General features: G+C 40.6%; 48 protein-coding genes and 1 other annotated feature (1 of these 49 running past the window's edge). Of the genes, 35 read left to right on the top strand and 13 right to left on the bottom strand.

All coding sequences use genetic code 11. The annotated features are described in order from the left end of the window. The 13 genes from I585_RS04735 to I585_RS04675 all read left to right on the top strand — a co-directional run. Positions 1-946 carry the 3' portion of a diol dehydratase reactivase subunit alpha gene (locus tag I585_RS04735; RefSeq protein ID WP_010739899.1) on the top strand. It extends 890 nt beyond the left edge of the window, so the window shows 946 of its 1,836 coding nt (coding positions 891-1,836); its start codon lies off the left edge, out of view; it ends in the stop codon at positions 944-946. Further along, positions 936-1,313, top strand: a complete 378-nt coding sequence (locus I585_RS04730) for a glycerol dehydratase reactivase beta/small subunit family protein (protein ID WP_010739898.1) — start codon at positions 936-938, stop codon at positions 1,311-1,313. The genes I585_RS04735 and I585_RS04730 overlap by 11 nt, the downstream gene beginning before the upstream one ends. After that, entirely contained in the window at positions 1,310-1,885 is a 576-nt protein-coding gene (locus tag I585_RS23815; protein WP_010739897.1) for a BMC domain-containing protein, read from the top strand. The genes I585_RS04730 and I585_RS23815 overlap by 4 nt, the downstream gene beginning before the upstream one ends. A gap of 386 nt (positions 1,886-2,271) precedes the next feature. After that, positions 2,272-2,556, top strand: coding sequence for a BMC domain-containing protein (locus I585_RS04720; protein WP_010739896.1), 285 nt, complete (start codon positions 2,272-2,274; stop codon positions 2,554-2,556). After that, complete coding sequence (gene pduL, locus I585_RS04715) at positions 2,549-3,181, top strand: phosphate propanoyltransferase (protein WP_010739895.1); 633 nt, start codon at positions 2,549-2,551, stop codon at positions 3,179-3,181. The genes I585_RS04720 and pduL overlap by 8 nt, the downstream gene beginning before the upstream one ends. Positions 3,182-3,196: 15 nt before the next feature. Further along, positions 3,197-4,036, top strand: coding sequence for an ethanolamine utilization protein EutJ (eutJ, locus tag I585_RS04710; RefSeq protein ID WP_010739894.1), 840 nt, complete (start codon positions 3,197-3,199; stop codon positions 4,034-4,036). Between the two features lie 69 nt (positions 4,037-4,105). Then, on the top strand, positions 4,106-4,600 hold the full coding sequence (gene pduM / locus I585_RS04705) for a PduM family microcompartment protein (protein ID WP_232089356.1): 495 nt from the start codon (positions 4,106-4,108) through the stop codon (positions 4,598-4,600). Next, on the top strand, positions 4,594-4,857 hold the full coding sequence (locus I585_RS04700) for a EutN/CcmL family microcompartment protein (protein ID WP_010739892.1): 264 nt from the start codon (positions 4,594-4,596) through the stop codon (positions 4,855-4,857). Before pduM ends, I585_RS04700 begins: the two co-directional genes overlap by 7 nt. A gap of 16 nt (positions 4,858-4,873) precedes the next feature. After that, positions 4,874-5,866: a cob(I)yrinic acid a,c-diamide adenosyltransferase gene (locus I585_RS04695; protein WP_010739891.1), complete on the top strand. Its 993-nt coding sequence runs from the start codon at positions 4,874-4,876 to the stop codon at positions 5,864-5,866. Between the two features lies 1 nt (position 5,867). Continuing rightward, positions 5,868-7,253 (top strand): aldehyde dehydrogenase family protein, encoded by a 1,386-nt coding sequence (locus I585_RS04690; RefSeq protein WP_010739890.1) that lies wholly within the window; start codon positions 5,868-5,870, stop codon positions 7,251-7,253. A 15-nt stretch (positions 7,254-7,268) separates the two neighbouring features. Next, on the top strand, positions 7,269-8,387 hold the full coding sequence (locus I585_RS04685; protein ID WP_010739889.1) for a 1-propanol dehydrogenase PduQ: 1,119 nt from the start codon (positions 7,269-7,271) through the stop codon (positions 8,385-8,387). Positions 8,388-8,535: 148 nt separating this feature from the next. Next, positions 8,536-9,252 carry an MIP/aquaporin family protein gene (locus I585_RS04680; protein ID WP_010739888.1) on the top strand — a complete coding sequence of 239 codons (717 nt, stop codon included), beginning with the start codon at positions 8,536-8,538 and terminating at the stop codon, positions 9,250-9,252. 72 nt (positions 9,253-9,324) lie between these two features. Further along, a complete protein-coding gene (locus tag I585_RS04675) occupies positions 9,325-10,509 on the top strand; it encodes an acetate/propionate family kinase (RefSeq protein ID WP_010739887.1) in 1,185 nt (394 codons plus the stop codon). A gap of 51 nt (positions 10,510-10,560) precedes the next feature. On the opposite strand, the gene I585_RS04670 is transcribed toward I585_RS04675, so the two are convergent. From I585_RS04670 to I585_RS04650, 5 genes are all read right to left on the bottom strand, one after another. Continuing rightward, positions 10,561-11,118: a BMC domain-containing protein gene (locus I585_RS04670; RefSeq protein ID WP_010739886.1), complete on the bottom strand. Its 558-nt coding sequence runs from the start codon at positions 11,116-11,118 to the stop codon at positions 10,561-10,563. Beyond that, complete coding sequence (locus I585_RS04665) at positions 11,115-12,464, bottom strand: 4Fe-4S dicluster domain-containing protein (RefSeq protein WP_010739885.1); 1,350 nt, start codon at positions 12,462-12,464, stop codon at positions 11,115-11,117. The genes I585_RS04670 and I585_RS04665 overlap by 4 nt, the downstream gene beginning before the upstream one ends. A 17-nt stretch (positions 12,465-12,481) precedes the next feature. After that, positions 12,482-13,696: a phosphotransferase gene (locus I585_RS04660; protein ID WP_010739884.1), complete on the bottom strand. Its 1,215-nt coding sequence runs from the start codon at positions 13,694-13,696 to the stop codon at positions 12,482-12,484. A 230-nt stretch (positions 13,697-13,926) separates the two neighbouring features. Then, positions 13,927-14,403, bottom strand: coding sequence for an MGMT family protein (locus I585_RS04655; RefSeq protein WP_010739883.1), 477 nt, complete (start codon positions 14,401-14,403; stop codon positions 13,927-13,929). 96 nt (positions 14,404-14,499) lie between these two features. Further along, a complete protein-coding gene (locus I585_RS04650; RefSeq protein ID WP_010739882.1) occupies positions 14,500-15,027 on the bottom strand; it encodes a CDP-alcohol phosphatidyltransferase family protein in 528 nt (175 codons plus the stop codon). Between the two features lie 218 nt (positions 15,028-15,245). Here I585_RS04650 and I585_RS04645 point away from each other — a divergent pair, with 218 nt between their 5' ends. Beyond that, positions 15,246-15,812 (top strand): NAD(P)H-dependent oxidoreductase, encoded by a 567-nt coding sequence (locus I585_RS04645; protein WP_010739881.1) that lies wholly within the window; start codon positions 15,246-15,248, stop codon positions 15,810-15,812. A 38-nt stretch (positions 15,813-15,850) separates the two neighbouring features. Here the strand turns inward: I585_RS04645 and I585_RS04640 are convergent, their stop codons facing one another. Beyond that, positions 15,851-17,446, bottom strand: a complete 1,596-nt coding sequence (locus I585_RS04640; protein ID WP_010739880.1) for a bifunctional aspartate transaminase/aspartate 4-decarboxylase — start codon at positions 17,444-17,446, stop codon at positions 15,851-15,853. Positions 17,447-17,700: 254 nt separating this feature from the next. On the opposite strand from I585_RS04640, the gene I585_RS04635 reads away from it, so the two are divergent. From I585_RS04635 to I585_RS04585, 11 genes are all read left to right on the top strand, one after another. Next, positions 17,701-18,552: a DUF368 domain-containing protein gene (locus I585_RS04635; protein WP_010739879.1), complete on the top strand. Its 852-nt coding sequence runs from the start codon at positions 17,701-17,703 to the stop codon at positions 18,550-18,552. A gap of 319 nt (positions 18,553-18,871) precedes the next feature. Next, entirely contained in the window at positions 18,872-20,311 is a 1,440-nt protein-coding gene (gene proS, locus I585_RS04630; RefSeq protein ID WP_010739878.1) for a proline--tRNA ligase, read from the top strand. 591 nt (positions 20,312-20,902) lie between these two features. Beyond that, positions 20,903-22,288: a sensor histidine kinase gene (locus tag I585_RS04625; protein ID WP_010739877.1), complete on the top strand. Its 1,386-nt coding sequence runs from the start codon at positions 20,903-20,905 to the stop codon at positions 22,286-22,288. Next, positions 22,278-23,333, top strand: coding sequence for a hypothetical protein (locus tag I585_RS04620; protein WP_010739876.1), 1,056 nt, complete (start codon positions 22,278-22,280; stop codon positions 23,331-23,333). Before I585_RS04625 ends, I585_RS04620 begins: the two co-directional genes overlap by 11 nt. 242 nt (positions 23,334-23,575) lie before the next feature. Beyond that, positions 23,576-24,673, top strand: a complete 1,098-nt coding sequence (locus I585_RS04615; RefSeq protein WP_010739875.1) for a DUF2922 family protein — start codon at positions 23,576-23,578, stop codon at positions 24,671-24,673. Between the two features lie 682 nt (positions 24,674-25,355). Beyond that, positions 25,356-26,036: a response regulator transcription factor gene (locus tag I585_RS04610; RefSeq protein WP_034708370.1), complete on the top strand. Its 681-nt coding sequence runs from the start codon at positions 25,356-25,358 to the stop codon at positions 26,034-26,036. A gap of 188 nt (positions 26,037-26,224) precedes the next feature. Beyond that, a complete protein-coding gene (locus I585_RS04605) occupies positions 26,225-30,805 on the top strand; it encodes an isopeptide-forming domain-containing fimbrial protein (RefSeq protein WP_010739873.1) in 4,581 nt (1,526 codons plus the stop codon). 2 nt (positions 30,806-30,807) lie between these two features. Beyond that, positions 30,808-32,415, top strand: a complete 1,608-nt coding sequence (locus I585_RS04600) for a SpaH/EbpB family LPXTG-anchored major pilin (RefSeq protein ID WP_010739872.1) — start codon at positions 30,808-30,810, stop codon at positions 32,413-32,415. 56 nt (positions 32,416-32,471) lie between these two features. After that, entirely contained in the window at positions 32,472-33,284 is an 813-nt protein-coding gene (locus I585_RS04595) for a class C sortase (protein WP_010739871.1), read from the top strand. Positions 33,285-33,326: 42 nt separating this feature from the next. Then, on the top strand, positions 33,327-34,013 hold the full coding sequence (locus I585_RS04590) for a winged helix-turn-helix domain-containing protein (RefSeq protein ID WP_010739870.1): 687 nt from the start codon (positions 33,327-33,329) through the stop codon (positions 34,011-34,013). A 151-nt stretch (positions 34,014-34,164) separates the two neighbouring features. Then, on the top strand, positions 34,165-35,142 hold the full coding sequence (locus I585_RS04585; protein WP_010739869.1) for a D-2-hydroxyacid dehydrogenase: 978 nt from the start codon (positions 34,165-34,167) through the stop codon (positions 35,140-35,142). A 17-nt stretch (positions 35,143-35,159) separates the two neighbouring features. On the opposite strand, the gene I585_RS04580 is transcribed toward I585_RS04585, so the two are convergent. Both I585_RS04580 and I585_RS04575 read right to left on the bottom strand, forming a co-directional pair. After that, positions 35,160-36,095: an aldo/keto reductase gene (locus I585_RS04580; RefSeq protein WP_010739868.1), complete on the bottom strand. Its 936-nt coding sequence runs from the start codon at positions 36,093-36,095 to the stop codon at positions 35,160-35,162. Positions 36,096-36,241: 146 nt separating this feature from the next. Beyond that, positions 36,242-37,177, bottom strand: a complete 936-nt coding sequence (locus I585_RS04575; protein ID WP_010739867.1) for an aldo/keto reductase — start codon at positions 37,175-37,177, stop codon at positions 36,242-36,244. A 175-nt stretch (positions 37,178-37,352) separates the two neighbouring features. Then, positions 37,353-37,560 (top strand) — a binding site (T-box leader). Between the two features lie 249 nt (positions 37,561-37,809). On the opposite strand from I585_RS04575, the gene hisS reads away from it, so the two are divergent. The 4 genes from hisS (at position 37,810) to I585_RS04555 (ending at position 44,007) form a co-directional block, all read left to right on the top strand. Then, positions 37,810-39,108: a histidine--tRNA ligase gene (gene hisS / locus I585_RS04570; protein WP_010739866.1), complete on the top strand. Its 1,299-nt coding sequence runs from the start codon at positions 37,810-37,812 to the stop codon at positions 39,106-39,108. 59 nt (positions 39,109-39,167) lie between these two features. Further along, complete coding sequence (gene aspS, locus I585_RS04565) at positions 39,168-40,940, top strand: aspartate--tRNA ligase (RefSeq protein WP_010739865.1); 1,773 nt, start codon at positions 39,168-39,170, stop codon at positions 40,938-40,940. A gap of 134 nt (positions 40,941-41,074) precedes the next feature. Beyond that, positions 41,075-41,953, top strand: a complete 879-nt coding sequence (locus tag I585_RS04560) for a YitT family protein (protein WP_034708657.1) — start codon at positions 41,075-41,077, stop codon at positions 41,951-41,953. Positions 41,954-42,126: 173 nt separating this feature from the next. Beyond that, the gene (locus I585_RS04555) at positions 42,127-44,007 is read left to right on the top strand and encodes an acyltransferase family protein (RefSeq protein ID WP_010739863.1); all 1,881 of its coding nucleotides are present in this window, start codon (positions 42,127-42,129) and stop codon (positions 44,005-44,007) included. A 29-nt stretch (positions 44,008-44,036) separates the two neighbouring features. Here the strand turns inward: I585_RS04555 and I585_RS04550 are convergent, their stop codons facing one another. Together I585_RS04550 and I585_RS04545 are read right to left on the bottom strand one after the other, a co-directional pair. Then, entirely contained in the window at positions 44,037-44,312 is a 276-nt protein-coding gene (locus I585_RS04550; RefSeq protein ID WP_010739862.1) for a GIY-YIG nuclease family protein, read from the bottom strand. Beyond that, positions 44,302-45,036 (bottom strand): tRNA1(Val) (adenine(37)-N6)-methyltransferase, encoded by a 735-nt coding sequence (locus I585_RS04545; protein ID WP_010739861.1) that lies wholly within the window; start codon positions 45,034-45,036, stop codon positions 44,302-44,304. Before I585_RS04545 ends, I585_RS04550 begins: the two co-directional genes overlap by 11 nt. Positions 45,037-45,111: 75 nt before the next feature. Here I585_RS04545 and I585_RS04540 point away from each other — a divergent pair, with 75 nt between their 5' ends. Continuing rightward, on the top strand, positions 45,112-45,741 hold the full coding sequence (locus tag I585_RS04540; RefSeq protein WP_010739860.1) for a lysophospholipid acyltransferase family protein: 630 nt from the start codon (positions 45,112-45,114) through the stop codon (positions 45,739-45,741). Between the two features lie 16 nt (positions 45,742-45,757). Here the strand turns inward: I585_RS04540 and I585_RS04535 are convergent, their stop codons facing one another. Further along, the gene (locus I585_RS04535) at positions 45,758-46,486 is read right to left on the bottom strand and encodes a DUF554 domain-containing protein (RefSeq protein ID WP_010739859.1); all 729 of its coding nucleotides are present in this window, start codon (positions 46,484-46,486) and stop codon (positions 45,758-45,760) included. A gap of 156 nt (positions 46,487-46,642) precedes the next feature. Here I585_RS04535 and I585_RS04530 point away from each other — a divergent pair, with 156 nt between their 5' ends. Genes I585_RS04530 through I585_RS04520 form a run of 3 tightly spaced genes read left to right on the top strand, consistent with a single transcriptional unit; the run spans position 46,643 to position 54,078 of the window. Then, positions 46,643-47,776, top strand: a complete 1,134-nt coding sequence (locus tag I585_RS04530; RefSeq protein WP_010739858.1) for an exonuclease SbcCD subunit D — start codon at positions 46,643-46,645, stop codon at positions 47,774-47,776. Next, positions 47,776-50,898, top strand: a complete 3,123-nt coding sequence (locus tag I585_RS04525) for an SbcC/MukB-like Walker B domain-containing protein (protein WP_010739857.1) — start codon at positions 47,776-47,778, stop codon at positions 50,896-50,898. The genes I585_RS04530 and I585_RS04525 overlap by 1 nt, the downstream gene beginning before the upstream one ends. Next, complete coding sequence (locus I585_RS04520; RefSeq protein WP_010739856.1) at positions 50,899-54,078, top strand: DEAD/DEAH box helicase; 3,180 nt, start codon at positions 50,899-50,901, stop codon at positions 54,076-54,078. 15 nt (positions 54,079-54,093) lie between these two features. Here I585_RS04520 and I585_RS04515 read toward each other — a convergent pair whose 3' ends face one another. Then, complete coding sequence (locus tag I585_RS04515; protein ID WP_010739855.1) at positions 54,094-54,813, bottom strand: HAD family hydrolase; 720 nt, start codon at positions 54,811-54,813, stop codon at positions 54,094-54,096. A 780-nt stretch (positions 54,814-55,593) separates the two neighbouring features. Here I585_RS04515 and spxA point away from each other — a divergent pair. Then, positions 55,594-55,992 carry a transcriptional regulator SpxA gene (gene spxA / locus I585_RS04510; RefSeq protein ID WP_010739854.1) on the top strand — a complete coding sequence of 133 codons (399 nt, stop codon included), beginning with the start codon at positions 55,594-55,596 and terminating at the stop codon, positions 55,990-55,992. A gap of 54 nt (positions 55,993-56,046) precedes the next feature. Here spxA and I585_RS04505 read toward each other — a convergent pair whose 3' ends face one another. Beyond that, on the bottom strand, positions 56,047-56,649 hold the full coding sequence (locus I585_RS04505; protein WP_010739853.1) for an HAD family hydrolase: 603 nt from the start codon (positions 56,647-56,649) through the stop codon (positions 56,047-56,049). Between the two features lie 353 nt (positions 56,650-57,002). Here I585_RS04505 and I585_RS04500 point away from each other — a divergent pair, with 353 nt between their 5' ends. Then, positions 57,003-57,647, top strand: coding sequence for an adaptor protein MecA (locus tag I585_RS04500; RefSeq protein ID WP_010739852.1), 645 nt, complete (start codon positions 57,003-57,005; stop codon positions 57,645-57,647). The last annotated feature ends 24 nt before the right edge of the window (positions 57,648-57,671 follow it).

Raw genomic sequence — 57,671 nt, 5'->3', positions numbered from 1 at the left:
TGTCACTGGCGAATCAGGTACAAACGTTGGCGGGATGCTGGAAAAAGTACGCTTAACGATGGCGGAGTTAACGGATCGTCCAGTCAATCAAATCTTCATTCAAGATTTATTAGCAGTCGATACTTTTGTGCCGATCAGTGTCAAAGGCGGCGTGGCTGGTGAATTCTCAATGGAACAGGCAGTTGGAATCGCATCGATGGTCAAATCCGATCATTTACAGATGTCGAAAATTGCGGATGAGATTCAACAGGATTTAGGGATCAAGGTTGAGATTGGCGGTGCAGAGGCGGAAGCGGCGATCTTAGGAGCGCTGACCACACCGGGAACTTCTGCGCCACTGGCGATCTTGGATTTGGGTGCCGGTTCGACAGATGCATCCATTATTAAGAAGGATGGAACAATCGTGGCAACACACTTGGCAGGTGCTGGTGATATGGTAACGATGTTGATTCAGTCCGAATTAGGCCAAGAAGATGTTTATTTAGCTGAGGATATCAAGAAATATCCCTTAGCAAAGGTAGAGAATATTTTCTACATTCGCCATGAAGACGGTTCCGTTCAATTCTTTGATACGCCTTTAGATCCAGCGTTGTTCGCTAAAGTGGTGGTTGTGACACCAGATGGCTATGTACCAATACCTGGTGATGACTCGATTGAAAAAATTCGAATCGTTCGACAAACTGCAAAGGAACGTGTCTTTGTAACGAACGCGTTGCGGGCTTTGCGGCGCGTCAGTCCAACAGGGAGTATTCGAGATATTCCGTTTGTCGTAATTGTTGGCGGATCTGCTTTAGATTTTGAAATTCCGCAGATTGTAACGAACGCGCTGTCTCATTACGGATTGGTAGCTGGACGTGGGAACATTCGACAAATCGAGGGACCGCGTAATGCAGTGGCGACTGGTTTGATCCTTTCCTACTTGAGGGAGGGATTCGATGGAGCTTGATCTAAATGTTCGGCCAATGGTATTGATCTATCTGTCTAAATCAGCATCGATCGAGGATATTCAATATGTTCTTTATGGTTTAGAAGAAGAAAAAATTCCTTTTTCTATTGAGCAAAAAGAATTTTCAACGGCGACGAAGGCTGCGTATGTTGCGGCAAACACTTCTTCGCTAAATGTTGGAATTGGTTATGTAAATAATGAAGCGGCCCTTCATTATAAAAATTTGGCACCAGAAACTCCTTATCAATCGATTCAACGAGTTGTAACTTGTCCACCATTAGTTTTAAAAAGTTTCGGTGGGAATGCGGCACGTTTAGTAAAGGGTGTGCCATTCAAATCAATTGATCCTATGGAGGTGAAACTATGAAACAAGCAATTGGCTTAGTCGAAGTAAAAGGTTTGGCTAGTGCAATCGAAGTATCAGATACGATGGTCAAAGTTGCGAACGTCGAACTTCTTGGTGTTGAGAAAGCACGAGGATTCGGTTGGATGACAGTGAAGGTCGCTGGCGATGTCGGAGCGGTAAAAGCGGCGGTAGATGCCGGTAAAGCCAAAGCCGTCGCAAACAATGTCTTTCTATCAGCACTGGTTATTCCTCGCCCAGCCAATAATTTAGAAAAGTTTTTCTTTACGAAAGAGTCGGCCTCGAAATCGCCGGATGAGAATCCAGAGAAAACGCCAGCGGTGAGTGAACCAGTGGAACCACAACAGGAACCGGAGAAGGTTGAAGAGAAATCGCAACCAGATGGAAAACCGGTTATCGAGGAACCGTTCAAAGAAGCGGCTATAAAAGAAGAGCCGAGTAAAGAAGAAATTACAAAAGAAGAAACGATTCAGGAAGAGCCAACCAAAGAAAAAGTGACCAAAGAAGAACCAAAAAAGAAAAAGAATCCACCTAAAGGGTCAAAAAAAACTTCGGAATCAAAAAAGAAGAAATAGGCACAGAAGGTAGATCGTTTGAAAATAGAACTAATTTTACGTAAGGAAAATTAATTCTTTGAGATGAAATAGGATGCCAGTTCCACTACTTACAGTTTCATCGGGAGGAAAGTAAGTAAAAAAGAAACGCATATACAGAGTAAAAGATCTAGTGGAATGGTATACGGCTTGAAAATAGAACTAATTTTTACGTAAGAAAAATTAATTCTTTGAGATGAAATAGGATGTCAGTTCCACTTTTTGCAGTTTTATCAGAAGAAAAACAAGTAAAAAAAGAAACGCATATACAGAGTGAACGTTCTAGTGGAATGGTATACGGCTTGAAAATAGAACTAATTTTTACGTAAGAAAAATTAATTCTTTGAGATGAAATAGGAGGAATAGACATGAATGATGCATTAGGAATGATTGAAACAAAAGGACTAGTTGGTGCCGTAGAGGCGGCCGATGCAATGGTTAAGGCGGCGAATGTAACGCTAGTTGGAACTGAAAAAATTGGTTCAGGACTAGTTACAGTTATGGTACGCGGCGATGTTGGTGCAGTGAAGGCCGCGGCTGATGCAGGTTGTGCTGCAGCTGAAAAAGTGGGGGAAGTGGTTTCCGTTCACGTAATCCCAAGACCGCATCGCGATGTCGACGAAATTTTAGTACCTAAAGTAGGCAATGAATAATTACAGCATTGAGGAAATTAGAAAAATTGTTCGTGAAGTGTTATTGGAGATGCAGGCAGAAACATTTTCCATTGGCATTTCCAACCGACACATACACCTAACGGAAGAACATTTCAGTATTCTATTTCCTAATGAATCGATTGAACCTTTGAAACCGTTAAAGCAACCGGGAGAATTTGCTTCAAAGCAAACGGTGACTTTAGTTGGACCAAAAGGCGAGATCAAAAAGGTTCGTATTTTAGGCCCGTTACGCAAACGTTCACAGGTGGAAATCTCAAAAACGGATGCAAGAAATCTAGGTGTTCAGCCTCCAATCCGGTTGTCTGGTCACTTAGATGATGCGATTGAAATCACGATCCGCAGTGATGCGGCAGAGTTGACGATTCCGGCCGCGATCATAGCGAAACGGCATATTCATTTGAATTATCAGGATATGGAGCGTTTGAACTTAAAAGAAGGACAAGTCGTTTCAGTAGAAATTTTCGAAGGTGCGCGAAGAGGCATTTTTAACGATGTTGAATTACGGCCAGGAGAGAATTTTGTTTTAGAAATGCATGTAGATACAGATGAGGCCAACGGTGCGGATATTCAGCCAAATACACGAGGACGAATTATTAGAGAATAGTCCAAAGGAGGAAGTATGGAGTCAATCGAGAAAGCCAATCAATTATTAACATCTTTTCATGAACTTGTGAATACAAAACAAGCACAGGAGTTTGATCCTGAAGATGGCTATAAAGTTGGAGTCGATTTGGGTACTTCCTCTATCGTTTTGGTTGTTTTAGATGGAAAGAATCGACCGGTTTTTGGTGCTTTTGAATACGCGGATGTTATCAGAGACGGACTGGTTGTTGATTATCAAAAGTCAGTTCAAATCGTTAATCGGCTGCGTGCTCAAGCAGAGGAAACGCTCGGTTTTCCTCTGAAAGCTGCATCAGGTGCAATTCCGCCAGGCACCGTTGGAAACAACAAACGTGTGGTGGCCAATGTCATTGAAAGTGCGAATATGCTGGCAGACGAACTTGTCGATGAACCAACAGCGGCGGCATTGGTCTTAGGTGTCAATGAAGGAGCTGTAGTTGATGTTGGCGGCGGGACGACTGGGATCAGTATTTTTGAGAAGGGCCAGCCGATCATTGTAGAGGATGAGCCCACCGGCGGCACGCATATGACTTTAGTAATCGCGGGCAATAGCAGGATTTCCATTGAGGAAGCGGAACAGATCAAACGAGATCCAGCCCGTGATCGAGAGAATTTTATCATTTGCCGACCAGTGATTCAACGAATGGCTAACATTACCGCCAATGTGTTAAAAAAGCATCCAACAGAACCAATCTATGTTGTTGGCGGAGCGTCTTATCTATCTGAATTTGAACAAGAATTTTCGAACTATTTGGATCAAAGGGTTTATAAACCAAAATATCCTCAATTTGTAACACCAATTGGAATTGCGATGTCTTCCACCCCAATCGTGGAGTAACAGATGGACGGCAAAGCGATCTCTAATTGTATGGTAACTATGTCTGCAATAAGAATTGGGAGTAAGAATATGGACGAGTTAGTTGAGCGTATTATTTCAATCATCAATCAGCGAGAACAAAATACCTTATTTCTTTCTTGTCGTACGCCTTCCCATATTAATCAAGGAATCAGCGGCTTTTTATACAATAAGCAGATTCATTTGACTGAGGTAGATATCCTATTTTTAGAGCGGTTCATAAAAAAAGACACGGAAGATCCTCTAGTGAGGTGGCTGTATCAAAGCTATGACTATGATTGTCGTCTAACATTTGAACTGGCTTTCTCAAACACGGATTTGATTCCAAATGAATTATTCAACGAGTGCAGTGTGAAGTTGCTTAACAATCAAGGAAAACAATATTTTCTATTTCCGAATAAGGTCATAACCTACCAGCAAATAGCTATGCTGACGCAAGAGGATATTTTACTGCTTGCGGCAAAACAATTAGTTACAGACTTGGCGAAGGATCGATTGCGGGAAAAGAAAGTCATTGTTGTAGAAAGGAGTTCAACCCTATGCTGATGGCAAAAGTAGTTGGGAGTGTAGTTTCGACCCAGAAGGATGAATCGTTAATTGGAAAAAAACTGATGATCATCCAACCGATTAACTCTGAACAACAGAATATTCGCTTTCAACAGGTAGCGGCGGATACAGTAGGGGCTGGTATCGGAGACTATGTCTTATTGACCAGTGGTTCTTCTGCCAGAAAAATGTTTTCGACTCCTTCAGATGCTGTTGATTATGCAATCGTTGGAATTATTGACACGTTTGATTTTTAGGGAGCTGAGGAACGATATGGCGATTTATACAAAAACGGGAGATAAAGGAACAACGAGCCTTTTTGATGGAACAAGAGTAAAAAAATCAGATCCACGAGTAGAAACATATGGAACATTTGACGAATGCTGCGCACAAGTCAGTGTGGCTCAGAAACTAGCGAAGGATTCAGAGACTATTCAGCATTTGGAATGGGTTCAGCAAAAACTATTCCTATTGAATGCGGAAATTGCAACGGAGAAAGATTTCTCTAAGCTAGAAGCGAAAAGTACATTGATCGCAGCAAGCGATATTCAGCAAATGGAGGACTGGATCGATCAATACACCAAACGTTTGCCTGAAGTGCATAGTTTCATTTTACCGGGGCAGACACTTTCAGCCGCTCAACTGCATGTGGCACGGGCTGTTTGCCGGCATGGCGAACGCTTGCTGACAGAGCTGTCAGAATCTGCTGAGGTGCGGGAGGACGTACGGAAATTTGTTAATCGATTATCTGATTGTCTCTATATTTTTGCTCGAATGGAAGATCATAGTGAGACTGAAAAAAAGTTAGTAGATGAAATATTACGTCGGTATTTAGAACAAAGCGGAACCCTAAGCCAAAAAAGTCATTTGATAAAACACCATCAAATCTTTCAGGCTTGCGAGGAGCAAGCTGAAACAATGGGTGTTCCAGTCTCAATGGCGCTGGTTGATGAAACGGGCAGTTTAGTAAGTTTTTATCGAATGTCAGGAGCACTCTTAGTTAGTGAATCTTTGGCGCAGAAAAAAGCTTACTCCGCTGTTGCAATGAAAACAGATACCCATGAATTAAAGGCGCTCGTTCAACCGGCAGGGGATCTTTACCAATTGGAAACCTTGACTGATGGACAAGTCGTTACTTTCGGCGGCGGCTTCGTAATTAAGGATTCAATGGGGAAAGTTATCGGTGGTTTAGGTATCAGCGGCGGCGCGGTTGAGGAAGATATGGCGATCGCTCAAAAGGGTTTAGAGAAGTTGAAGGAGATTTGACATGCGTGAAGAAGAAATAAAGGAACTGATCACAAAAATTCTTCAAGAAGCTCAAACAACAACCTCTCCGGCGAAGGAATTTGGTGTTTTTGAGACTGTTGAAGAAGCGATTCAAGCGGCAAAATTTGCCCAAGAATGCTACGAAAATCAAACCTTAGAAACAAGAAGAAACGTGATTGAAGCGATTCGTTGCGGAATGAGACCGCATATTGAAAAGATTGCCTGCGACACGTTAGAAGAAACGGGGATGGGGCGCTATGAAGATAAGCTTCAGAAGCTCCAACTCGTTTTAGATAAAACACCGGGAGTCGAAGATCTGCACACGGAAGCTTTGACTGGCGATAACGGGATGACACTATATGAGTTGTCTCCATACGGTGTAGTCGGGGCGGTCACTCCGAGTACCAATCCGGCGGAAACCGTGATTTGCAACTCAATAGGAATACTGGCGGCTGGAAATGCAGTCTATTTCAGTGTTCATCCGGGAGCAAAGAAAGTTTCTCGTTGGGTCGTAAGTAAGATGAATGAGCTAGTTTATGAAGCTTGCGGCATTCAAAACTTAATCGTAACGATTGCCGCGCCTTCAATTGAGGCCGCTCAGGAAATGATGATTCATCCAGATGTTCCATTGTTAGCAATTACTGGTGGTCCGGGAGTTGTTCGACAAGCGATGCAAAGCGGTAAGAAAGTCATTGCAGCAGGCGAAGGAAATCCGCCTTCACTGGTTGATGAGACCGCAAATATTGAAAAGGCTGCAAAAGATATTGTGATCGGCGCCTCTTTTGACAACAATATCTTATGTACAGCAGAAAAAAGTGTCGTAGCTGTGGAGCAAATCGTCGATTATTTGATTTTGCAGATGGAAAAAAACGGCGCGTATTTGGTTCAAGACGAAGCCATTATTCAAAAAATGGTGGATATGACGATTATGGAGAATGGTGCTCCCAGCCGGAAATTTATTGGAAAAAATGCAAACTACATTTTAGCTGAAGCGGGGATCAACGTAGACTTTGATGTACGGGTCATCATTTTAAGAGCGGATAAGATTCATCCATTCGTCGTGAAAGAAATGTTGATGCCGATCTTACCAGTCGTTACGGTCAATAATTTCGATGAGGGGCTGGCAACCGCTTTGCAGATTGAGAATCGCCGGCATCACACCGCGACGATGCATTCTCAAAATGTGGGACGAATGAATCTTGCGGCCAAGAAATTTCAAACATCGATCTTTGTTAAAAACGGCTCTTCTTTCGCTGGCTTAGGGTTTGGCGGGGAAGGTCCAACAACCTTCACGATTGCAACACCAACGGGCGAATGTACGACATCCGCACGGGATTTTGCTCGGAAACGCCGTTGTGTTCTGACTGATGGGTTTTCAATCCGCTAGAAAGGGGGCTTTTCTTTGAAAAAATGGGCAATGAAACCAGAAATTTATTCTGGATTTGCCAGTCTAGAGCGGCTGCAGCAATTTGAAAAAGAAAATCTCTGTTTTGTATGTGATCCTTATTTAGCGGAGTCTGATAGTTTAAAGAGAATTTTAGGTTATGTAAAACGAACAAATAGTGTTGAGATTTTTTCTGATATTATCCCAGATCCTCCAATCGAAACCGTAGTAGAAGGGATCGAGAGAATGACTAAAATTCAACCAACTGTGGTCATCGCAGTTGGCGGAGGTTCTGCGATTGATACAGCTAAAGCGATGCTGTTCTTTTATAAACGAACGACCGGCAATAAAGTGAAGCGGTTTGTTGCGATACCAACTACCAGTGGGACTGGATCGGAAGTAACTAGCGCTTCGGTTATCACGGATACACAAAACAAAATAAAGTATCCGATTTTTCATGAAGCGATTATTCCTCACGAGGCCATCTTAGACGCAAGTCTAGTCATGTCTAGCCCGCCATCTGTTACAGCATTTAGCGGGCTGGATGTATTAACTCATGCGCTGGAATCCTTAGCTTCGACCAATCGAACCAATTATACAAATGCTTTGGCTGAGAAGGCGACAGAATTGGTCTTTCAGTTTTTACCAACTTGTGTGAATCAGGGGATGGAGTTAGACGCGCGTGTTCAAATGCATGAAGCGTCGACTCTAGCAGGTTTAGCCTTTGATGCAGCAGGTTTGGGTGTCTGTCACGCGATTGCGCATCAGGTAGGGGCGAATTTTAAAGTTCCTCATGGTTTGGCGAATTCTATGCTGCTTCCTTATGTGATTGAAGCAAACAGCAAGAATAAAGAGACCAGAAGAAATTACGCGCGAATTTCACGTAAACTGGGCATTTGCCCACCGAGTTTGCCCGATCATTTAGCTGTTTCAAATCTGTCTCAAGCTGTTCAGCAATTGGCAATCGAGTGCAAGGCACCGATCAAGCTGAATAGCTTTGGAATTCAAGAAGAGGCAGCCTTGCTAGCCGAAGAGGTCATCGCAAACAACGCATTAAATGATACGACATTTAAGACCAATCCGATTCAGTTTTCAGTCGAAGAAATAAAAGATATTTATCGAAACATAATAAAATAATCATTTTTCCTGACAATATTTTGCAACTTTCGATGTGAGAAAACTATTATAATATAGATAGGTAAATTGTCAGGAGGATGTCACGAAAGTCGCATTTGTTTTTCTGCAAGAAAAATAAAGACATTAAAAAGAATAAGGAGGTCTCATAATGAATAGTCCTGTATTTGGTGAATTTTTTGGTACGATTGTTCTAATTCTTTTTGGTTCAGGTGTTGGTTGCTCAGTCAATCTAAAAGGTACTTTAGCAAAAGGTGTAGGCGCCAGTTGGTTATATATTGCCGTGGGCTGGGGTGTCGCAGTTATGCTGGGTGTTTTAGCAAGCGGGCATTTTGGTTCGCCGGGTCATTTGAATCCAGCAGTAACAATTGGTTTTGCCGTTGCGGGTTCCTTTGAGTGGGGGCAAGTCGCTCCGTTTATTCTGGCTCAAGTTGCCGGCGCATTTATCGGAGCACTGATTGCTGCGATTCATTTCTGGCCGCATTTCCAGCATACGACTGTAGAAGAAGGCAACAGCGTTGGGATTTTTGCTACTGGACCAGCAATTCCAAGCACAGCATTAAACTTAGTTAGTGAAATTATTGCAACTTGTTTCTTCGTATTAGCGATCCAATTAATGCCGGCCGATATTCCACCAGGCTTGCAACCGTTAATGCTGGTATTTGTTTTGATTGGGATCGGGTTGTCCCTAGGTTCAACTACCGGTTATGCGATCAACCCTTGTCGTGACTTTGGTCCGCGATTGATGTATGCGTTGATGCCGATCCCTAACAAGGGCGATGCCAATTGGGGCTACGCATGGATTCCGATTGTCGGCCCGATCATTGGTGCTTGTATTGCGACCTTATTAGTAAAAGGTTTAGGATAAAAAAATATCACAGCAAGGTCGCCTGACGTTTGAAGAAACGATGGCGACTTTGCTGTCATAAGGGAGGAAAATATGGCGAGTAAAATTATGTCAATTAATGCCGGCAGTTCCTCGTTGAAATTTCAATTATTCGAAATGCCAGAGGAAGTACTGTTAGTAAAAGGATTATTTGAACGAATTGGTTTGGAAGATGAGATGATTTTTTCTTACTCGATAAAAGATGCGAAGGTAAAAACGTCGGTTAAGGGAAAATCGCATGAGGAAGCAATTAATTTTCTGCTGCACTTCTTGCTTGAAAGAAAGGTCTTAACCAGCTTGGACGAGCTTTCAGGTGTCGGTCATCGAGTGGCTCATGGCGGCGAAGATTTCAAAACATCCAGCTTAGTTGATTCGTGCGCATTACAAAAAATCAAAGATCTAGGAAAACTGGCTCCTTTGCATAATCCTGTGAACGTTGTAGGGATTGAAGCATTACAAAAGGATTTACCAGATTGTCCGCAGGTGGCGGTTTTTGATACTTCTTTTCATCAAACGATGGAAGCCAAGAATTATGTCTATCCGCTGCCATATCGCTTTTATGAAGAAGACAGCGTAAGGCGTTACGGCTTTCATGGGACGAGCCATCAATTTGTCGCTGCCGAAGCGGCAAATTATTTAGAAAAACCAATTGAGTCGATGAAAATTATTTCTTGTCATTTGGGAAATGGTGCGAGTATTTGTGGAATCAAAGACGGAAAATCGGTGATTACTTCTATGGGATTCACACCGTTAGCAGGTCTTATGATGGGGACGCGCTGTGGGGACATTGATCCTTCGATCATTCCATTTTTACAAAATGAGAAGAATCTTTCAGCCAGTGATATGGATAAGTTGATGAATGCTGAATCCGGCTTCAAGGGTGTTACTGATTTCAGCAGTGATACGCGAGATATTATTAGCGAAGCAGAAAAGGGTAATGAAAGAGCAAAATTGGCGCTTGATATGTTTGCAGGTCGAGTCAAACAAACGATTGGCGCTTATGCTGCGGAGCTTGATGGGGTTGATGTCCTGATTTTTACTGCTGGGATTGGAGAAAACTCAGCGGTTATCCGCGAGATGATTTGTCAGGATTTAACCTTCTTTGGTATTGCGATCGATCAAGACCAGAATCAGAAAAACAGCAGAAGAATTAGTTCGGCTGCTTCTTCGGTTGAAGTATTAGTCGTTGAAACGAACGAGGAGCTGATGATTGTCAGAGATACGTTTCATTTGATTTAATTAATAGAAAGATGCCATGGATTGATTTAACTAAATCCATGGCATCTTTTTTTATTGTATAAGGCTATCGATTAATTCTGGACGCGGGTTAGATAAGACGATCTTGTTAATGAGCATCGCTTGATCCTTGGCGCCTTGTGTTCCAGCTTCGACAGCGGCTTTCACTGCGGCAACATCGCCAGTCAATACGACAAATGATTTTCCGGCAATTCCTGTCCCAAGCTGAATCGCTAAAAGCTCTACATCCGCCGCTTTGACGGCAAAATCTGCGGCAATAATCGAACCGGTTGCCGAATAATATTCCAGTACGCCGACTGCTCGAATATTTTCTGGCACCTTTGCCATGTTGATGGCTTGAATCACAGATGGGTTAATTCGGGGAATCAATAATTCACCGACGACGTATCGGCCGCCCATTTCAACACCGACTTCCATGGAGCGTTCGATCGCTGCAACTTGTCCGCTGATCATAATATAGTATTTTCCAGGACAACTGGCTCGCGCCATAATCAAGGTTGCGTCGGCTGCTTTTAACATGTAGTCCACGACCTCGATTCCTTTAGCGATACTGTTCAATTCTAAAAATCCGATAGTATCCATTAGTTTCATTGGTTGTCCCTTCTTTCAATTGTAATGCTGGCGGATACCGCAGTCACCATGCCATCAATACTGGCATGAACATCCGCGCCTAGAGCCTTTTCAGGTTTTCTACCGATTAAATCGCCTGCTTTGACATGATCGCCTACTTGGATCACCGGCTCGCAAGGAGCGCCAATATGCATTTTCAGCGGAATATTTACGGTAGTTGATTCATGTTTCAGCAGATCTTCTACTTTTAGATCGGCATATTGTTTCAAACCATCCTTCAGTAAAATTTTTACTGGCGGGACTTGCTGGTATTCACGCATCAAAGTTGGTGTGAGCGGCTGATCATTTTTCTGGTAGCGAATCCCTTTTTCGGCTAAACGCTGCTTTACATATTTATTGACTTGCCGTGGTAAAAGCCCCATCGGACAAGCGATCGTTTCGCAAATGCCGCATTCACAGCAAAGGAGCGCTTCTCTCCAGATCGGATCGTCATCAATATCATCTGGTATCTCGGTGATGGTCAAATGGCGCATCACGCGATGGGGATGAATTGGATGGCCGATTTGGTAACGCGGACAAAGTTCCGTGCATAAACGACATTGAATACAGGAGGAGCGAGCCTTATTAATCATTTGCGGAATTTCTTTTTCCAGCAATTCGTAAATAAAATCGCGTTTTTCCATAATAATGATGCCGGAAGTCGTTTTGGTAACGACTTGTTGTGGAAATTCATCCTGAGTACCAGTTTTACCCATCATCGGTCCGCCGTTGATAAACATGAAGTCATCAATCGTTGCTCCGCCAGCTAATGCCAAACAGTCGTCAAAGGAGGTACCGATCGGAACTTCCAAGATCTTTGGTTCTTTGACTGCACCAGTGATGGTCAACAGCTTATGAGTGACGTTTTCCCCCTGTTGAGCGTGATAAATATTAAGCATAGTAGCGATATTCGAAATCACACAGCCGACTTCGATCGGGATTCCCCCAGGCGGTACGGTTCGTCCAGTAACCTCAAAGACCATGATCTGTTCATCGCCCGCCGGATAAAAATTATTCATTTTGAAGACGGAGACGGGAACTTTTTGTTCCTGAATCGCCTGTTCTAATGCATTGATTTCCTTCGTGTAATGCCCTTTGGTGGCAATCACAATCTGTTTCGCTTCTAAGAGTTTGCCAACCGCTGCGATGGCTTGAACACACTCTTTTGCGAAGTGGTTCATCACGTAATGGTCTGTTTTCAAGAGGGGCTCACATTCCGCTGCATTGATAATAAAATACTCCGTTTTCGTATTGTATTTGACAGCAGTAGGAAAGCCCGCTCCGCCGCAGCCTACGATACCGGCGGAAGTGATTTGTTCCAATAGCATATTCGTTCCTCATTTCTTTAAACTAAAATAAGAGCGTTTTCATTGTTAGGCATTAATTGATGGAAAAATTTGTTTCGAGTCCACTGAATCAATTCGCAGACTTCTTCAGTTGTTTCTAACTGTTTTCTTTTTTGTAGCAAGGTTTGCGCCAGCATCATGGAAAGTCCTTTGGCTAAAAAGATTGCTTGAGGATCGCCCAAACTGTCAAAATCCGGAAATTCGCCTAAATTGGCGATTCGATTAATATTGGCCATCGCTAAGTAACCAAGCGAATCTTGGAAGATTTCTACGAAGCGTTCCTGCTGAATGCCCGCGGCATGGTCAGAAAAATAAGCGAAATACGTTTTATAAACGTCCTTGATGACCTGCAGCAGGAAAGAGCACATCGTAGCATCGCCCCTGATACTGAATCCCGCATACTGAGAAAGAATATTTGCCAAAAAATAGCCGATATCATAGGAAAAAGGTCCTGTCATGGTGTATTCCATATCGATTACTTTAAAGGAGGTTTGTGAGACGAAAACATTGGAAGAATGGAAATCACCATGAATCAAACAGTCATCCTCGCTGGAAATCCGTTCAATCAATGTCTCCCAATCATTTTTCACTTCGACATCCTCCAAAATGGCCGCTAGAATATCTAGTGTTGCTTCTTGATAGGCGGTCTTCTGAGTATTATTTCTAGGCGGCGGTTTCAAAATGAAATCGGTGATAATTACTCGCATATCCGAATTCTTGAAATAATTCTTCAACGCGTACCAGTAGTCGGCCGATAATTTCATTTTTGATGTTGCTAGGTGCGTTCGCGCGAGATATTCACCGACTTGCTTTCCTAAGCGCGGAAATTGTTCTCCGCGGCAGAGCGCGAAACGCAAAACAGTCAGGTATGAAAGATCCTCCATGATAAAAAGATGCGCAGCAGGATCTGCAAAATACGTTTCTGGGACCATCTGAGGAGCTAAACCAGCCCGCAGCTGATAGGTCATGTACTCTAAATAATTCCGTTTAGGATCGATCGGAGCCAGCGAGATTCCACTGGAAATCGTTTTTTTCGAATGCTTAACGATGTATGTTTGATTGCCCTGTTTAAGGGTGTAAAGATAATTTAAGTAGCCATCAACGTATTTGTCTTTTTCGTTGCAAAGAGCCGTTACGGTGAGGGGACTAGTTGAGTTAAAAAGAGCGGTTCGCTTCAGCAAATAATCTGCGAGCGTGTGTTCACTAATCTCCATCGTCTTCCTCCTGTTCGAATATTTTATGTGGGTTTGTTAACTAAATGAATCCCACAAGAATCCTATCCTACCAATAAGTTTATCGAATCCCAGAGTAAAAATATATAATAAAAATATGCACTATAAGACCAAGCGGCTAGAAGCCTTTGAGGGCTTGGATCGTAGGAAATATGTTAAAAAAAGTGAACAAAAAAATACAATAAAAAAAACCGTTTTCGAAAAGAAAACGGCTATAGCTCATACATGGCTTCTTCAAAGTTTTCAACATAATAACGGAAAATTTTTCTTCCTCGACAAACGACTGTGTGTCCTTCCGCTTCGAGTTTCTCAATTTGAGCGTCCACGCCACCGGGGAATTTCGGATTGATTTCTCCTTTAGCCTTTAGGGTTCGCCAGTAGGGAGTCAAGTCCGTGTCGCGTTGTTCACTGGCCCAAGCAGCAATTGAGATGAAGGCACCAGCAGTGATCGGTTCGGTAAAATCACCATCATTCTGTTTGGCTAAGTAGTCTCTGATCGCGCTAGTTGTGATGATCTTTCCGTAAGGGATTCTTTTCATGATCTCGTTGTAATCTAATGGGGGCGCGAAGTACATTTTTGTTCCGCCGTAACGCTTGATCGTTGCTTCATCGGTCACGATTTGCATTTTTGGCATTCCTTTATCTTCGTTCATCATCGCGTTGAAATCTTTTTGATCCTCGTTGGCCATGAGGGCCACCTCCTAATTTTTTAATAAGAGAGACATGACACGTGTCGTTCCTAGTATTAGTTTACCTAGGATAAAAATATCCTGCAATGAGACAGTTTAATTTTTATCAAAAAAAGTTTTCACGTTTTTATCCAGCTTTTGAGTGACAGCTACGATCAGACATTCTTCGATAGCAGATAAAATACCGCAGATCAAAAGAATGATTCCAAACGCGTTAATTGGGAGAACGCGTAAGATTATCGGAGACAAAAAGAGCAATAAACCAGTCAGCTTATTCAAATAGGTATGCAAACTAGCAAATTGATGGAAGCGAAAATAACCGATCAAATACGTGACACAGCGAATGATGACGACGACCAATGCGCCCCAAAGAAGAAATGCGGGCAGCGTAATTGTCAGAATGATTTTTATGACGACCACAATAAAGAAGATCAAATCTGCGATACTATCTAGTAATGTCCCAAAAGCGCTCGTCCAATTCATTTTACGCGCGATCCAGCCATCAATGATGTCGGTCAAGCCCGCAAAAAGGTACAAAGGGAAGAACAGATCGTCTGAAAGAAAAAGAATCAATAGTGAGGCCAAGATACGAAAAGTTGTTAATATGTTAGGAATATAATGCATATATTCGCTCCTTATTCATGATAAGATAATGATTCTACGATCAAGAAAGTGGTAAGAGTTCTAGCTATTACTCGGAAAAATTGAGAAGGGCAAAAGTATTCTTCTTAAAGAAAGATAACTTAACTTTATCATGTTCTTAGCTTGTTTGAAATCAAACTGAAATCTAAATGCAATGAATTTGTGCTATTTTTGATAAAAAGGGTAAAGAGGAGGATGAAATGACAACAACATTGATTATTGATCATCCGTGGAAGGAAAGTTTTAATCATGGTGTGCTGAACAAACTGGTTGCGGGGTTGGAACAAGATCAGAAGATTTATCAGGTAATTGATCTCAATAAAGACGGCTTTAATCCAGTCATGTGTGAAGAAGAGTTGGCTGGGTACCAAAGTGGGTCGGTGTTAGATCCTTTAGTATTGCATTACATGAATTTGTTGCGGGAAACGTCACAGCTAGTATTGATATTCCCAATTTGGTGGTATAGCTCACCGGCAAGCTTAAAGGGCTTTCTTGATAAAGTATTGTTAAATGAATTCGCTTTTTTCGACGGTGGAAACGGGATTCAACCGTTGTTATCAGTTGATTCAGTCGTTGTCTTCACCACCTCCGACCAACCGACAGAGGGCTTGGAAAAACGCTGTACCCGCAGTTATAAGCACCAGCTTACGACAACGCTAGAAGATATTGGCATGCGGAATATTACTTGGCATCATTTGGGTTCAGTGAAAAACCTAACGGATGAAGAACGTCAGGAGTATCTTGAATCGGTTTACAGCAAAATTTAAAAAGATTCGAAGCCCATTTGCTTGAGCTTCGAATCTTTTTATTTTGTAGAAGAATTCAATTTTTCAAATGCAGCATGGTACTCCTTTAAAACTTCAAGAATTTCACGACCGATCAATTTGTAGTCCTTTGTCGGCAAATTGGCCTCTGAAACACGGACTTGTCCAGCGGCCGTGCCGAAACCGACACCATCGATTAAAACCACACCATTTTTTTCTGCCAAGCGGACAAGAAAATCGATATATTCGAAATGACTGGCTAAGTATTCGCGAAAGGCTCTACCGTATCTTCTTTCGGCCAGTTCATAAATATTGATTAGAGAATAGTATTTCGAATTATCACAGGATTCATCCGCAGCAAGCTGCAACGCGTCATGCAGATTCTTGTACCGCTCGTTAATAATTTTTCGTGAGGTATCGATATAAGGATCGGTTTCACCAGCCAGTAAATGCGTCAGAGCAAATAGGACTTCCATGATTTGCTGGGGCGTTGACAGGCCGGAGGTATGATATAAACCGATCGAGCGGCTATCGGCTACCAAACGATCAATAAAAGCCATTTTTTCTGGCTCCTTTACCACTAGTTGGTAGCGCTGAGTCAATAATTTCTGATCTTCACTTGGCAAAGTCTGAATCAAGCGATCAAACACGTTCTCTTTATGGGCTGCAATCAACCCAACTCGCCAACCGGTTGCGCCAAATAATTTTGAAAAAGAATAGACCAGTAGCGTATTGTGGGGAACGACCGCATAGATCGTTTGAAAATTTTCAACAAAGGTGCCGTAAACATCGTCAGTAATGATCATTAAATCCGGATTCGTTTGAACGACCTTTTTTATTTCAGCGAGCGCCGAAGCATCTAATGCCCTTGAACCAGGATTGCTGGGATTAACGATGAAAAAGGCTTTAAGATCGGGATCAGTTAATTTTTCGATCTCGCTTGGCAGCAGCTCCCAATGATTTTCTTCTGTCGATTGCAGATCAACCTCAACCAATTCGTAATCGGATAATTCTGGAATTTGCAGATACGGTGTAAAAATAGGCGTATTGATTGCAATCCGATCTCCGGGGCGAATCAATTTGTTCTCTCTTAACGAGTTAAAGATATAAACGATGGCAGCAGTACCGCCTTCGGTTGGAAAAATGTCTGTTTGATTGGTCAATGAAGTTCCATTGTATAAAACGGATTCTAAGTAATGATTTAAAATAATCTCGCTATTTTTAAGCACGCGGCTAGGAACGGGATAGTTATTGCCAAGAACACCGTCAGCCAGTTCTTTGACGAAATCATTGCTATCGATCCCTAGTTGATCAGTGTACTTCAACATTTGCAGTAAAAAATGATCGATCTCGTTTGTTTCCGGCGACAAAAATTCGGTGAAATGCGTTGAAATATCCTGCAGTTCAGTGTAGCCAATCAAGTCACCTTCAGCAATCGTGCGTTCAGACTCCTGCAGGCCAAATTTGATTAAACGATTAAAAGCCAAACGCGCTTTCTTGTTGATCCAATTTGGGTTGCCTCTTCCTGCGTTCAAAAAAACATTTTGCCGTTGATTATCTTGCGCCAAAGTCAGCATTTGATCACTGATTTCAAAAGAGCCGAGCTGTTCCAATTTCTTTTCATTTGAAGTATCCATTGTATGTTGCCACCTCCCAAATTAAGCGTAACGCGCATCGAATTTTTAAGCAAATAAAAGCCTAATAAATAAAAAAAATAAAGTTGAATCAGTTAGAAACGGTAAAAAAAGACGAATTGAAGCGACTAAGATTCGTCATAATCTCAAAACTTTCTTTAAGTTTTAGACGGAAGCGCTTTGGATAGTCTTGCGCCGTTTTCTTTTTATCGTTACACTAACTAATGATATAAAAGAAAGATGGGGATTATTTTTTTATGGAAAACGAAAAAGTTACACAGCCGAACAAAAGCGACTGGTTTTTACGCTTCATCAAAGGGATGTTCATCGGCTCTGGATTTATTTTACCGGGTGTCAGCGGTGGGGCTCTGGCAGCAGTATTTGGTATTTATGAACGAATTATTTCATTTTTGGCCCACATCACGAAAAACTTCAAAGAGAATGTATTGTTTTTTATTCCAGTTGGATTAGGCGGATTAGCGGGTGTTTTTGTGTTATCCTTTGCGGTCAGCTTCCTACTGGGAGAATTTGAAACGATTATGCTTTGGTTCTTTGTTGGTTGTATTATCGGAACCGTTCCTGCGTTATGGAAAGAAGCCGGAAAAAAAGGCCGAGGAACAAAGGATTATGTTATTATCGCTGTTAGTTTCGTCGTAGGCTTCTTATTCTTGTGGAAGGGATCAAGTCTGTTTGGAACTGTTGATCAAAACTTTTTCACTTGGATGATCGCAGGTGCTCTAATTGGTTTGGGTCTGATCGTGCCCGGCTTAAGCCCTTCAAACTTTTTGGTTTATATGGGGATGTACAAAGCGATGGCGGATGGTTTCAAAACTGTTGATATGGGAGTTATTATTCCAATCGGCATCGGCGGTTTAATTACGGTCTTGAGTTTATCGAAGGTAATGGACTGGGTTTTCAGTCATTACTATGCACCGATGTATCATTTTATTTTAGGGATCGTTTTTGCTTCGACGGTCATGATCGTACCGACAGGTTATAGCGGAATTGGCTTCCTTGGTTTCCTTGGTTGTGCGGTTTTATGTATTTTAGGTGCAGCTTTGGGCTGGTGGATGAGCCGTCTGGAAGAACGCTACGTTCCAGAAGATTAGAAAAAAATTTGAAATTTGGGCTTGCAATTTTGATGAGAAGTCTTTAATATGGTGTTAAGCATTTGGAATAGTAATAAATTTTATCGGCAGCAGAGAGTTGATTCACCGTCTGAAAGGTCAACACGCCCACTGAGATTTATGAACCTACCAAAGTTGATTGCTGTGAAAGCAGCACGCGACTCTAGCGTTATTGGAGCTGAAAGTTGGGTCAACAAAGTTTGACCAAGCAAGGTGGTACCGCGAAATTATCCGTTTCGTCCTTACAATTATGTAGGGACGGAACGGTTTTTTTATTTTTATTTTCTAGGAGGATGCATGAATGACAAACTTACAAAAAGAAGATTTTTCAAAATGGTATTTACAAACAATTCAAAAGGCTGACCTGATGGATTATTCACCTGTTCGTGGTTGTATCATCTTTAAAGCAGATGGCTGGGAATTATGGGAACATATTCAAGAGGACTTTAATAGATACCTGAAAACACAAGATATTCGCAACGTCTACTTCCCAATGCTGATTCCTAAACATTTCTTAGAAAAAGAAGAAGAACACGTAGAAGGATTTGCGCCAGAATTACCGTGGTTGACAAAAGTCGGCGACGAAGAATTGGAAGAACCATATGCATTGCGTCCGACTTCTGAAACATTGATCGGCGATGCCTTTTCTAACTGGATCAACTCTTACCGTGATCTTCCTTATGAAATCAACCAATGGGCGAACGTTTTCCGTTGGGAGAAAAAGACGATGCCATTCTTGCGTACTTCAGAATTCTTATGGCAAGAAGGACATACTGCACACGAATCAGAAGAAAATGCGCGTGAACGGACAATGGCGATTTTAGAAGCTTATGCTACCTTGATCGAAGATACTCTAGCGATTCCTGTATACCGCGGACAAAAAACACCGTCTGAACGTTTTGCAGGAGCGGTTGACACATACTCTGTAGAGGCAATGATGCGTGACGGGAAAGCCGTCCAAGCAGGAACGTCTCATTACCTTGGTCAAAACTTTGCAGAAGCTTTTGATATCAAATTCTTGAACCGTAACAACGAACATGAACATGCATATACGACTTCATGGGGAATCTCTACTCGTCTGATCGGCTCATTGATCATGGTACATGGGGACGAACAAGGATTAGTATTGCCGCCAAAAGTTGCACCAACACAAGTTATCTTAGTTCCAGTTGGACCTTGGCAAAAGAAACCTGAAATTCTTGATCGCTTAAAAGAATTGAAGGCAGCTTTAGCAGCAAAAGACTTGCGTGTTCGTATCGACACAACTGACAATACACCAGGTTATAAATTCAATGAATGGGAACTAAAAGGCGCGGCGCTTCGTGTCGAATTTGGCCCTCGTGATCTAGAAAATAATCAAGCAGTAATCAAAATGCGTGATTTAGATGAAAAAGAATCCGTTTCATTAGACGGTATTGAAGATCACATCGTTGAACAATTAGATGTTATGCAAAAACGTTTATTCACTAGCGCACAAAAACGCTATGAAGAGAATGAACATACTGATATTGAAACATTAGACGAATTGAAAGCCCATATCGAAAAATCAAAAGAAGCCGGCGAAACGCCAGGATTTGTTTTGATCGGTTGGGATGGTACCGAAGAGACTGAAGCTAAGATCAAAGAAGAAACTGGCTTCACGACAAGAAACATTCCATTCAATCCGCCTGTTGAAAAAACAGTCGACATTGTTACTGGAAAGCCTGCGAAACATACTGTTTGGATCGCACGCGCCTACTAATTTGAGGAAGTCCGCCACAGTATCACTTTTATATAAAAAAGTTTTTGCAATTACTGTTTAATCAATCAGCCACCAGTAAGCAGGACGGTCGGGAATTTGGTTTCCCAAAAGGTTGATCTGTGCGGTTATATTCTTAGAGCCTGGAACAATCAAAGACATTTGATTGTTCCAGGCTTGTTTTTGCCAGTTTTTCTTCCTGCTTCAGCAGGCTAGAAAAATGGTATGCGTATGAAGATAGAATCATTTTTCCGTTCTTTGGAAAAATGTCTTCCTTAGTAAGAGCTAGCTGCGACGTATATTATCACTGAAATATTATTACTGATTCATATACAAATTATCCAAAAGTCATTTTCTATTTTTTAAGAAAATGGCTTTTTTATTTTGAGAATCATCTTCAATTTACTGTAATATCGGCTTGTAAAGCGTGTAAACGGGGATAGAGTTAAATAAATATTTGAGAAATAGACTAAAAAGGAAAGTGTAACAAAATTATTTTATTTGAAAGATAAGGTTTAAATGTATAAAAATAATTTTGCATAATATATTTAATGTATAATAATAGTTGATATAACAAAAAAATGGAGAAATTGAATGAAGCCTAAAAATCTATTCAACAAACGTCTTTTAATTGTGTCGATTATTATATATCTTGTCTTTGCCTGCATCATTGTACAGAGTGTGTATGTATTTCGTAATTTGTATCGCGATGCGGAAAATAATTACATCGAGGATATTCAACAGGAGATAAATCAGTCTTTGCAGACAGAACATTGGAAAGCGGATCTAGATAAGTTAGTTGAGGATACAGCGATCGAAATCATTGTTCGAGCTGAATCAGGCGAGCGGCTATATTCAACGATTGATTTAGCCGATGATGCAAAAATCAAAGGAATCGTTAATGATAATGCGAAGTTTTTAGAGTCTTTTGAGCAGACGAAAATCGGCGAGCAAAGGGGTTCTGTTTGGTATGTCATTTACCAAGTTCCATTTGTTCAGGTATTGCAAAGTTTCATTTTCAAGTTCAATATACTGATTCTTCTGATCTACATTGCTTTAGTTTTGATCATCATTTGGCTGCAGCGGAAACTCTTAACGCCTCTATACCAAATATCGACATCTTTAGATCGGGCAGAACGGAACGAATTGGACGAAGGTTCGCTTTCAGAAAACGACGACCAATTAAACGAGCGGCTGAACAATTTCTTCTTGAAGCAGAAACATACGCTTCATAGTGTCTATGGCAAAAATACGAATCTTGAAATTGCGCTGGCTCTAGAACGCGAACACTTAGAGAACACGATCAATCTTTCAAAGGCGATGGTTCATGATTTGAAAGGGCCTTTGCACAATCAGTTGCTGGAAAGTGAAATGACCTTGATGCACACAAAAGAAGCAGAAACGCAGGCCTTTTTGAAAAATGAAATTGCTGTGTATAATCAGTTACTGCTGGAAATCAATGATATTCTGCATCAACTAAGAGAAAACGTGTATCAATTCGATGCAGGCTTAGAGCTGTTTGATTTAGTCGATATGGTGCGAACCTCGCAGTTATATCAAATGAATGAGTTGAAACATAAAAGGTTGAGCTTCTTTTTTGATGGTCCTGAGCAGGCGCCAATTTATCAAAATAAGGTAGCGGTACGATTGCTGCTGCATAATATCAGTTCAAATATGGTTCACTACACTATAGAAAACTCTGAGTTGGAGATCTCGCTTGAAATGGTGGACAATGCAGCTCATTTAACGTTCAAGAATGTTACTCAACATCATCATATTCAAACGATCTTAGAAAGCAATACGTCGCCTTTCATAGGGCCAAACGCAACACAGGATTACTCATACAGTAGTGGCAACGGTATCTATTTGATCAAGGATTTAGCAAACTTCTTACATGGGACTTGTGACTATCAGATTGAGGGCGAGCATGTTGTTACGCACCTAGTCATACCGAATGAGGAGAAACGCGATGAAGATTAATAGAAAGATACTGCTCATTTTATTTCTATTAGTAATATTTTTTCCAACGCGTGCTGTTGCTACAGAAGAATCCGAAAAAGCTCTTTGTTCCGGCACCTATTTTCCTAAGCTCACTATCATTGAACAAAGTAAGCAGGTCAAGCTTCCATTGAAAGTAACGATCACTTCAGAAAATGGCAAACTTCTGGAGAAAAAGCAGGTTGGAATTGATGGCCGCGATTTTGAGTATGATAAAAAAGAGAAATTATTGGGGTTAGACAAAGAAAAATTGGCGGAAATGTCGGAGGTTCGTTTTTGGTCTTTAGAGAATGGCAAAGATCTAGGGATCGATGAAGTTAAAGTAGAGACATTGGATAATGTTGAGAGCCGGATTACCTTTTATAACTTTGATAAAAATGTGACAAAAACAATTCATGCGTTTAAAAGCAACGATGAGATCCATGCAAATAAAAAGTATTCCCATGTGAGCTTGCAAAAATACAAAAATATCACGGGAGATCCTAAAGAACGGCCTTGGTATGTTGAATATCGGACATTGTTCACTTATATCATCTTTTTATTAACGATCTGCCCAGTCATTTTAGTGATCGTTCTAATCGTCTTTGTCTATCTGCAAACGCAGGAATTAAATAAAATTGTCTTTAAAAAGGGGAACAAGAAACGTTTTCTCTGGTTGTTATTGCCTATATTATTTTCTTTCGGCAGCGAAGGTTTGGCAGTTGATTTTTCTCTGCCGACGATTCACCTAACACAAGAACAGGCGAGTAATTTAGAAGAGGAAAATCAATTAGAGACATACCTTATAGAGAAATCAGGAATCAAAGATCAGGTCAAGCAGCAGCACGATTCGGCTGTTCAGATCGATACGAAAGAGTTAGCTGCTAAACTGAATCAACCTAGGAAACAATCCGTGGAAATCTATCATTCGCGGACACTGATCATTGGAGACTATGAGAACTATATCGTTCTGGCGATTGTGATTTACTCTGCGTTGATTGTTTTACCTTTATTTTACTTTCTTAATAAGCGTTTTAAGCTGAATTAACTGGTGCCTCAGAACTATGTAGAATGTCTATCCTTATACAGAAATCATCGTAAGACTTAGCAGATAAGTAAAAGGCTGCTAAGTCTTTTATTCATTCTGATAATAAAAATGAAAAAGATTGAGTATTTTAATTGGCCGCAAATTATTAATTAATAATTGTTTTTATCGTATATTAATTGTAGAAAGATATCAGGGAACAAACAAATGAAACCGTATTCTAAAAAAAGCAGGGAGCGATATATATGTCAGAGCAGAAACTAGCAACGCGTCAGATCTTCGGAATGAAAAGAGAGTCATTGGAAAAGAGGATCATTCACTATTTCGAAGCGACGAATGATAGTTTATCCGTGCTGGAATACGCGTTTGCGATCTTATTACGGGATGCATTGTCAGTAAGTGATTTTTCAGGAATGCTAAAAGAGGTTATGCATCAGATATTCCTTTTTGCAGAGCCTACTGATACGTCACGCAAATTGGCTCCTTTCTTTAAAAATTACTTCAAAAGCGGTGAGTGGGATACTGTAATTGCAAGGCTATTCAGGAATAAAAAGGAATATCACTCGTTTGATGATGATGTTCGTTCATATAAAAAAATTTTACTGGAGAAGACCACACCAATCGAGGAGTTGGAAAATCAAGAGTACAAGATCGTATCGATCTTTTTAGATGAAAATGAGAAGCGCCATACCTGGAGTTTACGAGATGCTGATCCCAATCTATCGAGTGAAAAGATGGATGCTGTAATGGAGCTTTTGACTTCGATGACGATTTTTAAAAAGGAAGGTACGCGTCTTTTTGCAGAGGTCGTAGGTTCGGACATTATGAATTGTACCCGCCGCACTCTTATCAAAAGAAAGAAGGCAACAAGAAAAGCGGCAGTTAAGGATGTAACTGAGGCAAACGATAGCCCAGCTGTCGAACAGTCAGAACCTGTTTCGGCAGTATCCGATAAAGTAGATAACTCGGCAGCAGGTAAAACTATGCCATCAAATACGGATCTAGAAAACATGAGCGAGGAAGAACTGCGGGAAATAATCAATAAAAAATTGTCTGAAGGAGTTCCTTTGATTGATCCTCTGTTAAATGATGTGGATGAAACAGGCGCAGATGAGGCGGACGGATCATTGTCTGACGAAAATGAACCTGATTCCATGTCAGTCATGAAAGAAGATCCGGTAGAGGAAACTGAGAAGAAAACATTCAGGTCGCTATTTAAGAAGAAGACAAAACTCCGCAAGATAAAAAGCAGTGAGCAATTAGAAAAGGAAAAAAAGGATGAAAAATTAAAGCAGAAGTATGGGGGAGGTAAAAAGAAAAGAAAAAAAGATCGAAAGAGATAATATAAAATCTTTTCCCTTCATTATAAAGAGCTGATGAATTTTAAAACAATCATCTGCTGTATTTGTGGTGGGCACTAATTAGAAATAAGTACATTCGATTAGAATCGGAACACCTGAATAACTATTTGCAGCTTGGTAGTGTAAGACTACCAGGCTATTTTGCGTATTCTGATAAAGCTAACTTGAAAAATACATAGATGCGTTAGCGAGTAGCTATTCAAAAAAGCACAGACTCATTTTTTTATTAAAAATGAGTTATTTTCAATTCGAAAAAGGCCAGGTTATTCTTTTTATTTTTACAGCATTTTTTGTAATTTAATGGCATTTTTGCAAAAGGGTAGTTAAAAGTGAAGAAATAGCCGTTTCGTTAGAAAATAATCGAAATAGAACATTTTTATTAGGCTGATAATTATGTTAAAAAATAGATAAATGCACTATTTATACAAAAAACACACAAAACACACAAATTTAACGATAAAAATAATAAAAATATATAATAATGTTTTGAAAAACTGTTTAACTTTTGTTAAGATTATAATTAGCAAAGGACGTTATTTCACGTGTAATTAATTAATTTTTAGTTAACTACTTTAAAACGTTGTTATATAAACGAAAAAAATTACGTAATTGAAAAAATTAAGCAGCGGCAATGATCCCCTTAATTTTGATGGAGGTATATAAATTGAAAAAAAGAATCATGTTAGTGGAAGACGACGAAAAATATGCTGAGAAGTTAATGCAGGCAATTGTTCATGAGGGCTATGAAGTGACCTACTTTAATACACCTATCAAAGCAGTGGCGGAATTTACGAAAAATAATTACGACTTAGTCATTTCTGATTTTTGTATGAAAGATATGGATGGGGTCAAACTGTTAACGATTTTAAAAGAAATCACTCCTTGTCTGCGAAGTATCATTTTGACGGCCTTTCCCGAAGAGGAAGTAGAGATGGAAGCAATTGATATCAATGTAGATCATTACTTAAGTAAGGATAAAAGTTTGACCATCATGCTCAAATACATCCAATACCTGTTAAAAAAGGATGCGAATACAGAAACGGCTTCTGCTTACAACTTAAGTTCGGCTAACGAACGAATTTCGATTGATATAAAAACAAGAGTCGTTGAAAAAGAAGATCAAGTTGTTTCATTAACTAAGAAAGAATATGAATTGTTGGTTCTCTTTCTAAAGAACAAAGGGATCGCGCTAAGTCGTGAGGACATTGCAGAAAAACTTTGGAGTAATGATATTGAAAATATTGATTTACGAGTCATCGATGGTCACATCAAACGCTTGCGGTCTAAGCTGTCACTTTTCAGCATTTCGTCTGTTCGCGGCTATGGCTATAAGTGGAGTGAATAAAAAGAATGACCCTATTTACGGAACTAAAGCTTTTGTGCTTTTTTTCAAATAAATATTTAATGGAGGAATTTGATATTAGAAGGAGTGAACTAGTGAAAAGGAAGTTCTATATACGTATTTCTTAGAGATCAAAAGTTCTGATTTATTGAAATCACTCTTGGAAATAGAATATAAAGGAGGCTTTATGAATGAAAATGAAAAGAGCGGCAGGGTATATTTCAAAGATCCTATGGGTTCTACTGTTAATATTTCCAAGTAATTTGATTGTATATTCTGTCGAGACGAATCCAGATACACCTTCGTCAGAGAAACACTCGATTACTTTTTTGAATGAAAAGGGAGAAAAGTTATCCGAAGTGGAGTTATCTAATAATGAAACTCTTTCAACCGAAGTAGTACCTAACCAAAATAATTTAGAGAAAAATCCAGATTTTTGGGGTTGGTACAAAGAAGATATCGCAGATAATATTAATCATGCGATCATTGCTAGAAACTCAGAAGTAGAAAGTGGTCTTGAAGTAAGGCCTCTTGCGAAAGAGGAAGCCAAAAATTTTGGTGAAGATTTCGATTTTAAGACTACTATTTCTGAAGATTTAGTCTTGAAGCAAGTATTTGGTCAAGAAAATGCTACAGAAACCTCATCAGAATCAGGAGAAACAAGTCTGTCCGCTGTAGAAGAGGTTCAACTAAGTTCAAATGAAACTTATGAGTCAAACAATAGCGTAGAAGAATCAGCCTCTAAGGAAACTAGTGATTCAAAGGAATATGAGAAGCAACCAAAAAAAGAAAATAAGAAAACTAAAAAGGATATTGCGCCTTTAGCAGCAGTTACTGGAGATAAAATTGAACTTGCTGATGGTGATACGTTGACGTTTACTGGAGCTAATTCATTTACTGCAACAGGCGTATCTGGAACTCAAACTTCTAGTTTAAACACATACGTTGAAGTTGCCGCAAATGCTTCAGTAACAGTCAAAGTCAACACAGGCGTCATTTCAACAATCAAATATATTCATGGTCCAGATAGCACCATAACGTTTACTGGTGATGGGAAACTAGTTTTAGATAATGGATTCACTAATGATCCAGGGAGCTTGTTAGACTTCACTAGTATGAAAACATCTCATAGTGATCCGAATGGTAAAACGACTGCAGGAATTATTGTTCGTAAAGCAATTTTTGACAAAGCAACTTTAGATATAAAAGGGGACTCTTTGGGCGCCCTATTCGAAACTATGACAGTAAGGAATGCTAGTTCATTAAATTTTGAGTCAAAAGCCAATCCTCAAGATGTTAATGCGGAAAATAATATTGATTTTGAAAAAGGAAAAGGTTTGTATGTCCAAGGATTAGCAAAAATTAATTCAGGCTCTACGGTTAATGCAGAGGGCTATCACGCTGGGATATATAGTCTAGATTCGATTGAAGTCGATAATGCTACATTGAGTGGCGTTTCTCGTACTGGCGGTAGTGCTGGTGGTATCACTGCACATAAGAAGTTGATTGCTAGTGGTGGTGCGCAGGTAGCAGGAACAAGCAGTGTATCTGGGGTCACACCAGAAGAATATGCAGCAGGAATATTTACTGGAGTTGCACTTGAAGCGACTGGGGCTGCAACGAAAATTGTCGGCGAATGTACTACAAGTACTGGTAAAGGAAGTTCAGGTATTTGGGTACGTGCCGATCTTACCAATGGTAATGGATACCTGAAAGTCAATGCAGCTACTGTTGAAGGGCTAGGCGGTTCTTATGGTATTGCATTAGGTGAAATGGAGACGACGTTCTCACATCATGCATCTTATGGAATCATTGAGAATGGTGCCAAAGTAAAAGGAACCCATTCTGCAAGCATTGGAAATGCAGCAGGTTTTTATCATGGTCGTAGTACTGGGTTCACCGAATCAGAGAATTATTTGAAAATTACGGACAGTACATTGGAGGCCGATGTTACAGGAATTGTTGAATATGGACAATTACGATCCATTAACGCAATTAAGCTTCATAACCTAATCGCGAATAATGCAACAATAACCGCGAAAAATGATTCTGATTTTAATGATTCGATTCATATTCTTAATAATTATACTGTCACTGATAGTACAGTAACCTCGTCTGTCGGCGGTTCTGCTGTAGAAGAGAATCTGGTTGGTGGACCAAATACGCGGGCATCACTGTATGTTGCTGATGGTGAGTTGATTCAATCTGGAGGAACTTTTAACGGAGTAGGAAACATACGTGTTTATAAAAAGAATCTTACTTTAGAAAAAGCAGGAACTATGGACGTGAAGTCAGATAAGATTGGCGTTCGTTTATTGATGAAAGATTTAATCATCAATGATTCAAATTCTAAGATCGAAGTTGTAGGTAACTTGAATACTGATGCGCAAGTAGGTTCAAGCGTGGCAGGAAAAGTTTCTGTTACTGCAGGGAGTTTAATTGTCGAAAAATCTAAAGATGTTGGATTAGTAGCAACTGGGGATATTTTTGCGACAGCAAAGGGAACTATTTCCGGAGCTTGTACGGATGATACATCTATTGCAGAAGATATTGGTGGTGTCGTTAGCAAAACGGGGGATATTACTGCTGATAATGGAGATATTATCGGGGTAACTGTACATGAATATAATGACTCAGATAAAGTATCTGGGGCAACAGATCATGCTGCGGTACACGCTAAAGCGAGTGGTAAAAAAGTTTCTTCTATTAATACGGGAACTGTTAGCGAGTATTATGAAAAACAATGTCAAACACTCTATAAAGTATGGAAGAAAAAATATGCGAACAAAGGAGTTTCAATCAGTACAACGGATTTTGCTAAATATGATTGGAGTTCACGTGGTAGTAGTGACAGTAATAAATGGTCCAATGGCTCACAGACTAATCGTATTGTCGTAAAGGCTGACGGGTCAGCTATTAAGGCAGTAGCTATTGCGGCAACGGAATTTATCACAGCCAGTTCAAAAACCGGAGCAATTAGTTCTAAGCATTTTGAAAAGGACGCAAATAGTAAGCATGATGTTCATTTTAAATTAGCTTTAGCTGATTCCGCCGATGTTTCTTTACACAAAAAAGTTGCAAAGGGTAAAACAACTAGCAAAGTAGATTTTTCTGAGAATATTTTTGAAAAAGGAATAGCTAAAAACGATCAATTTACTTACCTTATTGAAATGCCAACGGCTGCAACTGGAGTCGTTGGTTATGATTCAATCGACATAACAGATACTCTTCCAAGCAAAACAGCATTAGATGATACGCTGGCTAATTCACTGACTGTTAAAGCAGGAACAAAAACCTTAGTGATTACTGGAAACGATCTAATGGATGGTAGTACTAAGGTAGGTGAGAGTAAATACAGCTCATCAACACGAAAACTTGAAGTGCATTTGAATCAAGCTGGGATTGATTTATTAGCTCCGGCAAATAGTACTGTTGAAATTTTCGTGACTGTTAAGGCAACAGAAAATATTACTAAAGGGACAACGCTGACGAATAAAGCGGATATTTCAATTAACGGTGATGAACCAGTTGATAGTAATGATTCAAAAATTACAGTTATTGAAGAGCCAAAATCAATAACAAAACAAGTAAAAGATAAAGATGGTACGTATAAAGATACGAAGACTATCAATGCCGGAACAGCACAAACATTAGATTATCAAGTAACGATGAGTTTACCTGATAGTTTAGCAGGTTATGACCAATTAGTTTTAACCGACTCAGCTCCGACCGGTACAACTTTTACTGGAACAGCAACTACTAAAGTGGATGGAATTGATGCAGGTACTGTAGTTATGAAAGATGACAATTCCTTGTTGCGTGTAGATTTAAGTAAGGCACAATTAACTGGTTTAGCTGGGAAAGATTTAAAAATTCATGTACAACTATCTGTACCTGCAAATTATTCAGCGAAGACAATTAAAAACATTGCTTCTTATTGGATCAATCCAACTGTAGTTGGAAATAATTCTCCTAGCGGAACGACTGAACCAGGAGGCGTCGCAGATGGGTCAGCAGAAAATATTGTAACGGTGAATACGGCGTTTAACGTTATCTATGATGGAAATGGGCATACCGGAGGAACAGTTCCAACAGACGGCACGTCATATACGGTTGGAGAAACAGTAAAATTGAAAAAACCAGGAACTATGGCTCGTAATGAATTTAAGTTCATAGGCTGGAATGATAAGCAAAATGGTACTGGAACCAACTATGCGTATAACGCAAACACTGATTCATTTACACCGGCTTCATTTGGAATGCCTGCAAAGAACGTTACTTTGTATGCGCAATGGGAGGCGTCTAAAGATCTTACAATTTTGAAAAAGGACGCTTCTAGTAAACAAATTATGGAGGGTGTCGAATTTACTTTAACAAAACCAACTGATCCAAGCTTCCAACAAATTGAATCAAGCAACGGAAATGGAAAGTTAACATTCTCAGATTTGGAAACAGGTGAATATGAATTACGTGAAACAAAAACTAAATCTGGTTACCAACTGCCCTATGGATATTGGAAAGTAAAAGTAGAAATTGTAACTGGTCAGGTAAAAATGACATTTACTGGAGAAGCAGCAAAAAATGGAGCGAAGCCCCCAGCAGTTGAATGGAGTTCAGCCGATGATGCATATGTTATCTACAATTCAAAAACATATACACTTCCAAAAACTGGGAGAGCCTTCACCGCTTTAAAAGTTATGGTTGTAGGGTTAGGTATTCTTGCGATTGCATTTGGGGGATATGGAATAAATAGAAAGAGAAGGGGAGTTTAGAAATGAAAATTGTAAAAAAAATAGGCTCATTAATGTTTGCGTTTTTGATTGTTTTAAGTGGAGTATTTGCTGGGGGAACGGGGTTCTTTGCAGATTCAACAGTTGATACAACAAAACCTGTTGACTTCACTATCCATAAATATAAAGAGACAGACTTAACAGGACTACCGGGATCTATGGGGGATAAACTAGATCTAACTGGCTTTCCTACGTTAAAACCGTTGGAAAATATTAGCTTTAATATTTACAAAACAAATATTAATTTTAATGCTGCAAGTGCTGCCGAATTGCCCGAAGCGGCAACTGTTTTAGCAAATCCAGGAACTTACGGAATCAACTTAAGTTCACCAAGTCAAACAAAAACAACAAATGCAAATGGAGAAGCAAAATATGAAGTTGCAGCGGCAGATCAAGGAATCTATTTAGTTACAGAAGTAGCAAACCCAGTAGTTGAGGATGCGGAAGGAATTCCATTTCTAATTTCACTACCATCCACTAATAAGGATGGTACAGACTGGAATTATGATGTACATGCTTATCCCAAGAACAAATTAAAAGATGGTCCAAACATTAAAAAGGAAATCGAAACGGCTGACGTTACCAATAAGGGTGTAAATGTCGGAGATGATGTAAAATGGAGAATTATCTCTGATATTCCAGAAGATCTGTATTATACAGATACAAACAGTCAAGAGATTTATGCTAAAAAGTTTGAAATGGTAGATGTACTATCCAAAGGATTGTCGTATAAAGGTGTAAGTTTTATGGTTGACGGGGCAGCATTTACACTAACACCGACAACGGATTATACAGCAGTAACAACACCACAAGGTGTAGATACAAAACTAACCTTTACGTTAACAAAAGCTGGGATGAAAAAAGTAGCGAAGGCTGGAACAGCAAGTTATCCTTTATTTACTTTAGAAGTCCTGACAACTGTAACCGCTGATGCATTAACTGTTGATAAAATTGAAAACAAAGCCACATTGAATTATACGAATAGTATTGGTGTTGATTTTGTTGCGAATACAGATGATTCTAAAGTTCCGGGAGATCCCAAGGACCCTGTTGATCCAACAAAACCTACTGTACCAGAAGTGCATACTGGTTCGACCGGATTTGTTAAACTCGCTAGTGGGACAAGTACAGCATTATCAAATGTTAAATTTGCGATTGCCGATACAGAATCAAATGCAAAAGCTGGGAAATTTGTGAAGAAAACAGCAGCCGGAAAAACAGTTTTCCCAGGAGATACCGGATACGCAGCAGCAACAGATTATATTGTTGAATCAAATGCTACCGGGCAAGTTATTTTTGAAGGATTGAAATATGGTAATGATAATGACTCTTGGGAGACCGCAAAAACTACATATTATGTAGTAGAAACAAAGGCTAAAGAGGGGTATCAATTATTAAGAAATCCAATAGCACTAGAAGTAAGCAAAAATAGTGATTTAGCAGCAAAATTACAAACAAATAAAGTCTATAATAGTAAAGGCTTTACATTGCCAAAAACTGGTAGTGCTGCATCAATTGTTCTAGCAGCTGCAGGAATATTAACACTTACAGCGGCTTATATCGTATTTAAAAAATCACGTAAAGAAGCTTAATAAGGAGACTAGACTTAAATAGTTAAGGCTATTTAAGTCTAGATTAAATTGACCGTATGAAAATTTATAAAATACTTTTTCCAATTCTTGTTTTTATAGGTATTGGACTTTTAAGCTATCCTATCGTATCGAATTTTTTCGCAGGTATTCAAGAAGAAAAAGTTATTTCTGAATATGAAAAGAATTTTGACAAGTATTCGAATGAAGATTCAGAAAGAGAGATTTCTTTAGCAAGAGCGTATAACGATAGTATTTCTGGAGAAAAAATAAAAGATCCATTTATTCAAAATAGTGGAATGTCCATACCGGATAATTATATGAGTATATTAAATTTTGATGGGGTCATGGCAACGGTTGAGATACCGAAGATTAAGGTAAGGCTCCCAATATATCATGGTACCAGTGAAAAAGTATTGCAAAAAGGCGCAGGACATTTGGTTCAAAGTTCCTTCCCAGTCGGTGGCAAATCAAGTCATGCTGTTATAAGTGCTCACCGCGGACTACCTAATGCAAAATTTTTTACAGATATAGTCAAATTGAAGAATAAAGACAAATTTTTTATCAATGTAATGAATGAAACTTTATGTTATGAAATTGATCAAATAAAAAAGGTTGAACCAAGTGAAACAGAAGATTTGTTACCTATTATCAACGAAGATTATGTAACGCTGGTTACTTGTGTTCCATATGGTGTTAATAGTCATCGTTTATTGGTCAGGGGAATTAGGATTCCTTATTCAAAAGAGCATTCAGAGAAGGTGAAAGTTAACAATGATCGTCCAAAGACGTATTTGTTATTACTGTTGTTTGGATTGGTTATAACCTTAGTTATTTTTATTGGTAAAAAGATAAAGAGTTCCAAAATATAAATGTTTAAAATTACTTATTAATTTAAAGAAGGTGATTCCCATATGGGACACGTATTAATATTAACTCGCAATATCTTATCCGATGGAGAATTACAAGAAAGGCTGCAGTATTTGAATTATGAAGTATTCTGTTCGTCGAGTTTGTTTGAATACTTGATTCAAAATCAAACCTATCCTGAACTGATGAATCATTTTCAAATTATTATTTTTAGTGAGACGGTTTCAAATGCAGAGATCAATTTTTTATTGCCGCGTTTTGAAAATAAAAAAAATCTGCTTTTTCGTAAAGTTGGCGAAGTATCAGATTCTGAGGAATTACTGACGGTCAAAGAAGTAACTACGATCAATCTGACCATGGACTCCTTACGAGAAAAACTAATGAATTCAAAATTTCTTCGTTCCGAACAAGCAGGCTTTAGAAAGGCAGGAATTGATTCAAGTTTTGGTCAAAAGATCAAGATTCCAGAACAGATGGATCAACTAAACCTTTCTAAACTGGAGGAAAAAGTATTTAATGAATTGTATTATTCGAATGGCGAAGTGATCACGAGAGAGGCTCTTTGCGATAAAATTTGGGGCACCGGAGTCACAAACTCACACTTGTCTCATCTATCATCAATCGTAAAAAAATTGAGAAAGAAAATTGAAAAAATGAATTTGACGGAAGAGGCAATAAAAACGGTTTGGGGAGAAGGTTATCAATTATCACCGGATTTCTATACTGAATAAAATATTCGATAAGTGATTAATAGATGGAGCGACCTGTCTTTTAATCACTTTTTTTGGTCATGGTGGGCCTAACCAAATGAGGGAATCTCCTTTACAGCGAATAAGCAGCAATGCTATTGTTTAATGGAATGATTTACCAAGGAGGCTAATTATGAAAATCGTTGTACTAGATGGCTATGCGCTGAATCCAGGAGATTTAAGCTGGCAAGGTTTTGAAGCATTCGGTGAAGTGACTGTTTATGACCGGACTTCTTTTACGGATAAAGAGGAAATAATCGAACGCATTGGTGAGGCCGAGGCGATCCTTACGAATAAGACGCCGATTGATGAAGAGGTTTTGGCGGCGGTTCCGCAGCTGAAATACATCGGAGTGATCGCCACTGGCTACAATGTAGTCGATCTTGAAGCAGCCAGAAAGCGGAAAATTCCGGTAACGAATATCCCAGCCTATGGAACTGATGCAGTGGCGCAATTTACTTTCGCCCTTTTATTGGAGATCGCTAACCAAGTTGGGGTGCATAATGATTCCGTTCAACAAGGGGAGTGGCAGCGAAGTATTGATTTTACGTATCAAAAGACGCCGCTGATGGAGTTGCAAGGCAAGACGATCGGCTTAGTCGGTTATGGCGAAATTGCTCAGGCAACGGCGATGATCGCCCATGCTTTTAACATGAAGGTCATTTACTGGAACCATCGGCCAAAAGCACCGCAAGCCGAATGGGCTCAACAGGTTTCAATCGATGAACTGTATCAACAATCCGATATCATCAGCCTGCATGTTCCGCAAACGGCGGAAACTCAAGCGATGATCAATCAGGAGTCAATCGCCAAAATGAAAGACGGCGTCATTTTATTGAACACTGCTCGGGGTGGGTTGATCGATGAAGCGGCGGTTGCAGATGCTTTAAATGCCGGAAAGATCTTCGCGGCAGGAGTCGACGTTATTTCCAAAGAACCGATGGCAGAGAACAATCCGCTATTGAATGCTAAAAATTGTATTATCACACCTCATATTGCGTGGCGTCCGTTAGAAACACGCGAACGTTTGATGGGGATCGCGGTCGATAATTTCGCGGCTTTCTTAGATGGTAAAGAAAAAAATGTCGTAAATAAAGAGCATGACGAATGATGTCATGCTCTTTTCTTCTATTTAAATAGTTGATCAATCTTGTTAAAGTCTTCCGCGGATAATCGAATATCAACAGCTTTTGCATTGGTTTCGACTTGTTTGGGCTGTTTAGCGCCAGGAATGACTACATCAATTTGTGGATGCTTCATGTACCAAGCCAGTACCAATTGAGCCACAGTCGCATCGTAACTATTAGCGATGGGTTTTAATTGATCGACTTTGTCGATGATCTCAGTGAAGCGTTCGCCATTGAAATCTGGCCGTTTGCTTCGCGGATCGGAGTCGTCAAATTGATCCTCTTTGCTATATTTGCCAGTAAGCAAGCCGGAAGCTAAAGGAAAGTAAGGAACAAAGCTGATCCCATGGTCTTTGAAATAAGGAAAGAGATCTTGTTCGTGTTCGCGATGGATCAAACTGTAACGTTCTTCAACGATATCGACATAGCCGTCCTGATTGGCTTCTTTTAGTTGTTCCAATGAAAAGTTCGAGACGCCGATTGCACGGATTTTTCCTTCTTCTTTCAATCGATGCAGCTCAGCGACCGCCTCATTTTTTGGTGTTGTTTCATCTGGAAAATGAATATAAAAAATATCGATATAATCGGTTTGAAGTCTCTGCAGAGCTGCTTCAACAGAGTGGCGCAAAAACTCTGGAGAGTTATTAAATTTATAATTGTTCTCTGGGTCGTGTGCAGCTTTCGTCGCAATAATGATTCGTGAACGATCAAACTCAGGTTCTTGCAGCACCTCGCCGATCAATTCTTCTGAACGGCCATACCCATAGGCAAAGGCTGTGTCTAATAAAGTGATCCCATTTTTGATGGCTGTACGGATCACGTCTTTTCCGGTTTCATCATTCAAGTTTGGGAAAAGGTTGTGCCCGCCGACAGCGTTTGTTCCTAACCCTAGATCACTAGCGTAAACCCGTGATTTTCCGATTCGTACATCTGTCATAAAACATTCACTCCTTTTATTTGCCGGGTTAGAATCAACTCGGCGATTATTTTTCAAGTGTAGTTTAAAGTCTAAAAAAAAGCGACTATTCTAGTTTATAAGAAAAAAAAATACCATGACAGCAAGTCGTCATAGTCTGTTTTCTTCTATTTAAATAGTTGGTCGATCGTATCAAAGTCTTCGGTTGATAAATGAATATCAACTGCTTTCGCATTTGCTTCGACTTGATCCGGACGTTTCGCCCCAGGAATGACCACATCGATTTGCGGATGCTTCATATACCAAGCCAATACTAATTGGGTAACTGAGGCGTCATAATTATTTGCAATCGGTTTTAATTGATCGACCTTTTGGATGATCTCAGCAAAGCGTTCACCCTTGAAGTCAGGATTTTTATTGCGAAGATCACTGTCCTCAAAATGAGTTTCTTCACTATATTTTCCGGTCAGCAAGCCGGAATCCAATGGGTAGTAAGGGACAAAACTGATATTATTTGCTTTTAGATATGGAAATAATTCTTTTTCATGCTCGCGGTGGATCAGGCTGAAGCGCTCTTCAACGATATCGACGTAGCCGTCTTGGTTGGCTTCCTTCAGTTGTTCCAGTGAGAAGTTCGAGACACCGATTGCACGGATTTTTCCTTCCTCCTTCAACTGATGTAAAGCAGCGACTGCTTCATTTTTTGGTGTCGCTTCATCAGGAAAGTGGATGTAAAAAATATCAAGATAATCTGTTTGAAGTCTTTGCAGGGCTGCCTCAACCGCATCACGCAGAAATTCTGGCGAGTTGTTGAATTTGCCATTCTGCCGCATATCATGGGCGGCTTTGGTCGCGACTATCACACGAGAGCGGTCAAATTCAGGCTCTTGCAGGACTTCACCGATCAATTCCTCGGAACGGCCGCGACCGTAAGAAAAAGCCGTATCCAATAAAGTGATGCCGTTATTGATGGCGGTACGAACAACCTCTTTTCCAATGTCATCGGTCAAGTTCGGGTAAAGGTTGTGCCCACCAACTGCGTTTGTTCCTAATCCTAAAGCGCTAGCATAGACTTGTGACTTTCCAATTCGTACATCTGTCATAAAACATTCGCTCCTTGCTTTTTCTTTTCATTTAAAGAAATAGTCATTCTTTTTCAAGTTTAAAATAAAGTGTAAAAAAAAGCGACCACTCTTTTTTATTCTTCATGGATAATCGGGAAATCACTTGACTTTCGAGCTTATTTTTAGTAGCTTAGGAAGAGATAAAAACATCAATGAAATATCTATGAAGGAACCAGTAAATTACGAAAAAACGTACAGAAAAAATTGCCTTGGCTGAAAGCAATTTCGTGAAAAGTAATTGAAAGACAGTCTGGAGATGAGTGCGTGCAAAGCCGCTCCGTTACGCAAGCGTTAATTGCTAGAGAAAAAGAGGATAACTCTTTTAAAAAATAGGTGGTACCGCGACGACTTTCGCCCTTGTTCAATTTGAACAAGGGCTTTTTGCGAGTTCTGCTTTTAGCAGTTTGTTGAGTTTGAAGGGTATTTTTAAGTTTGTAACAATATAGTGAACAAGCTGTTTAGCAGAATCGTATGCGTACGAGGATAAATTCATTTTTCTGTTTTTTAGAAAAATGATTTCATTAAATCTGAGCTAGCGGTCACTTTACTTCCTGTTTTAGCAAGTTCGAAAAATAGCCAAATTAAATACATCAATATGAAGGAGATTAACCATGAGTTATCAGCGACCAAAAGGGACCAATGATATTTTACCGGGAGAAAGCGAAAAATGGCAGTTTGTTGAAGAAACAGCACGCCTAGTATTCAATGACTACCAATATCAAGAGATCCGCACACCGATTTTTGAACACTACGAGGTAATTGCCCGCAGCGTGGGTGATACTACGGACATCGTCTCAAAAGAAATGTACGACTTTTACGACAAAGGCGAGCGCCACGTGACGCTTCGACCTGAAGGCACTGCGCCAATTGTCCGCGCCTATGTTGAAAATAAATTGTTTGGACCAGAATTCAAGAAGCCTTACAAGGTTTACTATACCGGACCGATGTTTCGTTATGAACGTCCGCAAAAAGGCCGTTTGCGTCAATTCCACCAAATCGGTGTGGAGGCCTTTGGCAGCGAAAACCCAAGCCTTGATGTAGAAGTTATGGCGATGGCGATGGATTTCTTTAAGCAATTAGGAATCAGTCAATTGCGTTTGGTCATCAATACTTTAGGAGACAAGGAAACGCGGGCAAATTATCGCCAAGCGCTGATTACGTATCTTGAGGCTCATGAGGAAGAATTAAGCGAAGACTCACGGCGTCGTTTACATGAAAATCCTTTACGTGTATTAGATAGTAAAGACCGCAAAGATCAGCCAATCGTTGCTGACGCACCAAGCATTTTGGACTATTTGAGTGATTATGCTAAAGAATACTTCGAAGGTGTTACTAAGACGTTAGAATACCTAGATATCTCTTATGAAATCGATCACCGGATGGTACGCGGATTGGATTATTACAATCACACGATCTTTGAAATCATGAGCGATGCTCCGGGAATGGGTGCTCAAACAACTATTTGCGGCGGCGGACGTTATGATGGTTTGGTCGAAGAACTTGGCGGGCCGGAAACACCAGGAATCGGATTTGCGATGGGAATCGAACGGATTTTATTAACTCTAGAACAAGAGGACGTAATGATTCCAAATGCGGCAAGTTTGGATGCTTATGTAGTTGGTCTTGGCGATGCGACGAATCTGGAAGCATTGAAGGTCGTTCAAGCGATTCGCGGGTTTGGTTTTTCCGCTGACCGTGACTTTATGGGCCGAAAAGCCAAAGCACAGTTCAAAACGGCTGACAAGGAAGGCGCGAAATTAGTCCTTACTTTGGGAGAAGATGAATTGGCTAAAGGCGTGATCAACGTGAAGGATTCTGCAACGCGGGAAGAAAAAGCTTTCCCACTAACCGACGTGTATGAAGATTTTGCGGCAATCTATGATGAAATGACTATGCCGAAGCTTGACTAAACGAAATAAATCTTACTGATAACACGGTAGATTACTTAAATAAATGGAGGAATGAAAAAATGGCTAGACGTACTGTCTATTGCGGACGAGTGTCCGATGAGTATTTGGATCAAAAGGTAACATTAAAAGGGTGGGTGCAAAAACGCCGTGATTTAGGCGGATTGATTTTTATCGACCTGCGTGATCGTGAAGGTGTCGTTCAAGTAGTCTTCAATCCAGAAGAATCAAAAACAGCTTGGGAGATTGCCGATCAATGCCGTAGTGAATATGTTGTTGAAATCACAGGGACAGTGATTCGCCGCGACTCAGGTGCCGTGAATAATAAAATGGCGACAGGTGAGTTCGAAGTTAAGGGGGAAGACATCACTATTTTGAATAGTGCTAAAACACCGCCTTTCTCAATTGAAGATGAACAAAACATCAGCGATGAAGTACGTTTGAAGTATCGCTATATGGATTTGCGTCGTCCGAAAATGACTCAAAACCTGATGATGCGTCATCGTTTAACGCAATCCGTTCGTCGTTACTTAGACAACAATGATTTCTTAGATATTGAAACACCTTACTTGGCAAAATCAACGCCAGAAGGAGCGCGGGATTATTTGGTGCCTTCACGTGTCCATGCCGGACATTTCTATGCATTGCCGCAATCACCGCAAATTTTAAAACAATTATTGATGACTGCTGGTTTTGACCGCTATTATCAAATCGTTCGCTGTTTCCGTGATGAAGATTTACGTGGCGACCGTCAACCAGAATTTACTCAAATTGATATTGAAACCAGCTTTTTAACGGCTGAAGAAATTCAAGAATATACCGAAGAACTGATTGCTCAAGTAATGAAGGATGTTCGCGGCGTTGAAGTAACGTTGCCATTCCCACGTATTACATGGGACGAAGCAATGGAACGTTATGGTTCAGATAAACCAGACACACGTTTTGACATGGAATTGATCGATATTACTGAGATTGCTTCTGCGACTGATTTTAAAGTATTCCGGATGGCGTCAGACAACGGCGGCGTAGTCAAAGCGTTGAACGCTAAAGGGGCCGCTGATAAATATTCACGTAAAGAATTGGATCGTTTAGGCCAATTCGTTGGACAATTTGGTGCGAAGGGCTTGGCCTGGATCAAAGTGGACGAAAACGGCGAACTAACTGGACCGATCGCGAAATTTATGGGCGGTGTCAGTGAAGAATTGAAGAAAGCAACGAATGCTGAAGCCGGCGATGTTTTGATGTTCGCGGCAGATCAATTCTTAACAGCGGTGACTGCTTTAGGAGCGGTTCGTTCAAAAGTTGGGAAAGAGCTTGGCTTGATCGATGAAGATCGCTTTGATTATCTATGGGTCGTTGACTGGCCGCAATTTGAGTTTGATCAAGAGTTGGGTCGTTATGTATCTGCTCACCATCCATTCACAATGCCGATGGAAAAAGATATTCCAAGTTTGAAGGATCATCCTGAAAAAGTCTATGCACAAGCCTACGATATCGTCTTGAACGGGTATGAATTAGGCGGCGGTTCACTACGTATCAACACACGTGAATTGCAAGAACAAGTCTTTGAAACATTAGGCTTTACTCGTGAAAGTGCCAATGAACAATTCGGTTTCTTATTAGAAGCCTTGGATTATGGTTTTCCTCCAATCGGCGGGATCGCTCTTGGGTTGGATCGTTTCGCAATGCTGTTGGCCGGCGAAGATAATATTCGTGAAGTCATTGCCTTTCCTAAGAACGGGAAAGCGGCAGATCCAATGTCTGATGCGCCAAGTACCGTCTCTCCATTGCAGCTTTATGAATTGAGTATTGATGTTACTAAAGTAGAAGAATAAAAAAATCCGCAAACTTTTCAGCAACTCTAAGAATATACTAAGAGAAGTACCTGCCTGCGTGGCAGGTGCTTTCTTTTTTTCATGAAAATACGTATAATGTGAGTGAAATTTTGAAATGAGGCGGACAGGACATGATGAAAAAGAAGATAGAGGAGTGGCCGCACCACGATTATGCCACCCGATTATCTGTCGCAGTAGTTTATGCATTTTTAGCGGCGATTGCCGTGAACTTTTTTTACCAGCCAGGACACATCTATTCTAGTGGGGCGACCGGTTTTGCACAGATTTTAACGACACTGTCGCATCGTGTAGTCGGCTTCACCGTACCAGTATCAATCACCTTGTTCTTGATCAACGTGCCGCTGTTTTTCTTGGCATGGTTCAAGATCGGTCATAAGTTTACGATTTTTACCTTTATCACGGTTTTCTTAACGTCGTTTTTCATCCACATAATTCCACAGACGACGTTAACGAAAGATCCAATCATCTGTGCGATCTTTGGCGGGGCGATCATGGGTGTCGGCATTGGTTTTGCCTTGAAAAATGGTTTATCCTCTGGCGGATTGGATATTTTGAGTATTACCATCCGCAAAAGAACTGGGAGTTCAGTCGGCTCCATCTCGATCATCTTCAACGTGATGATTATGCTGATGGCCGGAATTTTATTTAGTTGGCAATACATGTTCTATTCTGCCTTGGCGATTTTCATGAGCGGAAAATTGACTGACGCGCTTTATACTAAACAACGGAAGATGCAGGTCATGATCGTAACCAAATGTCCTGATCGAGTAATTGCCGGAATCCAAGATCAAATGCGTCGCGGGATCACGATTATCAATGAAGCAGAAGGGGCCTATAAGCACGACAAACAAACTGTGCTGTTTACGGTTGTCACGCGCTTTGAACTGCCTCTGTTAGAATCAATCATGCGGGAAAATGATCCGGCTGCGTTTGTAAGTATCTCTGAGAATGTCCGGATCATGGGCCGGTTTTATGAAGAATCCATGGATTAAAGTTGGGACGAATGTCTCAACTTTTTTTGAATAAGAGCTTTTTCATCAAAATAACTAAAGATAAAAACTAAAATATTTAGGAAATACTTTTTTTATTGAGAAAATGTTGCAGTTTGTCAGATTTATACGTATAGTTAATTTGATATTCTATAGTAAAGTTGGAAAGTAAAAATATGGGAAAAAGACTAAAACATAGTCGCTATATTACTGGTTTTGACGGAATTCGTTCCTTAGCAGTAATCGGCGTAATTTTATATCATTTAATGCCCACTCAAATGCGCGGCGGGTATTTAGGAGTTCCTGTTTTTTTTGTGGTCTCTGGTTATTTGATCACGGATCTGCTTTTGCAGGAATGGAAACAGACGGGGCGAATCGATATTAAGCAGTTTTATTATCGCCGGATGAAACGTTTGTATCCGGCATTGGTGACAATGCTAGTCGGAGCTTCGGCGTACATAACATTGTTTCAGCGAAATCTACTGAATAATCTGCGAGGAAATGTCATCAGCAGTTTGTTCTACGTTAATAACTGGTGGCAGATCAATCACGGCATGTCCTATTTCGACCGCTTTTCTGGTGAGTCGCCATTTACACATATTTGGTCACTTGCAGTAGAAACACAGAATTATATCCTGTGGCCGATCGTTTTTGTTTTATTGATGAAGCTGGTGAAAAATAAAGGCAAAGTATTTTTGGGCATCCTGGGAGCGGCGCTTTTCTCTGCCATTTTAATGGCGGTACTGTTCAAGCCGGGACAAGATCCGACGCGTGTCTATTACGGTACTGATACTCGGTTATTCTCCATTCTACTAGGTGGTGCTTTAGCATTTATTTGGCCAAGTACACGTTTGAAAGCGCAGATTCCAAAGCAGGCCAAGCGGATCTTGAACGGAATTGGCTTAGGCTCGCTGCTGCTATTGATAGTCGCGTTCTTGTTCCTGCGAGATGATTTATCCTTTGTTTATTATGGCGGAATGTTTTTAGTGACACTTTTAAGTGTCATCTTGGTGGCTATTACGGCCCATCCAGGTGCTAGTTGGAATAAGTGGTTGACGAATCCAGTCTTTACTTGGATCGGCAAGCGCAGTTACGGCATTTATTTATATCAATTTCCGGTGATGATTTTTTATGAAGCCAAGGTAAATGTTGCGAACCATACCTTCCTTCATACGATCATGGAAGTGATCTTGATCCTTTTCGTGACAGAGCTTTCCTATCGTTACGTGGAAAAACCATTGCGTTCGTTCAATTATCGTAAAACCTTTGCTTCATTGAAGAAATCCTTCTGGGCACCAATCAAGAGCCGCAGAAAGATTGGTTTTATCCTGTCGAGCGTTATTACTTTAGTGGCCGTTGTTGGTGTGATCATTGCTCCGACAAACAAAGTCGATGCGAATCAGCAAGCTTTGCAAAAGCAGATCGAACAAAATAAGCAGGCTGCAAATAAAACAGAAGAAACACCTGCTTCAAGTGCTTCGAACGATTCGGCTCAATCGGAAGGATCGACCAGCAGCAGTGAAGTACCGACGAGTTTAGCGGATAAATATGATCTTAGCCGTCGTGAAGTAACTAAGGCTAAAAATCTGAAAGTTACCGCTTTTGGGGATTCCGTGTTGTTAGCGGGTTCTAAAGGGCTGACAGAAATTTTCCCTAAAATGGTCGTTGATGGAGAGGTAGGCAGACAGTTGAAAGATAGTCCGCCATTACTTCAGGCGTTGAAGGATAAGGGCGAGTTGAATGATACGATTCTGTTGAGCCTAGGAACGAATGGCGCCTTCAACAAAGATGACTTCGCTCAGATCATGAATGTGCTGGGTGACAAGCATCAGATCTTTATTATCAATACACATGTTCCGACCCGTCGTTGGCAAAATGATGTGAACGCCACACTGGAAGCCGCATCAAAAGAATATAAGAATGTTCATTTGATTGATTGGTACAATTTCAGTAAAGATCATACGGATTGGTTCTATGATGACCAAGTTCATCCTAATGATGTAGGGTCGATCCATTATTGCCACTTAATCGCTAAAGAGCTGTTAAAAGGCGAATAATCAATATAAAAAAAGCGTTTTGTGAGAGATCACAAAACGTTTTTTGCTTGATTTTCTGCTAAGTAGCGTTCTTTTTGTTTACGCGGTAATTTCTTAAATGCCGATTCGGCTTTGGTCGCTTCACTGCGAGTAGAAAACTTCTCGGCGTGAATCATCTGAACCGGACGCCGGCTTTGCGGATGGGTATATTTTGCTCCGGTTCCTTCATTATGTTCAGTTAAACGACGAGCTAAGTCAGTTGTATATCCGCCGTAAAAAGAGTGATCCTTGCATAATAAAACGTAAAAAAATTGCTCAGTTGCCATAAAGCATCTCCTGTAGGTCGGCAGAGTAGCTGCCAGATTGATCATAAGTATATAATGGAGGAAGGAAGCGCAGCCCTTCACTCTTGCCGTCTTTGATCCCTTCGATCAAAAGCGTATTGGCTTCTTTTCCTGGTTTAGGATAAACAAACTGGATACGTTTTGGTGCGATCCGATTGGCACGCAGGCAATCAACGATCTCTAAGAAACGATCAGGTCGATGGACCATGGTAAAGCGGCCGTTCATTTTTAATAATTTTGCCGAAACACTGACAACATCTTCGAGTGTTGCATGAATCTCGTGTCGTGCGATGGCCAAGTGAGGATTGGGATTTTTTATACTAGTAGGCAATTCTTTAAAATAAGGCGGATTGCAAACGACTAGATCGGCCGAATCAGCTCTGAAAACATCGAAGGTATTTTTTAAATCCAGCTCGTGCATCGTCATTTGCTGTTCTAAATGATTTAATAGGATGCTGCGTTCGCCCATATCGGCTAAACGAGGCTGCAACTCAATTTGATCGATCGCGGCTGAAGTTTTTCGGCTTAGAAAAAGGCCGACAGCACCATTGCCAGCACAAAGATCAATGATTTTTCCGCGTTTCGGAACCCGAGCGAAATTTGCTAATAGAACCGCATCAATGGAAAAAGAAAAAACTTCGGAGCTTTGGATAATTTGGATGTCTTCGGCGTAAAGTTGATCAATTCGTTCGCCTTTTCTTAACAATTTCGATTGCCCCCTTAAAAAAATCATACCGTTGTATTATACTACGTTTAGTTAGTTAACTGAAAGGAAGAAAAAATGTTTTTTAAATTTATTCGCGTTATCGCTCGAGGGATCTTAGCTGTCGTCAACGGCAATGCTCAATATCAAAATAAAGAGAAAATCCCTGAAGGAAATTATATCTTAGTTGCTCCGCATCGAACTTGGTGGGACCCGGTTTATATGGCTTTAGGAGCATCGCCAAAGCAATTTAGTTTTTTGGCAAAAGCAGAACTATTCAAAAATCCAATTCTGCGTTTTATATTGGTCCACTTGAACGCCTTTCCTGTTGACCGTGACAAGCCGGGACCAAGCGTGGTGAAACGTCCAGTTAGAATGTTAAAAGAATCTGACAAAAGTTTGATCATGTTTCCAAGCGGAACTCGTCACTCATCAGAATTAAAGGGCGGGATGGCTTTGATTTCTCGTTTATCGAAGAAGCCGATCGTACCCTCTGTTTATCAGGGGCCGACAAAATTTTCACAATTGTTTAAGCGGACACCGGTAATTATTCGTTTTGGTGATCCAATCGATGTTTCAGACATCAAAAAGATGGATAAGGCTGGTTTAGCCGAAGTAGAACGCCGAGTGCAAGGTGCTTTTGATCAATTAGATCGTGAGATTAACCCGAATTTTAAATATGTTGCCAAAGAAAAAAACGCTGAGTAATTCAGCGTTTTTTTGTTTAGCCTAATAACGGTACGATCCAAGTGGTCCAGATCCAACTGATCGGCATGACTAAAAGCATTGCTGGGATCATGTCAGCAGTAGGAAACATTTTGACTTTGATCATTCGAAACCCTGTCGCCAGCATTAAAAAACCGCCACAGGCTTTAAAGTCTAAAATCATCGAAGGAGTAGTCAAAGGGAAAATGACTGCGGCAATCAAGAATAGACAGAAGAAAACAATGAACTGCGGTATCGCAATGACCGCCACGACATAACCAATATTGCAGGCAAAGATGGCGGCGGTGAAAAAATCTAAGATCGACTTTGCGATCAGAATCGTATGGTCGCCTGTCATTCCCTCGGTTAAGCTGCCGAAAATCCCTGTTCCGCTGGCACAAAAAAGCACGATGATCGTGACTAAAGTACTCATGAACTCTTCATGGGAAAGCGTCAATTCTTGCTGAGGAAACTTCGCAATAGGCCGCTGCATCAAGGCTGCTGCAAAATTGATCTTTTCATTGAAGTGGAAAATCAGTCCTAAAGAGGTTCCTAAAATAATTGCCAAAATCACCGCAGGCATATTCGCCATCTGACTGATGCTGGGAATCCCCATCGCCATTGAACAAACCCCAAAGATCAAGGTGATCTGTTTTTTGAAATCTTCCGACAGCAGGTGACCAAGAAACCCGCCTAAGATGCCGCCTAAAATAATCGAAAATGAATTAATGATAATACCAATTGGCACAGCCTTCACTCCTTTTTTATGACACTCTGTTTATCCTAGCCTAAAATCCTTTGGAGAGAAAGAGTTTTCTCATGCGACATCCACTTGCTAAGCAGAAAAATATGGCAAATCGTGTTATACTTTTGGGAAGGACTTAATTAGGAAAAGGGTGGATCAATGAAAGTTTTACACACTGCTGACTGGCATATCGGGAAAAAACTTCACGGCTATGACTTGTTGCCAGATCAAGCATACATTCTTGATCAGATACTAAAAATCGCAAAAGCCGAAGCGGTTGATGCCATTATGATAGCAGGGGACTTGTACGATCGTTCGGTGCCGTCAGAGGACAGTGTCCGGTTATTAAATCAAACGATCGCAGAATGGAATTTGACGGAAGAGTTTCCGTTATTGGCGATTTCCGGAAATCATGACAGCGCTACGCGTTTAGCAACGGGGGCGCCTTGGTTCAATCAATCAAATTTTCATCTTCACACACGGTTGGCTGAAGCGTTTAATCCTATAGAGATGGGCGATACGCAATTCTATTTGCTGCCATACTTTGAACCTGTCGATGCCCGGATCTATTTTGAAGATCCCGAGCTGCGCACGATTCAAGCGGCAATGCCTAAGGTGATCGAAAAAATTAAAGCGAGTTTTGATCCAGCTAAAAAGCATATTTTAGTCAGTCATTTTTTTGTCTCAGGCAGCAGCAAGACTGATTCTGAAACAAAAATCGAAGTTGGCGGACTTGATGGGATCAATGGCAATTTATTAACCGATTTTGATTATGTAGCGTTAGGCCATCTGCATGGAAAAGACGCACTAAAGGTGGACAATGCGCGTTATAGCGGTTCGCCGTTAAAATATTCTTTGTCGGAGAAGAATCAGGCAAAAGGGGTTTGGATCTTGGAGACGGATACTGGGGAGTTCTCTTTTCGTGAATTGACACCTCTTCATGAAATTGAGGAGCTGCAAGCCAGTTTCGCAGAACTGCTGGACCCAGAATTTTATGCAACAGTTGATCGTGAGAATTACTTATCGATTCTGTTAGAGGATCGAGCGGTTATTCCTAATTTAATGAATCAATTGCGTCAGGTATATCCTCGAATCATTCAGGTTGAACGTGCGAATGGCTTTGAAACAGCCATTGAAACACGCTTGAAGACTGAAAATATCAAAGAGAAATCGCCGATCACATTAACAGAAGATTTTTTTACTGAGGTTTCGCAGGACGATTTAACAGCATTACAAAAAAAATGGATCGAAGACGGACTGCACTCGATTCTTAAAAAAGGAGGCGCAATTTAATGCTTCCTAAAAAGATTATCATGGAAAATTTTGGTCCGTTTCTACATGAAGAAGTGGACTTTGAAGAAATGTCAGAAGCTCCGCTATTTCTGATCAGCGGCAAAACCGGAGCAGGTAAAACTACAATTTTTGATGCGATCACCTTTGCATTGTATGGCGATGCGTCAGGCGGTGTGCGTTCCTCAAATGAAATTCGTTCCTCCTTTGCCGAGCCGACGGAAGAAACCAGAGTTCAATTTATTTTTGAACATCAAGGCCGAAGTTATTCAATCGAACGCTGGCCCAAGCAGACTTTGGCAAAGAAAAACGGCAAAGGCGAGACAACTAAAAATCAAAAAGTTCAATTAAGTGTTTTTGACGATGCGGGACAGGAAGCAGAGGCCTACACCAAGGTGGATGCCGTCAACGAAGTGATTTATCAAATCCTACATCTGCAAAAGGATCAGTTTCGGCAAATTGTGATGTTGCCGCAAGGAGAGTTTCGAACATTTTTAAATGCCAACAGTACTGAAAAAGAAACCGTTCTGCGCAGTTTATTCGGAACTAGTTTCTATCGTAATTTTACGGACAATTTGAAGCTTCAAAAGACGGAGCTGGAAAAGGCCGTTGGTGAGTTGACGACACGAATCGATCAACTATTTCAGCAGGTGGTTGCTGATAAAGGTGCGACCTACGCGGAGTCGTTAAATTTGGCTCGAAACTATCTAGCAGCAGAAGAACAAGAATTGATAAAAAGTCGGGCTGAACTTACAGAAAAACAAACTAAGCAAAAAGAACTTCAACAACAATACCAAAAGGCTCAGGAGCTGTCTGAAAGTTTCCGCCAAGCCGAGGAAACTCGCGGCCAGCTTGAGGCATTAGAAGAACAGCTGCCGGAACATGAAGAAAAGAAAAAGCAGTTAAGCCGAGCAAAAGAAATCGAAAAAATCCGGCCCACCTATGACCGGACGAGAGAATTAGAAAAGCTTCAAGATCAGCAAAGACAAGAGGTTCAAACGAATCAGCGCCATTCCGAAGAGCTGGAACAGCGATACAGCGATGCTCAGAAAGAAACAGCCGAGCTTGAACAACGGAGTGCCGTTTGGCAATCAAAGGAAAAAGAGCTGCAAAACCTGGAATTGATTTTACCGTTAGTCAAACAAAAGAATCAATGGGCTGAACAAAAAGCTGAATTGACAGTTAAACAAGCACAGCAGCAAACGCAATTAGCTCAAATCAATGAGCAGTTGAAAAATCATGAAGATAAGAAAAAAATCCTAGAAGCCAAACAAAGCACTGAAAAGGTTTGGCAGGATCGACGCTATGAAGAGCTGCAATTTCAGCAACAAGTCACGAAGCTGCAAGAACTGGCGAAGCAGATTTTTGATCAGCAGGAAGAGGAAGAAGATCAGCAGATCAAATTGGCTCAATTAGTTGAGAAAACCAGTCGAACCAGCAATCAATTAACTAGTGAAACGGCTGATTATAAGAAGTTGAAAAGCCAGTGGGCATCCGCGGAGATTGCCCGTTTAAGTATGGATTTACTACCGGGCGAACCGTGTCCCGTTTGCGGATCAAAAGAACATCCGAATCCAGCGCAGCACAGTGAACTGACCACCGATAATCTGGGACAGTTACAAGTAGCGCTTGAAACCCAAGAAGCTCGTATCAAGCAATTAGAACTGATCAGAGAACAGTCGGAAGCTCGTTATGAAGTAGCGAAGCAGACGTTTGATAAGCTGCAGGAGGAACGTCTGACCGGACAAAAAACACTGGAACTGCAAATCGAGCAGCTTCAAAGCAGCTTTGATGATTTTTATCAGACGGCGGTTACAGATGAGGTAGAGAAAATCGTCGAATTTCTCGAGGATCGGAAAAAAGAGACGGAAGCCGCGCTGGCCGAGATCGTGGAAACCAAGCAGGCTCTGCAAGAGCTAACGAGTGAAACCTCGGATGATCAAGCGAAGAAACAGGAAATCGAGGAAACGCTGAATGCTGTGAACGGTGATTTGCGTACCTTAGATGGCCGACTTGCTAGTTTAGAAGAGCAGACAGCGGATTGGCAATTAACAACAGTAGAGGCTCGCATTGCGGAACTGACTCAAGCTTTAGAAGAGCACCGGATTCTTCTGCAAGCCCATCAGACAGCGATCAAAGAAATTGAACAGCAGCGGATTCGCCTGCAAGAGAATAGCCGACTTTTGGCGAAACAGCAGCAAGAGACTGCTGAAAATCTGCAAAACTATCAACAACAGCTGCAAAAGCAATTGACGGAAGCAGGTTTGGAAATCGAGCTGCTGGCAGAACCACTCGTGGATCTTTCATTGTTAGAAAATGCCATTGCAGAATACGAGCAGCAGCTTTTAGTTTTAAAAGATCGTCAAAAACGGCTGATAGAAACGATTAAGGATCAACAAAAGCCGGAATTGGATCAATTACAAAGCCTGCTGACCGAAAGCGAAGCAGAAGTTCAAGACTACCAGCAGCAATATTATGCAAACGAGAACCATTTGCAGCAGCAACGTGAACTAATTGAGAAAATCGAGAGTCTTCAAGAGCAAAGTAAAGAGCAGTTGGCTGAACTAAGTCAGATGATTCAGCTTTATCAGACGATGAATGGCGACAATCCGCAAAAAATCAGTTTGGAGCGCTACGTATTGCAGTGGTATTTGGCAGAAGTCTTGCAGAGCGCCAACCAGCAGCTGAACCAGCTGACGAAAGGCCGCTATCGTTTTGAATTGAAGCAGGAAAGCGGACGTTCAAAAGGCAATACAGGGTTAGAAATCAATGTTTATGATGATAATGCTGGAGCGACTCGCAGTTCCCATACTTTGTCGGGCGGCGAAAGCTTTATCGCTGCACTGTCACTGGCACTAGGATTAGCAGAAGTGATTCAGAATCAGGCTGGCGGAGTGGCGATCGAAGCGCTATTTATCGATGAGGGCTTTGGTTCATTGGATGAAGAAGCGTTGGAGATGGCGATGGAAGCGTTAGAAGGTATTGAAAACGCGGGACGAATGATTGGTATCATCAGTCACGTAAGAGAGTTGAAAGAACGTATTCCACAACAAATTATTGTGGAAACTAGCGGGACGGGACGCAGCAGTATTCGTTACCAGCTAGAAGGATGGAGTGAAACGTAAATGAGATGGAGTATTCCAGAAAAAGTGATTGAACGCGGCAGAACTTATTTAAAAGAGGGACGGGTCTTATCCGTTGAGGCGGACCCAGCTAGACGTGTTTGGCATGGTGAAGTATTAGGCAGCGAACTTTATCTGGTTGATTTAGATGGCAGTGGAAAAGAAAATGATATTTGCGCTTGTCCTTACTGGGAAGAGCACGGATATTGCAAACATACTGTAGCAGTGGAGTTGTACCTGCGGGAAAAAGGTCTTTCTCGAGTGATCAAACCCGAGACTGTTTTGCCGAAAAAGATGGAGAGCAGCGTGTCTTTTGCTGATCTGTTGAACCAAGGATTTTCACGCTTGGAAAAAGAAGCAGAACCGTTGCAATCGCTATTTGTTGATTTTATAGTCGAGGCGATCCCAACGAATCCTTATCATCCTGAGTTGGATGTTTTGACGTTGTCATTAAGAATCGGCAGTAATTTGAACAAGCGGAGTTATATCGTAAAAAACCTGTATGACTTCCTGCATGCGTATCAAACAGATTCAGCCTATACGGTCAATAAACAATACCGCTTCCAGATTGAGGCCGGGGCCTTTGATCCTAAATGCCGAGACTTGATTGAAGATTTAGTTGGAATCAGCGAAACGTATCAGCTATTGGGTAAAACAGGTCTGCAAGTCAAAGGCAAATTAGACAAGCGCTATCTCTTGCTGCCGGTTCATCGGATGCAGGAATTATTGAGAGCGATGGAAAAAACAGGCCACTTAAGTATCAAATTAGGTGAAAAAACGTATTCTGAAGTTCACGAAGGACAAGAATTACCGTTATCCTTCACTTTGGAAAAACGTGGTGAAGATGATTTTGGTTTAACGATTGAGGATGGATTTACGAACTATTATAGTAACTATTTCCTAGGCTTTGTTGAAAATTCTTACTATTTGATGACTCACGAACAGCAAGATACCTATATTACAATGAAGCAATTGATGAAACGTTTGAAAGAACCGGTTATTGCTTATGAGCAGCGCCAGCTTTCGCAATTGTTCACAGATGTTTTTCCTTACTTACGAAAAATCGGGCGAGTAATCGTAACCGATGATGTCGCGGAGATCATGAAAGAAGAACCTTTGCGGGCGGTCGTGATTTTCCGCAAGATCAAAGGGATGGTCAAAGCAGAAGCCGAATTCCATTATGGTAACGCCTACTTCTCTACTAATGAGGCTCATCAGCCAAAACTTCCGAACAACGTGGAGATTTTACGGGATCGAAAAAAAGAGAAACAAATTTTAGCACTCTTTGATACGTATCGTTACCAAAAAATCGATACGGGTTTTGAGAAGAAATTGCCGGTCAAAGATAATCTATATTACTTCTTCACAGTCGAGGTAGAGGAGTTCCGCCGCTTCGCCGAAGTGCGTATGGGTAAAAAATTGCGTCAACTATTTTTAGACGGTGAAGAATTCCAGCCAACACTTGAAGTTGGACAAGAGGGTTCTTGGCTGGATATCAAATTTGATGTTACTGGCATTAATGACAATGAGATTGATCATGTACTTAATAGTTTGTTGCGGAAGGATCGCTTTTATACATTGGATAATGGAGAAGTCTTATCCTTTGATTCAGAGGCTTTCCAGCAAACCAGCGAGCTGATCGGTCAATTACGGGAAAAAATCAGTGCCAAAGACGGATTGATTCGTTTACCGAAGAGTCAAGGAATCATGTTGGAGCAGCGTTTGAAGGATAACCCGCAGGCGCAATTTAGTGAAAGCTTTACTGCGATGGTACAGGATCTGACTCATTCAGAAGACTATCCGGTGGAGCTGCCAGACAATTTGCAGGCTACTTTGCGGCCGTATCAGGAAGCTGGCTTCCGCTGGCTGAAAATGCTGAGCGACTATGGTTTCGGGGGAATCCTGGCCGATGAAATGGGGCTAGGTAAAACAATCCAAGTTATCACCTTTTTGTTAGCAGAGAAGAGACAACAGCCGATCAAAGCATTGATCGTAACGCCAGCAAGTTTAGTTTATAACTGGCAGGCAGAAATCAAGAAATTCGCGCCTAGTCTAGAATCAATGGTTATCTCGGGAAATCGCGGAGAGCGGGAACAGTTACTTGAGAACGCTGACGAAATCGTTATTACTTCGTATGCAAGTTTGCGGCAAGATATAGACCTGCATGAAAAGCAAGGTTATCAGTATATGATCCTTGATGAAGCGCAGATGGTGAAAAATGCCTCAACGAAAACGTCTAGTGCTCTGCGTAATTTATCGATTCCGCATCGCTTCGCGTTAAGCGGTACGCCGATTGAGAATAATCTGGAAGAGCTATGGTCGTTGTTCCAAACCGTTATGCCGGGATTCTTCCCGACGATCGGTCGTTTCCGTCAAATGGCCGTCTCAGAGATTGCCAAGATGATCCAGCCATTTGTTTTACGACGTGATAAGGATACCGTCTTGCAAGAGCTGCCAGAAAGAATCGAATCCAACGTTTTAAGCAGCTTAACGGAAGAACAGAAGACCGTTTATCTGGCGTATCTAAAACGCATGCGTCAAGAAGTCGATCAAATGGACTCTGCAACGTTCCGTAAGCAGCGTGTAAGCATTCTGGCAGGTCTGACCCGTTTACGCCAAATCTGCGATGATCCGCGTCTATTTATGGAAGGCTACGAAGGCGGGTCAGGGAAGCTGGATCAGGTCAAAGACTTGATTCATGCAGCGAAGGAAAATGGCCGACGTGTCTTATTATTCTCACAATTCACTAGTATGCTTTCAATTATAGAGAAAGAATTCGCGGATGAAGGCATTTCAAGCTTCTATTTACGTGGAAGTACCAAAGTCGCGGATCGGTTGAAGATGGTAGATGATTTCAACGGCGGTGAAAAAGATGTCTTCTTGATTTCTTTAAAGGCCGGGGGAACCGGATTGAACTTAACCGGTGCTGACACAGTCATTTTATATGACCTATGGTGGAATCCGGCAGTAGAAGAACAGGCTGCTGGACGCGCACATCGAATCGGACAAAAGAAAGTCGTCGAAGTTTGGCGCATGATTGCAGAAGGAACAATTGAGGAACGAATGAACCTATTGCAGCAAGAAAAACGGGAATTGTTCCAAAAGGTTATCCAAGGCAATGAAGAACAAACCAACAAGCTTACTGAAGAAGATATTCGCTTGATCCTAAGTTTGGGCGAATAAAAAAGTTTGCAGCGCTTAGCGTTGCAAACTTTTTTTGTTCATCAGAGCGTTATTCAGATCTTTAAAACTCGTACATTCTTTTTCGAAAATTGCTTGTTGGCCCTTTGGGATTTTTCGACCTTGGTGATTGAACCACCAGACGGACCAACCGGCCGCTTTCGCACCAATGACATCATTATCAAAGCTGTCTCCGATATATAAAAGCGACTCCGCAGACAAGTTTAATTGCTTTTCCATCAGATGAAAAATTTCCGGATCGGGCTTTTGAATTTGAACACCATCAGAGATCAAGGTATTTTCTGAATCAATCCAGCGCGTCAGCTGCAAGGCGTTAAGCTTGTCATTTTGACGATCCACTGGTCCATTAGTGATAATTCCAAGTGGAGTTTTCTGTTGTGTCAAGAAGTCCAGCGAAGCGACTATTTCTGAAGGCAGAGAGATTAACTGTAATGCCTGATCGTAGGCAGCTTGAAATTTTTCTAAATTAGAATCTGCCGAAACGAAATCAAAATCCGCCAACGCAAGTCGAATTCGTTCGTAACGCATCTTTTCTAACGACCACTCCCCAGTGATCGATTTCATATAATGTAAATCACTATAATGACGAAAACGAATAAATAAAGCATTCATCTTTTCTGTTGGAAAAGCTGGAAAAATGGTATGCACGGCCTCTGCAAAGGGAGCTTGCTGCTCGTATAAGGTATCGTCGAGATCAAATACTATTCCTTGGATCATTGGATCACTCCTTAGTTTTGAATGATCTCATTATATCAAAAAACAGTTGTTTTTATTTATCCTAAGCAAAAAAATAGATATTTCAGATAATTCTTGTTATGTTATCACTGCGGTAAAATATTGAAAAAAACATTGATCGCAATCAATCAAAAATATTCTCGAAGAAAAAAATAATGATTGGAACGATGAATGAGCGCGGAAATTTAGGCTTCACCTTTTTTTGAAAAGTCTATAAAAATTTTGATATTTTTTGAATTTTTGAAAGCTGTATCTATTCTAACAGAGTTTTTGTTAGGAAAAATTTGATACAGAGAAAAGGTTAAGAGCGTAGCATAAAATAACTATAAAATAATAACCGCTGTATTTTAAAGAATAAACTATTTTAAAATAATTCTAAAAAAGACTTGTAATATACAGTATTATAAATTTTTTTGTGGGTTTGTAAAACTTGGTTTCAAGTTTTTTGTAAGATAAAAAAATATTTTTTTTGAAATTAATCGAACGATTTATAAAAAAATTCATTTGTTTTAATACAGTTTTCGAACCTGTTATACTACTGTTGCAAATGAGAGGTACGCCACTATTTTCTCATCTTGACAAATTGAAAGTGCCGTGACTGCTTCTATCGCGTCGGTTTAGATTAAATAACGCTAATATTTGTAAAAAAAAAGCGATCCACCTCTTTTTTTTGTTACCTTTTTTTTGTATAATAGAAACAGATAGCAGGAAGTGAGTTTTACCTGTTACAAAATTTGAGAGTCAAGAAAAGGAGTGATATGTATGTTAACGCTATATACTTCCCCTAGTTGTACATCATGTCGGAAAGCACGTGCTTGGCTACAGGAACATGAGATTCCTTATGTTGAACGAAATATCTTTTCTGAGCCATTGAACATCGATGAGTTGAAGGCCATTTTACAAATGACTGAGGATGGGACCGAAGAAATTATTTCGACTCGTTCAAAAGTTTTCCAAAAGTTGAACATGGATTTAGATGAATTGTCATTGAAAGAATTGCTAGATTTGGTCAAGGAAAATCCTGGATTGTTGCGTCGTCCGATTATGATCGACGAGAAACGTTTACAAGTTGGATTTAACGAAGATGAAATTCGCCGTTTCTTACCTCGTGACGTTCGCCAATACGAATTACGTCAAGCCCAATTAATGGCTGGATTATAGAATAAGTGCCTCGCGGATGCGAGGCATTTTTTGTATAGAAATGAATTTAGCTTGTTACAAGCCAAATCGAGTCAGCTCTTCTTTTAAGGACGAAAAGTTCTTTTTGAAATGAAAGCCATTCATGCCGGTTTCTTCTGCTGCTAAGATATTAGCGGCCATATCATCAATAAAGTAGCATTCAGCGGGATTCAAGCGAAAATGGCTGTAGAAAGTTTGAAAAATCTCGTGTTCTGGCTTAGATAATTTCCAATCCGAAGAAATAAAGATACCGTCAAAAGAATTGTGATTAGGGACCTTTTCTTCATAAAGATAGTAATCCTGCGGCGCATTGGAAAGCAGATAAACACCAAAGCCCTTTTCTTTCAACTGCAACGGAAGATCCTTCATCTGCGGCAACGGGTGCAGGCCGTTATACCAAGTAGCTAACAGCTCTTCAGCGATTGCATGCAATTCTTCCGGCAATCGTGTTTTTACTGATGACAATAGCTCCTGCTTTGTCATCGTTCCCTTATCAAAACGCAGCCAGTCCACCGAACCAAAAATTTCTGACATCAGCAGCTTTTGCTGTTTTTCATCTGCGGTTTTTTCACGAACAAAGCGCAAGGGATCAAAATCGACTAAAACGTTTCCTAAATCAAACACAATATTTTTGATCATCTAAAAACCTCCTTAGGGAAAGTATACGCCAGCCTGTTGATTAAACAAAAGGGATAAGTGTTTAATTTTTTATTTATTCAATTACAGAGAGCAGTAATCTGTACACAGATAGGGTAACTTATAGGCAGAAGAATTACTTTGGGAATCGGTGGTTTAGATATTTCAAAATAGATCATAGAAATTTGAAGTTAAAGATATTCTGACGGAGTGTGTGCAGTCTAGTTTCTAGGATAGAAGAGCAGGCTTTTTCTTTTGTTTATAGGAATTTAATAAAATTCGCCGGCTTTCTTTACTTTTAACCGGAATCAGTTACAATGAACATATAATCTATCTTTAAAGTGAGGTGTGCCAAGATGGAGATGGAACACATCAATGAGAATACGATCCGAGTGATTATCGAGAATGAAGATTTAGCCGAACGAGGGATTACCTTTTTGGATCTGCTGGGAAATCATCGCGAAATCGAATCTTTCTTCTATAGTATTTTAGAGGAAGTCGACATTGAAGATGAATTCAAGAGCAGTGAGGCGGTTACTTTCCAAGTTCTTCCGAAAAATGACGGATTGGAACTATTTATTAGTAAAAATCTGACACCTGAAGATATCAACAAAATGAATAATTCAACAGAGTTTGAATCAAATGATTTTGATCAATTGATTCGTCAACAAATTCTAGCTAATTCTGAAGGCCTTGAAGAAGATGAAAAAACTAGTCGTTTACGAGTTTTTCAATTGAATAGCTTTGAGGACATGATTGAATTAGCAAGCTATCACTTTTTAGATGAAGCTTGGTGTGATTTATATCTATTGGATGAGACGTATTATTTACAGGTCTATTTTGATCCTAATATTTTCGGTGAGTTCGGGTTAACTGATGTTATTGCTGAAATATTGGAGTATGTTCAAAATTCTGCTGTCTCTACAGAAATGTTGGAAGAGTATGGGAAATTACTGATGCATCGTGATGCAATCGAAATTACGCGTGCTCATTTTAATTAAGTAGTTCAAAGACCATCGTTCGAT

The organism is Enterococcus malodoratus ATCC 43197, from assembly GCF_000407185.1.
Taxonomy (GTDB): domain Bacteria; phylum Bacillota; class Bacilli; order Lactobacillales; family Enterococcaceae; genus Enterococcus_A; species Enterococcus_A malodoratus.
The sequence above is the reverse complement of the archived record's forward strand: the minus strand, read 5'-3'. Positions and strand labels throughout refer to the sequence as shown.

Excerpts from the sequence above, each read along its gene's own strand:
- I585_RS04730 (WP_010739898.1), top strand. The coding sequence starts at position 936 with ATGGAGCTTGATCTAAATGTTCGGCCAATGGTATTGATCTATCTGTCT.
- I585_RS23815 (WP_010739897.1), top strand. The coding sequence starts at position 1,310 with ATGAAACAAGCAATTGGCTTAGTCGAAGTAAAAGGTTTGGCTAGTGCA.
- I585_RS04720 (WP_010739896.1), top strand. The coding sequence starts at position 2,272 with ATGAATGATGCATTAGGAATGATTGAAACAAAAGGACTAGTTGGTGCC.
- pduL (WP_010739895.1), top strand. The coding sequence starts at position 2,549 with ATGAATAATTACAGCATTGAGGAAATTAGAAAAATTGTTCGTGAAGTG.
- eutJ (WP_010739894.1), top strand. The coding sequence starts at position 3,197 with ATGGAGTCAATCGAGAAAGCCAATCAATTATTAACATCTTTTCATGAA.
- pduM (WP_232089356.1), top strand. The coding sequence starts at position 4,106 with ATGGACGAGTTAGTTGAGCGTATTATTTCAATCATCAATCAGCGAGAA.
- I585_RS04700 (WP_010739892.1), top strand. The coding sequence starts at position 4,594 with ATGCTGATGGCAAAAGTAGTTGGGAGTGTAGTTTCGACCCAGAAGGAT.
- I585_RS04695 (WP_010739891.1), top strand. The coding sequence starts at position 4,874 with ATGGCGATTTATACAAAAACGGGAGATAAAGGAACAACGAGCCTTTTT.
- I585_RS04690 (WP_010739890.1), top strand. The coding sequence starts at position 5,868 with ATGCGTGAAGAAGAAATAAAGGAACTGATCACAAAAATTCTTCAAGAA.
- I585_RS04680 (WP_010739888.1), top strand. The coding sequence starts at position 8,536 with ATGAATAGTCCTGTATTTGGTGAATTTTTTGGTACGATTGTTCTAATT.
- I585_RS04675 (WP_010739887.1), top strand. The coding sequence starts at position 9,325 with ATGGCGAGTAAAATTATGTCAATTAATGCCGGCAGTTCCTCGTTGAAA.
- I585_RS04670 (WP_010739886.1), bottom strand. The coding sequence starts at position 11,118 with ATGAAACTAATGGATACTATCGGATTTTTAGAATTGAACAGTATCGCT.
- I585_RS04665 (WP_010739885.1), bottom strand. The coding sequence starts at position 12,464 with ATGCTATTGGAACAAATCACTTCCGCCGGTATCGTAGGCTGCGGCGGA.
- I585_RS04660 (WP_010739884.1), bottom strand. The coding sequence starts at position 13,696 with ATGGAGATTAGTGAACACACGCTCGCAGATTATTTGCTGAAGCGAACC.
- I585_RS04655 (WP_010739883.1), bottom strand. The coding sequence starts at position 14,403 with ATGGCCAACGAGGATCAAAAAGATTTCAACGCGATGATGAACGAAGAT.
- I585_RS04650 (WP_010739882.1), bottom strand. The coding sequence starts at position 15,027 with ATGCATTATATTCCTAACATATTAACAACTTTTCGTATCTTGGCCTCA.
- I585_RS04645 (WP_010739881.1), top strand. The coding sequence starts at position 15,246 with ATGACAACAACATTGATTATTGATCATCCGTGGAAGGAAAGTTTTAAT.
- I585_RS04640 (WP_010739880.1), bottom strand. The coding sequence starts at position 17,446 with ATGGATACTTCAAATGAAAAGAAATTGGAACAGCTCGGCTCTTTTGAA.
- I585_RS04635 (WP_010739879.1), top strand. The coding sequence starts at position 17,701 with ATGGAAAACGAAAAAGTTACACAGCCGAACAAAAGCGACTGGTTTTTA.
- proS (WP_010739878.1), top strand. The coding sequence starts at position 18,872 with ATGACAAACTTACAAAAAGAAGATTTTTCAAAATGGTATTTACAAACA.
- I585_RS04625 (WP_010739877.1), top strand. The coding sequence starts at position 20,903 with ATGAAGCCTAAAAATCTATTCAACAAACGTCTTTTAATTGTGTCGATT.
- I585_RS04620 (WP_010739876.1), top strand. The coding sequence starts at position 22,278 with ATGAAGATTAATAGAAAGATACTGCTCATTTTATTTCTATTAGTAATA.
- I585_RS04615 (WP_010739875.1), top strand. The coding sequence starts at position 23,576 with ATGTCAGAGCAGAAACTAGCAACGCGTCAGATCTTCGGAATGAAAAGA.
- I585_RS04605 (WP_010739873.1), top strand. The coding sequence starts at position 26,225 with ATGAAAATGAAAAGAGCGGCAGGGTATATTTCAAAGATCCTATGGGTT.
- I585_RS04600 (WP_010739872.1), top strand. The coding sequence starts at position 30,808 with ATGAAAATTGTAAAAAAAATAGGCTCATTAATGTTTGCGTTTTTGATT.
- I585_RS04595 (WP_010739871.1), top strand. The coding sequence starts at position 32,472 with ATGAAAATTTATAAAATACTTTTTCCAATTCTTGTTTTTATAGGTATT.
- I585_RS04590 (WP_010739870.1), top strand. The coding sequence starts at position 33,327 with ATGGGACACGTATTAATATTAACTCGCAATATCTTATCCGATGGAGAA.
- I585_RS04585 (WP_010739869.1), top strand. The coding sequence starts at position 34,165 with ATGAAAATCGTTGTACTAGATGGCTATGCGCTGAATCCAGGAGATTTA.
- I585_RS04580 (WP_010739868.1), bottom strand. The coding sequence starts at position 36,095 with ATGACAGATGTACGAATCGGAAAATCACGGGTTTACGCTAGTGATCTA.
- I585_RS04575 (WP_010739867.1), bottom strand. The coding sequence starts at position 37,177 with ATGACAGATGTACGAATTGGAAAGTCACAAGTCTATGCTAGCGCTTTA.
- hisS (WP_010739866.1), top strand. The coding sequence starts at position 37,810 with ATGAGTTATCAGCGACCAAAAGGGACCAATGATATTTTACCGGGAGAA.
- aspS (WP_010739865.1), top strand. The coding sequence starts at position 39,168 with ATGGCTAGACGTACTGTCTATTGCGGACGAGTGTCCGATGAGTATTTG.
- I585_RS04560 (WP_034708657.1), top strand. The coding sequence starts at position 41,075 with ATGAAAAAGAAGATAGAGGAGTGGCCGCACCACGATTATGCCACCCGA.
- I585_RS04555 (WP_010739863.1), top strand. The coding sequence starts at position 42,127 with ATGGGAAAAAGACTAAAACATAGTCGCTATATTACTGGTTTTGACGGA.
- I585_RS04550 (WP_010739862.1), bottom strand. The coding sequence starts at position 44,312 with ATGGCAACTGAGCAATTTTTTTACGTTTTATTATGCAAGGATCACTCT.
- I585_RS04540 (WP_010739860.1), top strand. The coding sequence starts at position 45,112 with ATGTTTTTTAAATTTATTCGCGTTATCGCTCGAGGGATCTTAGCTGTC.
- I585_RS04530 (WP_010739858.1), top strand. The coding sequence starts at position 46,643 with ATGAAAGTTTTACACACTGCTGACTGGCATATCGGGAAAAAACTTCAC.
- I585_RS04525 (WP_010739857.1), top strand. The coding sequence starts at position 47,776 with ATGCTTCCTAAAAAGATTATCATGGAAAATTTTGGTCCGTTTCTACAT.
- I585_RS04520 (WP_010739856.1), top strand. The coding sequence starts at position 50,899 with ATGAGATGGAGTATTCCAGAAAAAGTGATTGAACGCGGCAGAACTTAT.
- I585_RS04515 (WP_010739855.1), bottom strand. The coding sequence starts at position 54,813 with ATGATCCAAGGAATAGTATTTGATCTCGACGATACCTTATACGAGCAG.
- spxA (WP_010739854.1), top strand. The coding sequence starts at position 55,594 with ATGTTAACGCTATATACTTCCCCTAGTTGTACATCATGTCGGAAAGCA.
- I585_RS04505 (WP_010739853.1), bottom strand. The coding sequence starts at position 56,649 with ATGATCAAAAATATTGTGTTTGATTTAGGAAACGTTTTAGTCGATTTT.
- I585_RS04500 (WP_010739852.1), top strand. The coding sequence starts at position 57,003 with ATGGAGATGGAACACATCAATGAGAATACGATCCGAGTGATTATCGAG.